Annotated in this window: 43 protein-coding genes and 2 pseudogenes (1 of these 45 running past the window's edge); 31 read left to right on the forward strand and 14 right to left on the reverse strand. The window is 72.5% G+C overall.

Translation table 11 applies throughout. From position 1 onward, the window contains the following. Positions 1-72: 72 nt before the first annotated feature. Positions 73-3,621, forward strand: coding sequence for a Zn-binding domain-containing protein (locus FHL79_RS10395; RefSeq protein ID WP_138758531.1), 3,549 nt, complete (start codon positions 73-75; stop codon positions 3,619-3,621). A 719-nt stretch (positions 3,622-4,340) separates the two neighbouring features. Here FHL79_RS10395 and FHL79_RS10400 read toward each other — a convergent pair. The 3 genes and pseudogenes from FHL79_RS10400 to FHL79_RS26485 all read right to left on the reverse strand — a co-directional run bounded on the left by FHL79_RS10400 (position 4,341) and on the right by FHL79_RS26485 (position 7,697). Beyond that, entirely contained in the window at positions 4,341-5,246 is a 906-nt protein-coding gene (locus tag FHL79_RS10400; protein ID WP_138758532.1) for an HNH endonuclease, read from the reverse strand. 177 nt (positions 5,247-5,423) lie between these two features. Continuing rightward, on the reverse strand, positions 5,424-6,815 hold the full coding sequence (locus FHL79_RS10405) for an ADP-ribosylglycohydrolase family protein (protein ID WP_138758533.1): 1,392 nt from the start codon (positions 6,813-6,815) through the stop codon (positions 5,424-5,426). Then, positions 6,815-7,697 (reverse strand): annotated as a pseudogene (locus FHL79_RS26485) (ARPP-1 family domain-containing protein). Before FHL79_RS26485 ends, FHL79_RS10405 begins: the two are co-directional and overlap by 1 nt. Positions 7,698-7,746: 49 nt before the next feature. Here FHL79_RS26485 and FHL79_RS10415 point away from each other — a divergent pair. The 4 genes from FHL79_RS10415 (at position 7,747) to FHL79_RS10425 (ending at position 10,394) form a co-directional block, all read left to right on the forward strand. Further along, positions 7,747-8,904, forward strand: a complete 1,158-nt coding sequence (locus FHL79_RS10415) for an NUDIX hydrolase (RefSeq protein WP_246080603.1) — start codon at positions 7,747-7,749, stop codon at positions 8,902-8,904. Positions 8,905-9,009: 105 nt separating this feature from the next. After that, the gene (locus tag FHL79_RS25070) at positions 9,010-9,162 is read left to right on the forward strand and encodes a hypothetical protein (RefSeq protein ID WP_171058107.1); all 153 of its coding nucleotides are present in this window, start codon (positions 9,010-9,012) and stop codon (positions 9,160-9,162) included. A gap of 29 nt (positions 9,163-9,191) precedes the next feature. Next, entirely contained in the window at positions 9,192-9,647 is a 456-nt protein-coding gene (locus tag FHL79_RS10420) for a hypothetical protein (protein WP_138758536.1), read from the forward strand. A gap of 201 nt (positions 9,648-9,848) precedes the next feature. Then, a complete protein-coding gene (locus FHL79_RS10425; RefSeq protein WP_138758537.1) occupies positions 9,849-10,394 on the forward strand; it encodes a Uma2 family endonuclease in 546 nt (181 codons plus the stop codon). A gap of 339 nt (positions 10,395-10,733) precedes the next feature. Here FHL79_RS10425 and FHL79_RS10430 read toward each other — a convergent pair whose 3' ends face one another. The 6 genes from FHL79_RS10430 to FHL79_RS10455 form a co-directional block, all read right to left on the reverse strand. Next, positions 10,734-11,159 (reverse strand): type II toxin-antitoxin system VapC family toxin, encoded by a 426-nt coding sequence (locus tag FHL79_RS10430; protein WP_138758538.1) that lies wholly within the window; start codon positions 11,157-11,159, stop codon positions 10,734-10,736. Continuing rightward, positions 11,156-11,413: a type II toxin-antitoxin system Phd/YefM family antitoxin gene (locus tag FHL79_RS10435; RefSeq protein WP_138758539.1), complete on the reverse strand. Its 258-nt coding sequence runs from the start codon at positions 11,411-11,413 to the stop codon at positions 11,156-11,158. The genes FHL79_RS10430 and FHL79_RS10435 overlap by 4 nt, the downstream gene beginning before the upstream one ends. Before the next feature lie 131 nt (positions 11,414-11,544). Then, positions 11,545-12,591 (reverse strand): PDDEXK family nuclease, encoded by a 1,047-nt coding sequence (locus FHL79_RS10440; protein WP_138758540.1) that lies wholly within the window; start codon positions 12,589-12,591, stop codon positions 11,545-11,547. 75 nt (positions 12,592-12,666) lie between these two features. Continuing rightward, positions 12,667-18,486, reverse strand: coding sequence for an anti-phage protein ProA (proA, locus tag FHL79_RS10445; RefSeq protein ID WP_138758541.1), 5,820 nt, complete (start codon positions 18,484-18,486; stop codon positions 12,667-12,669). 220 nt (positions 18,487-18,706) lie between these two features. Continuing rightward, on the reverse strand, positions 18,707-19,804 hold the full coding sequence (locus tag FHL79_RS10450; RefSeq protein WP_138758542.1) for a flavin-containing monooxygenase: 1,098 nt from the start codon (positions 19,802-19,804) through the stop codon (positions 18,707-18,709). A gap of 81 nt (positions 19,805-19,885) precedes the next feature. Then, positions 19,886-22,585 (reverse strand): helix-turn-helix transcriptional regulator, encoded by a 2,700-nt coding sequence (locus FHL79_RS10455; RefSeq protein WP_138758543.1) that lies wholly within the window; start codon positions 22,583-22,585, stop codon positions 19,886-19,888. Between the two features lie 131 nt (positions 22,586-22,716). Here FHL79_RS10455 and FHL79_RS10460 point away from each other — a divergent pair, with 131 nt between their 5' ends. The 5 genes from FHL79_RS10460 to FHL79_RS10480 all read left to right on the forward strand — a co-directional run bounded on the left by FHL79_RS10460 (position 22,717) and on the right by FHL79_RS10480 (position 30,801). Next, positions 22,717-24,195 (forward strand): MFS transporter, encoded by a 1,479-nt coding sequence (locus FHL79_RS10460; RefSeq protein ID WP_138758544.1) that lies wholly within the window; start codon positions 22,717-22,719, stop codon positions 24,193-24,195. Positions 24,196-24,273: 78 nt separating this feature from the next. Continuing rightward, positions 24,274-24,507: a cation transporter gene (locus FHL79_RS10465; RefSeq protein ID WP_138758545.1), complete on the forward strand. Its 234-nt coding sequence runs from the start codon at positions 24,274-24,276 to the stop codon at positions 24,505-24,507. A 76-nt stretch (positions 24,508-24,583) separates the two neighbouring features. Then, positions 24,584-26,815 carry an MMPL family transporter gene (locus FHL79_RS10470; protein ID WP_246080605.1) on the forward strand — a complete coding sequence of 744 codons (2,232 nt, stop codon included), beginning with the start codon at positions 24,584-24,586 and terminating at the stop codon, positions 26,813-26,815. 179 nt (positions 26,816-26,994) lie between these two features. Continuing rightward, positions 26,995-27,438: a hypothetical protein gene (locus tag FHL79_RS10475; protein ID WP_138758546.1), complete on the forward strand. Its 444-nt coding sequence runs from the start codon at positions 26,995-26,997 to the stop codon at positions 27,436-27,438. 132 nt (positions 27,439-27,570) lie between these two features. Next, positions 27,571-30,801, forward strand: coding sequence for a heavy metal translocating P-type ATPase (locus FHL79_RS10480; RefSeq protein WP_138758547.1), 3,231 nt, complete (start codon positions 27,571-27,573; stop codon positions 30,799-30,801). Here FHL79_RS10480 and FHL79_RS10485 read toward each other — a convergent pair whose 3' ends face one another. Then, a complete protein-coding gene (locus tag FHL79_RS10485; protein WP_171058108.1) occupies positions 30,802-33,069 on the reverse strand; it encodes a putative bifunctional diguanylate cyclase/phosphodiesterase in 2,268 nt (755 codons plus the stop codon). A 418-nt stretch (positions 33,070-33,487) separates the two neighbouring features. On the opposite strand from FHL79_RS10485, the gene FHL79_RS10490 reads away from it, so the two are divergent. From FHL79_RS10490 to FHL79_RS25775, 3 genes are read left to right on the forward strand one after another with little or no spacing between them, the layout of a single operon-like run. Next, a complete protein-coding gene (locus tag FHL79_RS10490; protein WP_171058109.1) occupies positions 33,488-34,243 on the forward strand; it encodes a biosynthetic peptidoglycan transglycosylase in 756 nt (251 codons plus the stop codon). 22 nt (positions 34,244-34,265) lie between these two features. Then, positions 34,266-35,279 (forward strand): zinc metalloprotease, encoded by a 1,014-nt coding sequence (locus FHL79_RS10495; RefSeq protein ID WP_246080607.1) that lies wholly within the window; start codon positions 34,266-34,268, stop codon positions 35,277-35,279. After that, positions 35,276-36,112, forward strand: coding sequence for a matrixin family metalloprotease (locus FHL79_RS25775; protein ID WP_138758550.1), 837 nt, complete (start codon positions 35,276-35,278; stop codon positions 36,110-36,112). The genes FHL79_RS10495 and FHL79_RS25775 overlap by 4 nt, the downstream gene beginning before the upstream one ends. A 9-nt stretch (positions 36,113-36,121) precedes the next feature. Here the strand turns inward: FHL79_RS25775 and FHL79_RS26490 are convergent. After that, a pseudogene (locus tag FHL79_RS26490) lies at positions 36,122-37,054 on the reverse strand (alpha/beta-hydrolase family protein); the annotation flags it as partial. Between the two features lie 20 nt (positions 37,055-37,074). Beyond that, positions 37,075-37,920, reverse strand: coding sequence for an alpha/beta hydrolase (locus FHL79_RS10510; protein WP_138758552.1), 846 nt, complete (start codon positions 37,918-37,920; stop codon positions 37,075-37,077). Positions 37,921-38,085: 165 nt separating this feature from the next. On the opposite strand from FHL79_RS10510, the gene FHL79_RS10515 reads away from it, so the two are divergent. The 12 genes from FHL79_RS10515 to FHL79_RS10570 all read left to right on the forward strand — a co-directional run bounded on the left by FHL79_RS10515 (position 38,086) and on the right by FHL79_RS10570 (position 49,794). Then, entirely contained in the window at positions 38,086-39,348 is a 1,263-nt protein-coding gene (locus FHL79_RS10515; protein ID WP_138758553.1) for a sensor histidine kinase, read from the forward strand. Further along, positions 39,345-40,025 (forward strand): response regulator transcription factor, encoded by a 681-nt coding sequence (locus FHL79_RS10520; RefSeq protein WP_138758554.1) that lies wholly within the window; start codon positions 39,345-39,347, stop codon positions 40,023-40,025. The genes FHL79_RS10515 and FHL79_RS10520 overlap by 4 nt, the downstream gene beginning before the upstream one ends. A gap of 126 nt (positions 40,026-40,151) precedes the next feature. Continuing rightward, entirely contained in the window at positions 40,152-40,589 is a 438-nt protein-coding gene (locus tag FHL79_RS10525) for a hypothetical protein (protein ID WP_138758555.1), read from the forward strand. A 92-nt stretch (positions 40,590-40,681) separates the two neighbouring features. Next, positions 40,682-41,614, forward strand: a complete 933-nt coding sequence (locus FHL79_RS10530) for an NmrA family NAD(P)-binding protein (RefSeq protein ID WP_138758556.1) — start codon at positions 40,682-40,684, stop codon at positions 41,612-41,614. Next, positions 41,611-42,270 (forward strand): TetR/AcrR family transcriptional regulator, encoded by a 660-nt coding sequence (locus tag FHL79_RS10535; protein ID WP_138758557.1) that lies wholly within the window; start codon positions 41,611-41,613, stop codon positions 42,268-42,270. Before FHL79_RS10530 ends, FHL79_RS10535 begins: the two co-directional genes overlap by 4 nt. A 190-nt stretch (positions 42,271-42,460) precedes the next feature. Further along, positions 42,461-43,597: a thermonuclease family protein gene (locus FHL79_RS10540; protein WP_171058110.1), complete on the forward strand. Its 1,137-nt coding sequence runs from the start codon at positions 42,461-42,463 to the stop codon at positions 43,595-43,597. Between the two features lie 120 nt (positions 43,598-43,717). Beyond that, entirely contained in the window at positions 43,718-44,446 is a 729-nt protein-coding gene (locus FHL79_RS10545) for a helix-hairpin-helix domain-containing protein (protein WP_138758559.1), read from the forward strand. Between the two features lie 209 nt (positions 44,447-44,655). Further along, on the forward strand, positions 44,656-45,150 hold the full coding sequence (locus FHL79_RS10550) for a DUF4234 domain-containing protein (protein ID WP_246080609.1): 495 nt from the start codon (positions 44,656-44,658) through the stop codon (positions 45,148-45,150). Positions 45,151-45,312: 162 nt separating this feature from the next. Continuing rightward, complete coding sequence (locus FHL79_RS10555; RefSeq protein ID WP_246080611.1) at positions 45,313-48,024, forward strand: MGH1-like glycoside hydrolase domain-containing protein; 2,712 nt, start codon at positions 45,313-45,315, stop codon at positions 48,022-48,024. 191 nt (positions 48,025-48,215) lie between these two features. Further along, the gene (locus FHL79_RS10560; protein WP_138758560.1) at positions 48,216-49,187 is read left to right on the forward strand and encodes an ERCC4 domain-containing protein; all 972 of its coding nucleotides are present in this window, start codon (positions 48,216-48,218) and stop codon (positions 49,185-49,187) included. A 50-nt stretch (positions 49,188-49,237) separates the two neighbouring features. Continuing rightward, complete coding sequence (locus tag FHL79_RS10565) at positions 49,238-49,510, forward strand: type II toxin-antitoxin system Phd/YefM family antitoxin (RefSeq protein ID WP_138758561.1); 273 nt, start codon at positions 49,238-49,240, stop codon at positions 49,508-49,510. Beyond that, positions 49,507-49,794 carry a type II toxin-antitoxin system RelE family toxin gene (locus FHL79_RS10570; protein ID WP_138758562.1) on the forward strand — a complete coding sequence of 96 codons (288 nt, stop codon included), beginning with the start codon at positions 49,507-49,509 and terminating at the stop codon, positions 49,792-49,794. Before FHL79_RS10565 ends, FHL79_RS10570 begins: the two co-directional genes overlap by 4 nt. A gap of 29 nt (positions 49,795-49,823) precedes the next feature. On the opposite strand, the gene FHL79_RS10575 is transcribed toward FHL79_RS10570, so the two are convergent. After that, the gene (locus tag FHL79_RS10575) at positions 49,824-50,339 is read right to left on the reverse strand and encodes an HAD domain-containing protein (RefSeq protein ID WP_138758563.1); all 516 of its coding nucleotides are present in this window, start codon (positions 50,337-50,339) and stop codon (positions 49,824-49,826) included. Between the two features lie 268 nt (positions 50,340-50,607). Here FHL79_RS10575 and FHL79_RS10580 point away from each other — a divergent pair, with 268 nt between their 5' ends. From FHL79_RS10580 to FHL79_RS10590, 3 genes are all read left to right on the forward strand, one after another. Continuing rightward, positions 50,608-51,750, forward strand: a complete 1,143-nt coding sequence (locus tag FHL79_RS10580; protein ID WP_138758564.1) for a PDDEXK-like family protein — start codon at positions 50,608-50,610, stop codon at positions 51,748-51,750. 220 nt (positions 51,751-51,970) lie between these two features. After that, entirely contained in the window at positions 51,971-52,378 is a 408-nt protein-coding gene (locus FHL79_RS25400) for a hypothetical protein (protein WP_179966088.1), read from the forward strand. A gap of 161 nt (positions 52,379-52,539) precedes the next feature. Further along, positions 52,540-53,073, forward strand: coding sequence for a hypothetical protein (locus FHL79_RS10590; protein WP_138758565.1), 534 nt, complete (start codon positions 52,540-52,542; stop codon positions 53,071-53,073). Between the two features lie 80 nt (positions 53,074-53,153). Here FHL79_RS10590 and FHL79_RS10595 read toward each other — a convergent pair whose 3' ends face one another. After that, positions 53,154-53,987, reverse strand: a complete 834-nt coding sequence (locus FHL79_RS10595; RefSeq protein ID WP_246080613.1) for an alpha/beta fold hydrolase — start codon at positions 53,985-53,987, stop codon at positions 53,154-53,156. A 167-nt stretch (positions 53,988-54,154) separates the two neighbouring features. Here FHL79_RS10595 and FHL79_RS10600 point away from each other — a divergent pair, with 167 nt between their 5' ends. From FHL79_RS10600 to FHL79_RS10610, 3 genes are all read left to right on the forward strand, one after another. Continuing rightward, positions 54,155-55,657: a flavin-containing monooxygenase gene (locus FHL79_RS10600; RefSeq protein ID WP_138758567.1), complete on the forward strand. Its 1,503-nt coding sequence runs from the start codon at positions 54,155-54,157 to the stop codon at positions 55,655-55,657. A gap of 233 nt (positions 55,658-55,890) precedes the next feature. Further along, positions 55,891-56,610, forward strand: a complete 720-nt coding sequence (locus FHL79_RS10605; RefSeq protein ID WP_138758568.1) for a hypothetical protein — start codon at positions 55,891-55,893, stop codon at positions 56,608-56,610. Continuing rightward, positions 56,607-57,671, forward strand: partial view of a hypothetical protein gene (locus FHL79_RS10610; protein ID WP_138758569.1) — the 5' portion only. The gene runs 252 nt beyond the window's last position; only the first 1,065 of its 1,317 coding nucleotides appear in the window; its start codon is at positions 56,607-56,609; its stop codon lies beyond the right edge, outside the window. Before FHL79_RS10605 ends, FHL79_RS10610 begins: the two co-directional genes overlap by 4 nt.

A 57,671-nucleotide genomic window follows, 5' to 3' on the forward strand; every position in this document is an offset into this window, starting at 1 on the left:
TCACGCCGGGCGTCCACCGCCAGCCGGGTCGCCCGCTCCCGCAACTCGTCGGGGTACTTCCTCGGTGCCGCCATGACTCTCATCCTCACGTGGATTGAGAGCCTCCATCAGACCCGGGGCGGGACAGTGTATCTCGCAGGCTCCGTCGAGGCACGTGGCAGGGACACCTACTTCGTTCCGTCGTCGCGGGCCGACGGACGTCACACCTGGCTGATGCTGGGGGACGAGGACACCTATGTGGACGAGGACGAAGACGTCCTCGACACGACAGGTCAGGCAGCCATGCCCGATCAAGATGCCTTTCTGTGCGTCGACTGCGGGGCTTTGCATGGCAACGCAAGGCCGTATTGCGGCTCGGCCGGTTGCTCGTCGTCCACCCTTCGGGCGGTCCGCAAGTTCGAGCGCTCGCACCGGGTGATGAGCTCGTGCACAAGGTGCGGTGCGCGGGCGAGAGATGTCGTGCGTCGCTTGCAGACCGGCTCCGATGCTCCCCCTTCAGTCCTGACGACCGCGCTCTACCAGCAGCTGCCGCCAGGGCCGTCGGAAGCGGCAGATTTCCCGGGGCAGGGGCGAAAGCTGTTGCTGTTCAGCGACAGCCGGCAGGCGGCGGCCTTCGCCGCGCCTTACCTGGCCAATACGTACGGACAGTTGCAGCAGCGATCGCTGCTGGTGGATGGGTTGATGCGCGCATCCGAACAGACTGGCGACATCGGTGCCGCCGACCTCGTGCACTACACGTTGACTGCGGCCGATCAGGCAGAGTTTTTCAGGACAACCGAAACTCGGGACACGAAGCGGCGGGAAGTCGCCCGTTGGCTGGCCCTGGAACTCGTGGCGATGGATCGGCGACAGTCTCTGGAGGGCCTCGGGCTCTTGGTCGTCCAACACCAGCGTGGGGCGGTGGCTGCGCCTGCGCCGTTGCTGGCGATGGGCTTCACCGAGGTAGAAGCCTGGAATCTCCTCGAAGAGCTCGTCGGCATGATGCGCCAGCAGGGCGCGGTCAGCATGCCTGAGGGGGTCGATCACAAAGACGAGTCCTTCCTCCCGCGGCTTGGGCCCATCTTCATGCGACAGAACGGCTCAGAGGTTCGGAAGAAGGTTCTTAGCTGGAGCCCTACTCGGGGGACCAACAGGCGCATCGACTACATGGCGCGCGTTCTGGCGACGGTAGGTGGCGGGCCAGCTCAGCGTGACGTACTGGATGGTTGCTGGAAGTTCGTCCAGCAGCAGCTGGAGTGGACGGTGAGCGTCACGGACAGCACGCTGGGCGCCCTCTTCCAGGATGACGTGCAGCGACTTCGCTTCCTTCCAGGCGTAGACGGGCAGTGGTTCCGCTGTTCGAAGTGCCGGATGACATCGGCCAGGTCCATACGGGGGGTGTGTCCGACTCTGCGCTGCGACGGAGAGATGGTGGCCGAGTCGCTCCCAGCTCTGGAACTGGACGACCAGCACTACCGACGTCTCTACCGAACTCTTCGGCCGATCCCGATGAAGGCTCAAGAGCACACAGCGCAGTGGTCTCCGACGCGAGCGACCGAGATCCAGAACGAGTTCGTTGAGGGTAAGACGAACGTGCTGTCCTGCTCGACCACCTTTGAGCTGGGTGTCGACGTCGGCGACCTCCAGTCGGTGGTCCTGCGGAACATGCCGCCGTCCACCGCGAACTACGTCCAGCGAGCGGGGCGGGCCGGTCGACGGGCCGCGTCAGCCGCATTGGTGCTCACCTACGCTCAGCGGCGCTCTCATGACCTCTCGCGATACCAGAGCCCCGAGCGAATGATCGCCGGTCACATGCGCGTGCCGATCATCCCGCTCGACAACGAGCGGATCGATCGACGCCACGCTCATTCGATCGCCTTAGCAGCCTATTTCCGAGCCCGGTTCGAAGCAGACGGATCCCGGTGGTCCAAGGTAGGCCAGTTCTTCATCAGCCCCACCGGCGGCCCGCCGAGTGACGGAGTGCGCGACTTCCTCAACCCCGTGCCGCCGGCTGTCCTTGCATCGCTGCAGGCGGTGCTCCCACCGGCCGTCAGTGAACAGATCGGCGTGGCAGACGGGTCGTGGGTCCGTGAGCTGTGTGACTTGCTTGACTCCGTTCGAGACCAGGTGATAGCGGAAGTCGCGCAGTTCGAAGCGCGGCAGAACGAGTTCGTGTCCGCCAAGCGCTTCGGGCTGGCCAACGCGATGAGCAAGACCATTGAGACGATTACGGGCAGGAATCTGCTTGGTTACCTCGGCAGTAGGAACGTCCTGCCCAAGTACGGGTTCCCCGTGGACACCGTTGAATTGCGAACCTTGCACTCCAGCGAGCCCGTCGGTCGGCAGCTCGAACTCAGCCGTGACCTATCCCAAGCCATCTACGACTACGCGCCCGGTAACCAAGTCATCGCCGGTGGAAAACGGTGGACCTCGGTCGGAGTACATCGAGTTCCGGGGAAAGACTTGGTCGCCGTCGACTACCAGGTCTGTGCCGCTTGCGGCTCGTACGTCGAGGGTCCCGCCGCCGCTGAGGCTGGCTGCCCGGCCTGCTCGACGCAGTATCGGCACGGTGCTCGTCAGTACGTCGTTCCAGAGTTCGGCTTCAACTGCGATCCAGACCCCACCGATGTGGGGACCGGAGCGCCGGAACGACGATGGGGCGGCGCAACGCACATCCAGTCACTCGGAGCTGAGGTCTTCGAGCGGGACTGGGCCACGCCGTCGGGGGCTCGATGCGTCGCGCGTGCTGGCGCGCGTGGACGCATCACTGTGATCTCTGATGCCGGTGGACCGCAGTTCCACATCTGCGACTGGTGCGGATGGACGACTGTCCTGCAGCCCGGGCAACGCTGGGCGAAGCACAAGCGCCCCACAGATGGCAAGGACTGCGGTGGCACCTGGTCCCGTCGTTCGCTCGGCCACGCCTACGAGACAGACATCGTCGAGCTGACATGTGACGCCTGGAACGCAATCGGAGACGACAGCGAGTGGCTCTCGCTGCTGTACGCCACCGTCCAAGGGGCGACAGAGCGGCTCGAGATCAGCGAGGACGACCTCGATGGTGCCCTCTACCGAACCCCGACTGGGCAACGAGCCGTCGTCCTGTTCGACACAGTGCCAGGGGGTGCCGGCGGAGCGCGGCTACTCGCCGACTCCTTGGAACAGGTGTTGGCGGGCGCTCTAAGCCGCGTGGCGTCGTGTGAGTGTGGCGCAGAGACAGCTTGCTACGGCTGCCTGCGCTCGTATCGCAATGCCCGGCATCACGAAGAGCTGAGTCGCAGTGGAGCGCAGCGCATGTTGGCGGTGCTTGGCGTTGGTCAGCCAGTGGGGGGCGGCGGTGCCGACGGAGCGATGCCCACGGACTGGCAAGGACTGCTAGACGGCGCTCTGTCCCGGGCGGAGGTCGACCTATTGACCGCTCTTCATGCCCTGGGTGTACCTCTCCCTGAGCAGGGCTTCGAGACCTCTGACGGCACGCCGCTTGAGCTCGCCTGGCCAGCCTTCTGCGTCGGTGCCCACCTCGGCGACGGCGGGTCGTCCGTACACGAGCACGGTTGGGCAGTGGTCACCGTTGACGGTGACCCGAGGGCCGCGTCGCTGGCGATCTTGAGCGCGCTTGAAGCCAAGGAAGGGGCGGCGTGACACGGAGTCGGCCAGCGGCTTGGCTAAGAATCAGGGGTCCCACAGGCGCAGTTCCCGCATCCCGCGCCTGGCGAAAGTTTTCGAGAAGTGAACAGCTCTTGTTCTCCGCCTACGTCCGGCATTGGCCGGTGTTGATCCAATGAGTTCCGGAAAGGCGCTGGGCTCCCAAGGTCGCTCCGGCATGGCGCGAGCGGCCGAAGTGGAGGAGGCGCGGCTCAAGCGCATCGCGGCGTCAAAAGCGGCCGGTGACCGATACCCAGCAGCGGGCGCGGCGGGGACTCCTGGGAGTCGGCTTGGCGGCACAGCTGCCAAGCAGAAGCGGATGTGCTCCCAGTGTGTCGTGCGCCGCGCCCGCGGCGACATGCCGCTCTGCCGGACTTGTGTCCTATCCGCGGGGTACGCGGCATGCGCCCGTTGCTCTCGACTGGTCACGCAAAGCTCGCTAACGGCCCGGCGATGCCCTAACTGCGTAAGCAAACCGTTGTGTGCAGACTGCGGCGAGCTAGCCCCGGTAAAGCGGTCACCCTTCTGTCATGCCTGCTCAGTCAGACACGGCTATAAGGGCTGCTCGTCCTGCGGAAAGTTGTTCTTACCCGGCAGGGAGGACGCGCGACGCCGGCGCTGCCCGGCGTGTGTGATGAAGCATCAAGGAAGCGTGCGTAAAGGAAGAGGCAACAGCGTCTACACCGTCTCAGGTGGCCTGCCGGGATGACCTGCGGTCAGCCGATTCCGAGAAACTGTCGATAGCGCTGATCCAGGTTCTCGCGGTTCGGTTGTGCGGCGCGCTGCCGTGGCACGGTGATCCGCACGCCGGCCATCTCTTGAATGCCATGCTTGAGCATGGGTCCATCTATCTCAGCAAGGATGTCTCGCCGCACGTCGATGACGAGGTCTGGGCGAACGCCGATGATGTTCCGGTCGTAGGCAGCATGGTGGATCTTGCAGAGCGCCAAACCGTTGGGGACGACTGGCAGTCCTCCTTCGTCGGCGTCCCGGACGATGTGAGCCGCGTCCAGCAGGTCGGCGTGCTTCAGGCGGCAGATCGCGCACTGAGTCTCATACGCTTGTAGTACTCGAGCGCGGAACACCGGCTGGTGCAGGCGGATCTTGGTCAGGCGCTCCAAGTATGAGCGGCTGTCCGGTGTTAGCTTCTCCAGCAGCTCCGGGTCCACCAGTCGTTGCGCCTCATCGACTGCGACTAGGAAGGCTTGTTGCTCCGGCCGCTCGCCCACGATGAACACTGGAAAGTGCGCCTGGTAGACGCTTTTGGCCACGCCGATGAAGTACGCCAGCGGCCGCTGTTCCTGCATCGCGGTCCGGAGCGCACGGTTGTCCGAGTGGTTTGGGTCGGTGCCGCGATACGCGTACTTGATCAGCCCGCCCATTGCGATGTCGTCCTGGTATGGCGGTAGCTGGTTGGGCGCCGTGTAGGTCGTTCGGATGGTCAGTGCGGCGTTGAGTTCCGCCGGCTTCCAGATGCCCGGCTGAACGACGAGCTTCAACGCTCGGCCCGCTACCGTGAAGGTGTTCAGATCAGCCGAAGTAACGCCCTCGGGGTGCAGCGCAGTCAAACGCTCAAGATGCGCGAACATCGCGGTGCGGACTTGCTGGTCGTCCAACGCCACTCCGGACCTCCGTCGTTCGCGGTCGCTACGCAACCAGCTGCCTGCACGATCTCACCCACGTCCGTCTTCCTGCCAGACGGACACGCCATGGCGCCGGCTGTGCGCTCGTCCCCCGCACAGCGATCGCCATCTCCGAGGAGCCGTTCGGTGGATTTGGTTTGGGATGGCTCCGGCCTCTCAAAAGACCCGCTTGAGCGCGGCGGTGAAGGTGTCGTTCCACAGACCGAGGTGCGGCCACCGCTCGGCCACGGCGGCCGTCGCCTCTTCGGTAGATAGACCCTCCGTGCGGCGGAGCCACGCCCGCAGTACCAGCCCCGTGCGGGATGCCCCGCCGTGGCAGTGCACGAGCACCGGCAGGCCCTCGGCCCGCAGCGCCGCCATGTCGTCCAGGACGTCGGCCAGCACGGCGTCCACCTCGCTGTTCGCGTCGTCGTCGGTCAGGTATGCGTACCGCTGAACCTCGTGCCCGAACGGCTCGCCGGTGCGGCACAGCGAGACGACGGCGAAGTCTCGGGAGCTGGCCCGGGCGCCGTCCAGGTCAGCCGCCCACACGCCGTCGACCACCTCCCGCGGCTCGATCCGCGGGCTGCACGCGGCTACGTGCCGGTCGGTCGGGTGACCGTCCAGCGTGGCGGCGAGGGCGTGCAGGTCGGCCAGGTCCCAGCGCTTGGCCGCGTAGCCGGGCACCCGGCCGTGGACGACGGAGGTCCACCGCATCGGGATGCCAGCGATGCCGAACACCGCCCCGGCCAGTCCGCCGGCGACCGCGGCCACCGTGTCGGTGTCCCCGCCGAGGTCGATGACCCGGCGCAGCACCCCGGCGAAGTCGTCGGAGTTCCGCAGCGCCCACACCGCCTGACCGAGCGTCGGCCACACCGCGCCGTTGCTCTCGGTCGCCTGCTCCGGCGTCCAGCCCGGGTCGAGTACGGTCGCCCAGCGGTCGCGGTGCTCGGGCGCCACCAGGTCCAGCGTCGCGGGGATCGCGGCCAGCGGGTCGCCGCCGTCGAGCGCCACCCGCACCAGCTCGTGGAAGACCGCGCACCCCTCACCGGCCGACGGGTCGCCGTGGGTGAGCGCGGAGATCCGCCGGGCGGCGTCCATCGTCGCCGCCGTGCCGGACCGGGCGAACCAGATCGCCGCGGGCGTCGTCCGCATCAGCGATCCGTTGCCGGCCGCGTGGCCGGATCGGGCGAAGTGCTCGGCCGCGGCGACGTCCCACGGCCGGCCCGAGCCGAGGACGGCGCGGGTCTGGTTGCCGACGTCCGGCGGTCCGCCGCGCAGCCAGGTGCGGAAGCGGTCGAACAGGTCGGCCTCGTCCAGCCCGCCGCGCTCGACCAGCGACGCCGCCACGAGCAGCGCCATCTGGGTGTCGTCGGTGAACTCGCCCGGCTCCCAGTCCAGCGAGCCACCGCCGCACATCTCCGTGGCCACGCCGCGGGCGTCCGTGGGGAAGCGGGCGGAGAACCGCCCGGCCGGGCCGAACTCGAACGGCGCGCCGAGCGCGTCGCCGACGGGGGAGCCGATCAGCGCACCGGCGACGCGGTGGCTGCGGGGCATGGGCTGGGTCATCAGGCCTCCTGCAGGGAGTGGGTGAGGTCGTACGCGGACAGGTGCGCGGTGCGGTCGTGCCAACGCACGGCGTCCACCCGCATGCGGCCGCCGCCCTGCTCCCGGGCGCCGAGGCCGGCGCTCCTGGTGGAGGTGAGCGGCGTCGACTCGACCCGCTCGGCGAAGGCCCGGGCCAGGGCGGCCGGGGCGCGCACCGCGGGCCGGCCGAGCGCGTCGAGGGTCGCGGCGTCCAGCAGCCCGGCCCAGTGCGCGGCGAGTGCGCGACCCGAGCCGAACACCTCCAGCCACGGGGCGACCGGCGATGCCGACGAGCAGCCCCCGCTGGCCGGACAGCGGCCGCAGCCCGGACGTCAGCGACCGGGCGCCGGTCGCGTCGAGCCGGTCGAGGAGCGACTCGGTGGCCGACGCGCCCGCCACCGCACCGAAGCGGCTGACCCGCCGCCAGACCTCGTGCTGGCCGTCGGCGCGCTCGAGGTGGGGGAGGAGCGACAGTGGCGCCCGGCGGCTGCGTCGGCGGTGCGCCTCGCCGCCGTGCCAGCGGCCGTGCTCGACGCAGACGACCGGCAGCACCGTCGGGGTGTTCGGCGCGAGCATCGTTGTCGCGGTCAGTGCGCGGTGCTGCATGCCGCCCTCCAGCAGCTCGCCGGCCAGCAGCAGCACCGGCCGGTCGCCGCGGTTGGTCACGACGAGCTGGTCGACGGCGGGGGAGCCGGACCGCTCGGCGACGTCGACCGGGGCGTCGGTCCCGGTCAGGTGCGCGGAGCCCAGCGACGGTGCGTCGGTCCAGACCGGGAAGACGGTCAGCGGACCGCGGGTGGTGCCCTGGCCGACGTGCAGCCGGGGTGTGGAGAGCGTCACGTCGTCACTCCTACTTCGCAGCACTTCTGCGGTCAACTAGACAATGACGCAGACATGCCGCATTGTCAACCAGGTGACAACGCCGCACCGGGACAGGTCGAACCGCACCCTGGCCGACTACCCCCGCCCGTCGGTGGCGGTGGACACCGCCGTCCTCGTGGTCGACGTGCGGGACGCCGCGCTCGGCGTCCTCCAGCACCGGCGCGAGGCCGGCGGGGCGCACGGCGGGCAGTGGGCGCTCCCGGGGACGTTCCTGCACGAGGGCGAGACGCTGGCGGACGCCGTCCTCCGCTCGCTCGCGGAGAAGGTCGGTCTGCGCGGGACCCGTCCGCAGCAGCTGCACGTCTTCGACGACCCCGGGCGGGACGACCGGGGGTGGGTCCTGTCGGTCGCGCACGTCGTCCTGCTCCTCGCCGACGACGTCGACGCGGTGCTGTCGAGCCGGGGCGACCTGCGGGTCGTGTCGGTCGAGGAGGTGGCGGGGCTGCCGTTCGGCCACGACCAGATCGTGCGCCTGGCCGTCGACCGGGTGCGCTCGGACTACGCGCTGCAGCCCGACCCCGTGGGGCTGCTCGGGGAGGCGTTCACCTTGAAAGGCCTGCAGGCGCTGCACGACGCCGTGGCGCCCCGTCCTGGGCCCGGCGAGACACGCCCGTCCATCGACACCTTCCGGCGGTACATGGTCGGCAAGGGGCTCATCCGCCCCACCGGCGAGTTCGCCCGCAAGGAGCCGGGGTCGGGCGCGATGGGGAAGCCCGCCGAGCTCTACCGCCGCGCCGCCGACAGCCGCGATCTGACCGAGGTTGTCGGCGTCCGCCCGGTGCGCAAGGACCGCAACCGGGCCGACCGACCCGGGGACGACGCCGGCCCGGCGCGGGCCTTCGGCGAGCTGGCCGGTCACAAGGTCGATCCGCAGATCCAGGGCCTGGTGGACGACGTCGGCGGGCACGTGCCGCTGACGCTGACGGTGATGCCGCACTACGTGGCTGTGCGCCCGGTGGGGTCGGATCGGGTCGCTGCCTACGCCAAGCCGCTGACCCTCTCGGTCGGCCTCGACCCGGACGACGCGGTGGCGGTCGCCACCGATCACCCGGACTTCCGGCTGGAACGCACATCCGCGGCGACGCACCACGTCCACGTGCCCGCGTCCGCGTTGCACGAGCCGGCGCGACGCCAGGCCGCCCGCACTGCGCTGGAGCAGGCACTCGAGCGCACCGCCGGCGCGCACTGAGCCGTGGCAGCCCACCGGGCGTGGGTCACGACTCTCCGGGGCACACTCCTCGGAAGACGCGGCCAGGACCGGCCGCCTCGACACAGGGAGAACACCATGGCAGGCATGATCCGCAAGCTCCTGGTCTCGACCATCGCGACGAAGGTCATCCAGGAGGCCCGCAAGCCGCAGAACCAGGCGAAGCTCAAGAAGGCCTTCGCGGACTTCCAGGCCAAGCGCAGCGGTGGCAAGCGCCCGGGCGGCACCAACCGCTACTGACCGCCCTCCGGCGGATCACAGCGGGGGACATGGAGCAGGAACTGTCGGGGCGAGCCTCGGTGCGCCGCATCGCCGAGGTGCTCGACTTGTCGGACGACGACGTGCTCCGCGCGCTGGGCGGTGGCTGGCGGCTGACCGAGGACCCGCTCCTGAGCTCGTACTCCGGCGGCTGGTTCGTCACCGGGGAGCCGATGCAGGTGCTGCTCGGAGTCGGCGGGTCCACGTTGACCCTGGCGAGGGTCGGGCTGCGTTGGGGCGGTCCGGGCACGGTGTCGATGCACACCACGGAGGAGCGTGAGTACGCCCACGAGGACGTCCTCTACCAGCCAGAGCTCCTGGGGGAGGCCGTCGAGGAACTCGCCCGCAAGACCCGCAGGACGTTCCGCTGGTGCCGAACGTGCCGCACGGTGAACAGGCCCGAGGACATGCAGGACCGGCTCAACTGCATGGCCTGTGCGTCCGAGTACGGCGGCGCCGTCAACTGAGGCGCTCTCCCGGAGGTGCCCGATGGGAGAACGTCAGCGCTCAGGTTCCCGCCGTCCCACAGGCGACGGCTGAACGTGGCCGGCTGTCGAGTCCGTAGCGGCGGCCATCGCCCGGGGGTGGCCTGTGGACAGGCATCGACCTGTGCCACTCCACCGTTATCTTCGGGAGCGGACACTTCTCCCACCAGCGAGGAGGCCGACGTGAGCGTCAGCGATGCGGTCGTCGACGGACGGCCTGTGACGATGGAGCAGTACCGCGCCCTGGGGGAGGACCCGGCCGTTGAGTACATCGACGGGCGACTGGCGGTGAGCCCCAGCCCGTCGAGGCGCCATCAGAAGGCCTGCACGCGACTGGTCGCCGGACTGGAGCAGGTGCTGCCGGCCACGCACGACGTCGCGATGGCCTGGTCCTGGACGACCGGTACCGACGAGTTCATCCCCGATGTGATGGTGCACGAGGCGACCACCGAGTCGGCCCGCTTCACCGGCACCCCCGCACTGCTCATCGAGGTGCTGTCGGGCAACCGGCGGGACGATCTGGTGCTGAAGCGACGGAAGTACGCCCTCGCCGGCATTCCCCACTACTGGGTCGTCGACGTGGACGCCGGCACGGTCGAGACACTGGAGTCCAGTTCGGACGAGCCGGGGAGCTACCGCGTGGCACAGCTCCTCAACGCCGACACCGGCGCCCGATCCCTGGACTTCGGCGTCGCTTCCCTCGTCGTGGATCCTCGCCGCCTGGCCTGAGCACCACCGCGTTGGCGCAACCGGTCGTCGACGCGGCCAGCATGAGACCTTTCCGCCGCGGTGACCGACCTCGGCCCTGACCCGGACTCATCCCGAAGCCTGCGTGCTCGACGCCAGATGCCGGGCTCAACGACCGCAGGCCCATCGCCTCCCGGGAAGCGAGCCTGGCCGATGATGACGGCGTGCCGCCCGGCCCTCGCGCTGATCTGCCGCCGCTCACCGGTGAGGATCGCGCCTGCGCCTTGTGCCCGTTCATCTCGCCAACCACGACATCGACCGGGCCGTGTCCGTCGTCGCCGGCACCCGGTGCAGGCGTGGCGGTTGGTCGAACGGGCGGACTCAGGCGTTCGTGTCCACGACGGCCAGTCCGTCCGCTCGCCATGCGGAGAGCAGTTCCTGGTCCCCGCTGGCCGCGACCAGTTCCTCGTCGGCGACGGACAGAGCAGCGGCGCAGTGGACGGCGTCGTACCCGCGGAGGCCGTGGCGGAGGGCCACTGCTGCGGCGGCTCGTAGCCGCAGCTCGTCCGCCTGCACGACAGCGATGTCACTCCAGAGATCGGCCAGCACGTGCGTCGCGGCTTCCAGCGCCGACTGCGAGAGGCGACCGGATCGCTCTGTCCGGGCCAGTGCCGCGCACGCCTCGACGTGCCCGAGCGCCGAGCAGAGCACCAGGTCCGCGCCGTCCCACAGGCGACGGCAGCGGAGCGAGGACGCCTCGGTGACCAGCAGGGGAACGAGCGCCGACGTGTCTAGATAGAGGATCACCGGCGGTCGGCGAGCACGGTCTCAGAGAGCGACACGTCAGCGACGACCGGGTCCGGTGCTGGGCGCTTGCGATGCGTCGGGGGCTGCACGATGCCCTCGGCGATCAGCTGCTCCAACGCGGTTGGCGCCTGGACGGGGACGATCCGAGCCACCGGCGTGCCGTGATCCGTCACCGTGATCGTGGCGCCCTGACGCACGTCGGCGATGTGCTTGCTCAAGCCGTCGCGCAGCTCGCGGATGCCGATGCTCGTCACAGCGCCCCCTTGTGGCTACAAATACGCGGCCAGTGTAGCCACAGGTGACTGTGTCGCTGCCAGAACGCACCGATGCGAGTGCTGAGCACCGGACGTCGTGGGAGCACTCGACCACCTGCTGAGCGAAAGGCTCACGGAGCGGGCGTGACGAGGATGTCCGAACTTTCGCTGAGGGCGATCAGTTCGTTCATCAACGGGTACGTCCCCACTCCCCACATCTTCGACAGCACCCACGTGCGGCCGCCGGAGTGCACCGGGTCGTCCATGAACCATCGGCGGAGGTTGTGCTCCGACCGCGGGTAGGCCGCTGTGAAGGCGTCATCCAGTTCGCTGCCGGACAGCGTGCCGTCGACCGGCAGGAACTTCGCCCGACGGATGGTCGAGGCGACGTCCTCGGCGGCCACCCCATTGGCCACGAGGGCGTGCACGACCGTCAACAGCGCGCGGCGCTTCGGTAGCGGTTCAGTCGCCCCAGCAGGCACAGCCACGACGTAGCGCGTCAGGTCACGACCGTCCGTCGAGTTCGCGGCGCGGGCGGCCTCTTCGCGGTGTCGGAGCCGGACGGTGAGCTCTGCCGCCTCCGGCAGCGGGATCACCTGCTGCACGTCGAGCAGGAGCCTGTCGTCGAGCTTGTAGGCGACCAGCCGAACGCAGGTGATGTCCAGCCCGTACAGGTCGTTGAGCCAGAGCACAGTGGTGGTGATCTGGGTGTCGAAGCCTCCCGACACGAGCACGATCCGCACCCGGCGCTGGAGGACGGTCTCCTCGCCATCGGCGTCCTCCAGGAAGTCCGCCAGCAGCTCACGAGCCTGTCCGGCCCGCGGCGGGTCCACCACGCCGAGATACCGATCGAAGGTGGTGACCAGCTGGTCGAACGTCATCACCGAGACCATGGCTGCGTATCGCAGGGCCTGGAGCTCCAGATGTCCACCGTCCGTCGTCCGCTTGAGCTCCACCACGACGAGCTGTCCTGTCCGGTCGACGCACAGGAGATCGATGCGGCGGTTGACGTCGAAGTCGCCGAACTCCTCCGAGACGACCAACAGGTCGTCGCCGAGCACGTCGATCCGTTCCCGGAGGGCACGCTGCAGATCCGCGCGCTCCAGCACGTGCTCTGCCGCGAGGGTGGTCACCGGAACGCTCGACAGCGACCGGTCGGAGAACTCGAACAACGCCATGCCGCCAGTGTGGAGGGCTGGTGACCGGCCACCCGGTTGCCCGGCGCACGCGTCGCCGGCGTGCCGACCCGGTCGTCAGGCGGTGAGCAGTCCGGACGGCGCAGCGGTCAACCGGCCGGTGTACGTCGTCGCGACCAGCGCCGCCTCCAGGACGGCGACCTGCGCAGCGGTGCGGCGGCGGTAGCCGAACACCTCCAGGGTCTGGGCGAACAACTCGTCCTTCGTCATCCCGGCACTAGCCCGGCAGAGCGCGACCATCGCGTTGCCGATCTCCTCCGGTGCCACCTGCTCCATGGGGCGGGTCGCAGCCGGATCCGAGCGGAAGCCGGCCCACGTCGTCCGGTCGACCCCGGACGGCCAGACGACGTCGCCCACCCGGGCCGACGCAGGCACCAGCGCCGCCAACCCGTCCAGGCGGGCCCGGGCGACCCGGGTCAGCCCGAACGCGCCCGCCGTTAGCCGGGCCAGCCGGTCGACGTGCACCGGTCCCTCGGCCTCGACACCCGCCTGCAGCACCTGCCGGACGCGCTCGGCCACGCGCTGGTCGGCCAGCTGGTCGAGCAGGGTGCGCTCACCCGCCGGCGCCGGTGCCCACGGCACGAAGGGCTCCTCGCCGTCCAACTGAGGAATCGGAGTCGGCAGAACGGCCGGCACCGTCACCGCAGGCTCGGGAGCCGGTGCAGCTGCGGCCGGCAGGTCGACGGTGGCCGGTTCGGCGACGGCCGAGGCCGGCGTCTGCGCCGCGGCGACCAACCGGTCGAGCACCTCGTCGCGGTCGGCCAGCCACGACGGCAGCCACACCCGCTCGACGGCCGGCCAGCGCAGCATCCCGCCGAGCACCTCGACGGGCAGGCCGTCGCGGTCGCCGACGGTCCGCCGCCGCGCCCACGCCGGTCCGTCGAGCAGCACGGCGAGCACCGGTACATCGGGCACCTCAGACAGGGCAACGGAGAGGTCCACCTTGAAGTCCGACAGGCCGACGTCGGTGCGCACCACCAGCCCCCGGTCCCGCAGTGCCGCAGCGACGTCCTCGCGGTGCCGGTCGGGCACCGAGGCCAACCGCGCGTCCCGCGGCAACGCATCGGTGCCGAACGCGGCCAGGTCGAGGTAGGCCCGCAGGTGCTTGATGCCCACCGACGAGGTCTGCTCGGCCCGCAGGTCGCCGGGGGCGAAGGAGGAGAAGACGACCACCTGGCGTCGGGCGCGGGTGATCGCCACGTTCAGCCGCCGCTCGCCGCCGGACTTGTTCAGCGGTCCGAAGTTCAGCGGCAGCTGTCCCCGCTCGTTCGCGCTGAACGCGGTGGAGAACAGGACGACGTCCCGCTCGTCGCCCTGCACGTTCTCGAGGTTCTTGACGAACAGTCCCTCACCGTCGGTCCGGTCCAGCGCCTCGACCAGCCGCTCGTCGCCGGCGTCACGCAGCAGCCCCTCGATGAGCGCCCGCTGCTGGGCGTTGAAGGTCACCACGCCCAGCGAGGGGACGGCGTCCGGTGATCCGTCGAACCGGCGGCGGATCTCCGCCACGATCGCCTCGGCCTCCACCGGGTTGGTGCGGAGCAGCTTGCCGACTCCCGACCGGTGGAACGTGCCGTCGACCCGGACCAGCGACACCCCGTGCCCGTCGGGTGCCGAGGATGCCGGCCCGTGCACCGGCGCTGGGAAGGACGAGAGCCGGTTCTCGTAGTACTGACCGTTGCTGAACGCGATCAGCGACTCGTCCTGGCTGCGGTAGTGCCACGAGAGCCACTGCCGCGGCACCCGGGCCTGCACGCACTCGGACAGGATCGACTCCTCGTCCTCCACGGCGGTGGCCAGGTCCTCGGGCAGCGAGTCGTCATCCGCCGTCGGCTCGGCGAAGGACGTCGGCGGCATCTGCTTGCTGTCCCCGACCACCACGGCGGCCCGCGCCCGGCCGAGCGCTCCGACCGCGTCGGCCACGCGGATCTGGGACGCCTCGTCGAACACCACCAGGTCGAACAGCCCCGCGCGGGCCGGGAAGAACCGCGCCACCGAGTCCGGGCTCACCAGCACGCACGGCATCACGGCGGTGACCAGGTCGCCGTACTCGGCGAGCAGCGCACGCACGCCGAGCCCACCGCGCTGCCGGTTCAGCTCCCGCTGCAGTGCGCCGACCCGGCCGCCACGCGCCGACACGTCGAACGACCGCGACGTCACGACGGCAGCGGGCAGTGCCGACGTGAGGTGTGCCCGCACCGCTCGCGAGGCAGCCGTGAACCGGGTGATCGACCGCTCGTGCACGGGCGCGTCGAAGCCGGCCAGTCCGGTCGCCTCCTCCCGCTCGGCCATCGACGCCCCGGCCAGCCCCCGCTCGAACGACCGGACGGCGTCGTCGGCGGGTACCGCGCCGGTGAGCAGGGCGGACCGGGCCTCAGCCAACCCCGCCGACCGCAGCGGCTCCAGTGCCACGACCAAGTCGAGCCACCGCCGCAGCGAGGGGAGTCCGGGCGTCACAGCGGCCCGCTCGACGCGGGTCGCCTGCCACCGGTTGAGCAACCCCTCGGGACCGGCCCACGCGGCGAGCTGGTCGCCGTCGGCACGGCAGGCCACCAGCAACTGGGTCACCGCGTCGCGCGCCCGCCGGACCGCTGCGGCGGCGGCCGGGTTGCTGGCCGGCCCCTGCACCAGCAGCGCCCGGACCGCGGCCGGGAACCCCGTAGCACCGTCGACCACCGCACCGGCCAGCCGGAGCCAGTCGACCTCCCGGTCGACGAGCCCCGGGTCGGTCAGCGGGTTCCACGACGCGGGCACCCGCAGTCCGGGGATCGCCGCCGCGCGGGCGGCCAGCGCCCGGGCCGAGGTCTGCGCGGTCAGCAGCGCCGACGCCAGGGTCGGCACCGCCTTGGGGTGGACCTCCCCGGTCAGTACCGCGGCCAACGACTCCCGCACCGCGATCAGTCGCTTCTTCCGGCCGAAGAACCCCGAGTCCGCGGCCGCCTGCCCGGCCGCGGCGATCTCCGCCAGCGGCAGGTCCAGCGCGGCCGGCGTGGCGACGTCCAGGCCCGGATGTGCCGCAGCACGGAAGGCGGCGACGTCAGCGGACAGGCCGGCGGTCTCGCTGCGCCAGCGCGCACTGCGCGTCTCGTCCAGCACCGACAGGTCCACCGGCGGGCCGTCCAGCACCCGGGCCAACCCGTCCAGGTCTACGGGCGTGCGGACCTCGGCCAGCACCGGCCCCAGCCGCGCGGACCCCAGCAGCTCCGTGAACGCGGCATCGACGGCGGCACACGCGGCCGCGGCGTTCGGCACGTCGACCTCGGCGCTGTCCACGAACGCCCACGGGTGCCCGGGACGTGGGCGGGCCAGGTCCGCGACATCCGGCAGCGCCGCCAGCGCCCGGCGTACCGCCGCGGTGGACTCCGCCGTCAACCCCCCGATGGCGACCGGTGACACCGGTAGCGCCGGCACCGAGTCACCGATGCTCAGCGCACCGGTGTGCGCGCTGTACAACGACAGCCCGGCGGTGTTCGGCTCGTGCAGTCGTGCGGCGTAGCGGGCGAGGGTGCGGCGGGCCGACCGCAGGTCCTCGGCGTCGGCGGTGAAGCCCTGCTCGTCGACGTCGACGGCGTGCTCCAGTGCCGCCCGCACCTGCGCGCGGACGACGGCCGGCCTGCTGCCCTTGTCGTGCAGGTCGAGGGCGAACGGACCCATGCCCACCGCGTCCAACCGGCGCGCGACGACGTCCAGCGCGGCCCGCTTCTCGGCGACGAACAGCACCCGCTTGCCGTCGGCGACCGCGCGGGCCAGCAGGTTGGTGATGGTCTGCGACTTGCCGGTGCCGGGTGGGCCCTCGAGCACGAAGGTCCGCCCGGCGGCGGCCTCGGCGACCGCGGTCAGCTGCGAGGCATCGGCCGACACCGGCACCGAGGCCGCGAGGTCGTCGAGGTCGACGGCGGCAGCGTCGTCGACCGGGTCGTCGAACGGGTCCGTGGGGGAGTGCACCAGGTGCGCGACGAGCGGGTTCTCGGTGAGCGCCGCCCAGTGCTCGTCGAGGTCCTTCCACAGCCGGAACTTCGCGAACGCGAGGATCGCCAGGTCGGCCGTCGGCTCCACCCGGTACGGCAGCCCCTGCTCGGCCAGGGCCACGCGCATCGCCTGGAGGGCGGCGTCCAGGTCGATCCCGGCGCCGTCCTCGGTCGGCTCCTGCAGGCCGGGCACGGTCAGGCCGTGCAGCTGGCGCAGCTTCTCGAGGAGGCAGTAGTTCGGCGTGCTGGTGCCGGCCTCGTCCATGGTCAGCCGGTAGGCACCGGTACGGGACACCGGCTTGAGCACGACGGGGACGAGGACCAACGGTGAGCGCAACGGCCGGCCGTCGAGCTCCCAGGCCAGGCTGCCCAGCGCGAGGTACAGGTTGTTGGCGCCGGTCTCCTCGACCACCGTCTTCGCCTTGTAGGCCAGCGCCCGCATCCGGGTGAGGTAGGAGCCCTCGTGGACGTCGACGTACACGCCACGGCGTTCCAGCAGCAGTTCGGCGAGCTGGTCCTGCGGGAGCTCCCGGGCCGAGCGCAACCCGCGCTCGCGCTGGACGGCGGCCAGCTGGTCGCTGGGCAGCAGCGTCACCGGCGCACCGCCGTTGACCAGGTCCTCCAGGCTCCCCAGGTGGGCGTCGGGAACGGTCAGCGCGATCCCGGCCCGGGGCGTGTAGTTGATCAGCCGGTTGCGCAGACTCAGGTCGAGCAGGGCGTTCTTCCACTGCGCGATCCGTGGAGGGGCGACCTCACGCGTGGTGCCGGGAGCAGGCGCCGTCCCGCCGTCCGGCGTCCGTGCCGGCGTGCTGTGCGCCGCAGGTCGGTACTCGACGACCTGGACGGTCCCGTCGGCGTCGCGGGTGCGGGCCGGGAGCGGGAGGACCCCGTCGCGGCGGGCGCGGTAGACGTCGACGACGCCGATGACCCGGTCCAGCTCGCCGGTCAACCAGGTCGCGTACGGCGGACGGTGCAGCTCGTCGAAGTCGGCCGGCTCGGCGCGCGTGGTCAGCATCGTGGTCTCGACGAGCCGGACGAGCCCCAGGTCGACGAGGTTGACCAGGCTGGCGACGTCGGTGGTCGCGGCGCTCTGCGAGGACAGCTCCTCGCGCCAGTAGCCGAGGAACGCGTGTCCTTCGACCAGCCAGAGCAGCGGTCGGATGCCGGCCTGCTCGAGTGCGGCGGCCAGGACGACGACGAGGTCCAGGCAGGTGCCGACCCGCTCGTCGAGCACCTCCCCGGGCGTGCGCACCTTCTGGCCGACGTCGGCCCAACTGGCCGGCGGCTCGCTGTACCGGATGTCCCGCTGTTGCATTGCGCCGCAGATCGCCGCGGTGATCGCGTCGACCCGCTCGGCGCCGGACTGGTAGCCCTGGACCGAGGGGCTGCCGGTCCGGACCCGCAGCAGCTCGGCCGCCTCCCCGACCAGCGCGGTGACCGACGGGTGGTTCGGCAGGACGTGCGCGGCGAGCATCTCCATCGCCAGCGACAGGGGTGTGGCCAACCACTGGGCGGCCGCGAGGACCACGACCGGCACGCGGGCCGAGCCGAGCACCTGGCCGTCCTGCTCGACCGAGACCGACAGCCAGCCCGGACGTCGTTCCTCGACCTGCAGCATGGCGGCCGGGTCCAGCCGCAGCCCCACGTCGGTGAGCACGGTCGTGCGTCCGGGGTCGACGTCGGCGAGGAGCTCCACGGCCGCGCCGATCGGGCCCTCGGCGTCCCGGACCCCGACGTGCACGCTGACGTTGCGCACCGGGGCGCCGCTGCCGGTGAGGGTCAGCTGCGACACGATCGGGACGCCGTTGTGGGCCAGCGCGTAGCTGAGGACCGGAACGGACGTGACGTCGACGGTGACCCGGGCTCCGGCCACTGCGGCGTCGGGCAGGTCGAGGTCAGCAGCGTTCCCCATGGCGTCTGTCTACCTGGCGAGCAGGAGTGGACCGGGGACGCCTGGTGGCGGGTGGGACTGCTGGGGCTGGATCGGACGCTCTCGGCCCGGATCGGCTGGACCGGGTCCTCAGCCGTGGCACGATGCCACTCGGTGGCTCGCCGCCGCCGCCGACCGGATCACGGTGGCCGCCGCGCTCGACCGTGACGGCGACGGGGTGACCTGCGAGTAGCGGGCCTCGTCACCGGGCCACCGCGGGCGCCGGCTGGGCTGTCGCGGCGTCGGCGGCCATCCGGGCGGAGAGCACGGCCGCATCGGCGCCGACGAAACCGAGCAGCGCCGAGCCGCGGCAGGTCTGCCACGGCAGGCCGAGGAAGTACAGCCCGGGCACGTCGGTCACGCCGCCGTCATGCCGGACCTGCCCGTCGACGACGACCCCGGGAACGTGCAGCCAGGAGTGGTCGGACCGGTAACCGGTCGCCCACACGACCGCATCGACCTCAGCGGACGTGCCGTCGGCGAACCGCGCGGTGCGGCCGGTGAAGCCGGTCAGCCGCGGTCGGAAGCCGATCCCGCATCGACGCAGCCGGGCAGTGCGGGTGCCGATCACCAGGTCGCCGCGTGCGCGCAGCCGGCGCCCGATGCGGCTCCCGGCCGGCACGGTGAAGAACCCAGCACGGCTCAGCCAGGAGAACAGGTCGCGGCCGGCGATCCGCTGAGGAAGCTCCAGCTGCGTCGAGCCGACCGCGACCGTCACCGAGCAGCTGGAAGCCAGCTCGGCCGCGATCTGCAGACCCGAGTTGGCCGCACCCACCACCAGCACCCGGGCACCGGCGGGCAGCTGGCCGGGGTTCCGGTACTCCGCGCTGTGCAGCTGGACGACGTCGGGCGCGACCCCGGCGGCGAGCGCGGGGATCCACGGGACCTGGAACGGCCCGGTGGCGACGACGACCTGCCGCGCCCGCAGCGTGCCGGTCGGCGTCTCCACGACGAACGTGCCGTCGTCGGCCCGGTGCAGCCGCCGGACGGGGGAGTCCAGCCGCGCCGGCGGGGCGAAGTGCCGGGCGTAGCCGGCCAGGTAGTCGGCGACGTCGTCCTTGGTCGGGTGGCTGTCGGCCGGCGCGGGGAACGGCAGCCCGGGCAGCCCGTCGTACTGCGCCGGGCTGAACAGCCGCAGCGAGTCCCAGCGGGTGCGCCACGAGTGCCCGATCTCTGGTGCGGCGTCCAGCAGCAGGAAGTCCGCGTCGCGGCGGGCGAGGTGGTGGCCGAGCGCGAGGCCGGCCTGGCCGGCGCCGATCACGGCCACGTCGAGCACGTCGGTGGGCAGGGTGCTGGTCATCGGAGCTCCTCCATCGCGTCTGGACCGCCCCGACGCTAGGAACGGACCGCCGGCCTCACGCCGGGAGAACCGCCGGGTTCCCTACACCTCCAGCGCCAGCGCGGTGAGCTCGGCGCGGGAGGTGACGCCGAGCTTGCTGAACACGTTGCGGAGGTGGAAGTCGACCGTCCGCGGGGACACGAACAGCCGCGCGGCGACGTCCCGGTTGGACAGCCCCTGCCGGACCAGCGCGGCGACCTGGCGTTCCTGCGCGGTCAGGTCGGTCGCCGTGCTCACGTCGCGGCGGCGCGCGGTCTCCCCGGACGCGCGCAGTTCCTGCGCCGCGCGCTCCGCCCACGAGGCGGCGCCCAGCTCCTCGAACAGCGCCAGCGCCGCCCGCAGGTGGGCGCGGGCGTCGACGCGGCGGCGGGCGCGCCGCAGGTGCTCCCCGTACGCCAGCTCGGTGCGGGCCCGGTCGGGCAGCCGCAGCGAGTCCGCGTGCGCGGCGAGCGCCCGCTGGAAGTGCACCTCGGCGCCGTCGGCGAGCAGGGCACGCCCGTGCTCGACGACCGCGGTCGCCGCCGGCGTGCCCGTTCCCGCGGCGTGTTCGGCCAGCTCGTCCACCCAGGTGCGGGCGAGGTCGGCACGTCCTGCGCGGACGGCGGTCTCGATGCGGTCGACCGCCGCGGCCCGGCGCAGCCCGGGCTCGCTGATCTGCGCCAGGTGGTGCAGCGCGGTCGCCGGCTGCGCGGCGGCGCCCAGCGCCCGGGCCCAGTGGGCGAGGTCGATGACGAGGCCGTCGCTGACCCCGAGCGGGTGCGCCTCCCGGATCGCCGTCACCTCGGCGAGGTGACCGTCGGCGTCCTCCCCGCGCAGCGCGGCCAGCACGGCGAGCAGGGCGTGGGGCAGCGCGCTCAGCCCGGGGTGGCCGGTGGCGGCGGTCAGCGGCAGCGCCTCCTCGGCCGCCGCCGCGGCCTTCGACCAGGCCCCGACGGCGAGCTGCACCTGCGCTCCGCGGGTGAGCGCGTGCTCGACCATGTTCAGCGCACCGGCGGCGCGGGCCGCGGTGAGCTGGTGCTCGTGCAGCCGCAGCGCTCGCTCGTCGTCGCCGAGGAACACCGCGGCGATGGCCAGGTTGGGCTGCAGCACGTGGTCGTCGAGCGGGTCGGCGTCGGTGAGGGCGAAGCCGGCGCGGAAGCACTCCGCCATCGCCGCCCAGTCGCGGGAGGCGGCGGCGATGAACCCACGCCGCAGGGCGGCGGCGGCCCGCACCCGCGGCGGCGCGTCCGGTGCCGGGGGAGCGACCAGCACCGACGGGTCGACGGCGCGGGGGGAGCGGGCACCGAAGGCGACCAGCGACGCGGCGAGCATCGCCAGCTGCTGCGCCATGGCCTCGTCCACCTCGGCGGCGACCTGGACGGCCTGCAGGACGAAGTCGTACCCCTCGTCGAGGGTGCGGGTGTTCCAGGCGATCTGGCCCTGCAGCGTCAGCAGCTGCGCCCGCACCAGCGGGTCGGTCACCGTGGCCCCAGCGGTGGTGGCCAGCGCCGCCGCCTGCGACGGGTGCGCGCCCAGCCAGGCCGAGGACGCGGCCCGGTGCAGCCGCCGGCCGCGGGCCTCGCCGCCGGTCGTCAGCTCCGCGGCGCGGGACCAGGCAGCGGCCGCCGCCTCGTGCCCACCGCGGGCGGCGGCCCGCTCGGCCACGGCGTCGAGCGCGGCGACGACGTCGTCGTCGGGCCGGTCGGCAGCCGCGGCCAGGTGCCAGGCGCGCCGGTCGGGGTCGCCGGCGAGCACCTCGGCCAGCGCCCGGTGCGCGGTGCGGCGCTGCGCGCTGGTCGCCGCGCGGTAGACCGCCGAGCGCACGAGCGGGTGGTACAGCGACACCACGTCGCCGTCGACGCGCAGCAGCCCGGACCGCTCGGCGACGTCGAGGGCGTCGTCGCCGGCGCCGAGGCGTTCGGCGGCGTCCCGGACGACGGTCAGCCGCGCGGTGTCGTCGGTGGCGGCGACGAGCAGGAACCGCTGCGCGGGCTCGTCCAGGCGCCGGTGCCGGTCGAGGAACCCGCGCTCCACCCCGCCGGTCAGCGGGAGGGGGGCCGGCAGCGGCGCCCGCCCGGCCAGCTGCTCCCCGGTGAGCACCCGGGCCAGCTCGACCAGCGCCAGCGGGTTGCCGCCGGTGCCGGCCACGAGCTGGTCGCGCACCCCCGGGTCGATCCCGCCGCCGGCGCGGGCGGCCAGCAGCGTGTCGGCGTCCGCACCGGTGACGCCGCCGAGGACGACGGCCGGCAGGTCGGCTGCGTCGAAGCGGCGTGCGTCGCCGTCGCGGGCGGCGAACAGCAGCGCCACCCGCTCGTCCTGCAGCCGGCGGGCGACGAACAGCAGCGCCGCGGACGAGGCGTCGTCGAGCCAGTGCGCGTCGTCGACGACGACCAGCAGCGGCGCCTCGTCGGCGGCGTCGGCGAGCAGGCTCAGCGTGCCCAGGAAGGCCAGGAACCGCTCGCCCTCACCGGTGGCCTCGCCGAGCGCGGCGCTCAGCGCCGCCCGCTGCGGCGCGGGCAGCCCGTCGAGGCGGGAGCGCAGCGGCCACAGCAGCCGCTGCAGCGCGGCGAAGGCCAGCGGTGACTCGGACTCCACCCCCGAGGTGCGCAGCACCCGCATGCCGGAGGCGGCCGCGACGGCGTCGCTGAGCAGCGTCGACTTGCCGGCCCCGGCCACCCCGCGGACGACCAGCGCCCCGCCCCTGCCCGAGCGTGCGGCGTCCAGCAGGGCGGTGATCGTCGCGCGCTCCCGGTCCCGCAGCACGGCCGGAACGGTACCGGGCGCGGCGGCCGGGTCGGCCGGGCCAGGCCCTGGCGAAAGCACCGGTGTGAGCGAGCGGGACGGCGGCGAGCGTGGCAGTCGACCGCACCGCCCGCTGCTCTCGAGGAGGAGCCATGTCAGCCCACGCCTCCGCTGCCCACCCGCACCTGCACGATCCGGCTCCGGACGAGCCGCGCCGGCCCTGGACGGTCTTCGCCCTGATGATCGCCGCCCAGGTGATGGTCGTCCTGGACGTCTCCGTGGTGAACGTGGCGCTGCCGTCGATCGGCCGCGGCCTGGACCTGTCGGCCGCGGACTACCAGTGGACGATCTCCGCCTACGTGCTGCTCTCCGGCGGGCTGCTGCTGCTCGGCGGACGCATCGCCGACCTGCTGAACCGCCGCGGCGCCTTCCTCGCCGGTGTCGGCCTGTTCACCGCCGCCTCGCTGGCCAGCGCGCTCGCCCAGGGCCCGGAGATGCTGATCGCCGCGCGGGCCGCGCAGGGCGCCGGCGCCGCGCTGCTCACCCCCGCGGCGCTGTCGATCATCATGACGGTCTACGCCGGTCGGCAGCGGCAGACCGCGCTCGCCGTCTGGGGGACCGTCGGCAGCCTCGGCATCGCCGCCGGCGTGCTCTTCGGCGGCGCGCTGACCAGCGCGCTCGGCTGGCGCTCGGTGTTCTTCATCAACCTGCCCATCGGGATCGCCGTCATGGTGGGCAGCTTCCGGACCGTCGACCGCGGCACCGCGCAGGCCGGTGCGCTGCGCCGGCTCGACGTCCCTGGCGCGCTGACCCTGGTGGCCGGGCTGCTGGCGCTCGTGCTGGGCATCGAGGCCACCCGCTCGGCCGGCTGGACCGCGCCCCGCACCTGGATCCCGCTGGCCGCCGCTGCCGTGCTGCTGACGGTGTTCGCCCGGCTGGAGCGCCGCGCCGCCGACCCGCTGGTCCCGCCGGCGACCTGGCGGATCCGGTCGCTGGTCTCGGCCTCCGCGGTGATGGCCGGCATCACCGGCGTCGTCGTCGGTGCGGTCTTCCTCAGCTCGCTGTACCTGCAGACCGTCCTCGGCGCCTCGCCGGTGGTCGCGGGCCTGGCGTTCCTGCCGCTGGCCGGCGCGCTGACGCTCGCGGCCGCCGCCGCGTCGACGGCGATCGGGCACCTCGGTGCTCGCCCGCTCATCCTGGGCGGCCTGGTCGTCCTGGCCGGGGGTGTGCTGCTGCTGGCCGCCTCCGCCGGCGGCACCTCCTACGCCGCCGACGTGCTGCCCGGCTTCCTGCTGGTCGGTGCCGGGGTCGGGCCGGTGTTCGTGGCCGTCGCGGTGGCCGCGATGGGCGACGTCCCCGCCGAGAGCTCCGGGCTGGCGTCCGGGCTGATGATGACCGGCCACGAGATCGGCGCCGCCCTGGGCGTCGCCGGGCTCACCGCCGTCGCCGGGACCTTGACCACCTCGGCCGGGCTCGTCGACGGCTACGGCCGCGCCTTCGCCGTCACCGCCGGCGTCGCGGCCGCGCTGTTCCTGCTGACCCTCGCCGCGGTGCCCGGCGGGAAGCCCGCTCCCGGGACGGCGGCCGGCCACGGGCACGGCGTCCACGGCCACGGCCCCCACGGCCACTGAACGAACCCGGCGGTTCTCCCGGTGAGACGCCCCTGCCCCCACACCGACGCTCGTCCCCACAACGACCGAGGAGTTCCCATGCTCGCCAGCACGCCGCGCACCTTCATCGGCTCGACCACCTTCACCGTCGCCGGCATGACCTGCGAGCACTGCCGGCGTGCGGTGACCGAGGAGATCGGCGCCGTGGCCGGCGTCGCGGCGGTCGCCGTCGACCTGGCCACCGGCACGGTCACCGTCACCGCCACCTGCCCGGTCGACCGCGCGTACATCGCCGCCGCCGTCGACGAGGCCGGCTACGCCCTCGTCCCCTGATCGGGTTCTCTCCTCGGCCCGGCGCCGGCGGGCTCTCCACTGCCCCGGCGATCCCCACACAGACAGGAGCACGATCGTGGACGCATCCGCCAACCTCGCCGGCCGCATGGGCCGGTGGAGCGCTCGACACCGCAGGACCGCCGTCTTCGGCTGGCTCGCCTTCGTCGTCTTGGCGATCGCGCTCGGCAGCCTCCTGCCACGCGGCGAGCTGACCGCCGCGGAGCAGGACGTCGGACCGGTCCGGCAGGCGCAGGAGATCCTCGACGCCCACGGCTGGCAGCGGCCGGCGGAGGAGATGGTCCTGGTCCAGCGCGATGGCAGCACCTCAGCCGACGCCGTCACGGCTGCGATCAGCGACCTGGCCGGCACGCTGCGCCGCACGCCGGACGTCGGGCAGGTGACCAGCCCGCTGGACGGCGCACCACTGACCTCGGCCGACGGCCGCTCGGCGCTGGTGACCTTCGACATCGCCGGTGACCCCGCCGACGCCGAGGCGACGATCGGCCCCATCGCCGATGCTGTCGCTGCCGTGGCCGCACGCCACCCGGACGTCCGGGTCGACGAGTTCGGCGACACCAGCGCGACCGTCGCCCTCGACCGCGCGCTGTCCGAGGACTTCCAGCGGGCCGAGTACCTGGCGATCCCGATCACCCTCGCCGTCCTGCTGCTGACCTTCGGCGCGCTCGTCGCCGCCCTGCTGCCGCTGGTGTTCGCGCTGACCGCGTTCGTCGGGGCGCTGGGGCTGCTCACCTACGTCAGCCAGATCTGGCACGTCGACGGCACCGCCCAGACGGTCATGCTGCTCATCGGCCTGGCCGTCGGGGTGGACTACTCGCTCTTCTACCTCAAACGGGAGCGCGAGGAGCGGGCCCGCGGCGCCGGCGCCGCCGATGCCCTCGACATCGCAGCGGCCACCTCCGGCCGCTCGGTGCTGATCTCCGGCCTGACCGTCGTGGTCGCCATGGCCGGGGTGTTCCTCACCGGCATGCCGGTCTTCACCGGCATCGGCGTGGCCACCATCCTGGTCGTCGCGTGCTCGGTGCTCGGCTCGCTGACCGTGCTGCCGGCGCTGATGAGCTGGCTCGGCGACCGTGTCGAGAAGGGCCGCATCCCGCTGCTGCACCGCCGGACCACAGCCGGCCCCGGCCGGTTCTGGACGGCGGTCCTCGGCGCGGTGCTGCGCAGGCCGCTGGTCGCGGCGGTGGTCGCGGGCGGGGCGCTGGTGGCGCTGGCCGTCCCCGCCTCCGGGCTGCAGCTGCGCGACGAGGGCATCACCGACCTGCCCCAGGACCTGCCGGTCATCCAGACGTACCACCGCATCGCGGAGGCGTTCCCCGGTGGCTCGTCCCCGGCCCGCGTGGTGATCGAGGCCGACGACGTCACCGCCCCGGGGATCCAGGCGGCGATCGGCGAGCTGCGCACCCGTGCCCTCGGGTCCGGCCGGATGAACGAGCCGGTCGACGTGCAGACCAGCCCGGACGGCGAGGTGGCGATCGTCTCGGTGCCGTTGGCCGGCGACGGGGAGGACCGGGCGTCGGTCGACGCGCTGCACGCCCTCGAGGGCATCGTCGACGACACCGTCGGCTCGACCGACGGCGTCACCGCCGTGGTCACCGGCAGCACCGCCGGCTCGGTCGCCTTCCGCGACCAGCTCGCCGAGCGGACCCCGTGGGTGTTCGCGTTCGTGCTGGTGCTCGCCTTCGCACTGCTGCTGGTGTCGTTCCGCTCGATCGTGGTGGCGACGACGGCGATCCTGCTGAACCTGCTGTCGGTGGCGGCCGCCTACGGCACGCTGGTGCTGGTCTTCCAGCACGGGTTCGGCGCCTCACTGATCGGGGTGCAGTCGACCGGCGCGATCGTGAACTGGGTGCCGCTGTTCCTGTTCGTCATCCTGTTCGGGCTGTCGATGGACTACCACGTCTTCATCCTCAGCCGGATCCGCGAGGGCCACGACCGCGGCCTGCCCACCCGCCGGGCCGTCACCGAGGGCATCACCGCCTCGGCCGGGGTCGTCTCCAGCGCCGCGATCATCATGGTGTTCGTCTTCGCCACCTTCGTGACGCTGTCGACGACCAACATGAAGCAGGTCGGGCTGGGGCTCGCGGTGGCGGTGCTGCTCGACGCCACCGTCGTCCGCGCGCTGCTGCTGCCCGCGGTGATGCAGCTGCTCGGTGACCGCAACTGGTACCTGCCGCGTTGGCTGACCTGGCTGCCGGCCGTCCGCCACGAGCCCCCGGCGGCCGCCGGCCCGATCCCGGCACCGCGACCGGCTCCCGACGCCGACGAGGAGCTCACCTCCGTCGGCTGACACCTCCTCCCTGCCCATCCGGCGGTGGCCGCTGCGCGCGCAGCGGCCACCGCCGCTGCACGTCCCGACCCCGGCGACGGACCCGCGCACATCCCGGCGGTTTCCCCGGTGAGATGCCCCGCTGGCGACGCCGACGCTTCCTCCCGACCGCACCACCCACACCTCGTCGAGGAGTTCCCATGCCGACCGGCACCGTTCCTCCCTCTTCCATCGAGTCACCCGCGCAGGCTCCGCACCGCCCGAGCGCCCGGCGGTTCGCCCGGCACTTCGTCGAGATGGTCGTGGCGATGGCCGTCGGCATGGTGGCGCTGCACCCGCTGTGGACCGTCACCCTCGACGCCGTCGGCGCCGGCTGGCTGATGGAGGACCCGTACTCCGGCGCGCTGATCATGGCGACGGACATGACGGTCGCGATGTCCGCGTGGATGAAGGTCCGCGGCCACCGGTGGCGGCCCATCGCGGAGATGGCCGCGGCGATGTACCTGCCCTTCCTGGTGCTGTTCGTGCCGCTGGCCCTCGGGCTGATCGGCGAGGGCGCGCTGATGCTCTGGGGCCACGTCCTGATGCTCCCGGCGATGGCCGCGGCGATGCTGCTGCGCCCGCACGAGTACGCCCACTGCTGACCGCCCAGCCGACCGGTGGTGGGGCCCTTGGTGCTCCCGCCGCCGGTCGCGGACCTGGCGGTCTGCCCGGTCCGAGCCCGGTGGCCGCCCCTGACGATCAGCTCCAGCACCTCGTCCGACCAGGAGATCCCGATGACCACCACCGCACCGACCGCGCCGACGACCACCTGCACCCTGGAGATCGGCGGCATGACCTGCGCCTCCTGCGTCGGCCGGGTGGAGAAGGCACTGCGCCGGGTCGACGGCGTGGCCGCCGCCGAGGTCAACCTCGCCACCGAGGTCGCCACCGTGCACGTCGACCCCGCCCGGGTCGGACCGGCGGAGCTGACCGCCGCGGTGACCCGGGCCGGCTACACCGCCACCCCGCGCCACGAGGAGCTGCCCGCCGTCCCGAAGACAGTCGACGACGGTGGCGAGGACGACGCGGACCTCGCGGCGCTGAAGCGGAGGTGGCAGGTCACCCTCGCCACCGGGCTCGGGCTCATGGTGCTGATGTACGTGCCGCTGCCCCTCGACGCGATGGACTGGCTGATGCCGGCGATCCTGGTCGTCGCCACCGTCGTGCAGTCCTGGGCCGGCCGCGACGTCTACCGCGCCGCCTGGGCCGCCGCCCGGCACCGCTCGACGAACATGAACACCCTCGTCGCGCTCGGCACCGGCGTCGCCTACGCGTACAGCGCCTTCGTCACCCTGTGGCCGGCCGCCGCCGAGCGGTGGGGGCTCCCGCTGCACGTCTACTTCGAGACCTCGCTGGTGGTCCTCGCCCTGGTCCTGGCCGGCCGGTGGCTGGAGGCGAAGGCGAAGAAGCAGACCGCCGCGGCGATCACCGCCCTGGTCGGCCTCGCGCCGAAGACCGCCCGGGTGCTGCGCGACGGCTCCGAGGTCGACGTCCCGGTGGACCGAGTCCTGCTGGGTGACCTGGTGCGGGTGCGGCCCGGCGAGAAGGTGCCGGTCGACGGGGTGGTCACCGACGGCGCGACGGCGGTCGACGAGAGCATGCTGACCGGCGAGAGCCTGCCGGTGGACAAGACGGTCGGCGATCCCGTCATCGGCGCCACCCTCAACCGCACCGGCACCGTCGTCCTGCGCGCCACCGCGGTCGGCGCGGACACCGCGCTGGCCCAGATCGTGCGGCTGGTGGAGGACGCGCAGGGCGCGAAGGTGCCGATGCAGCGGCTGGCCGACCGGGTCTCAGCCTGGTTCGTGCCCCTGGTCCTCGGCCTGGCCGCGGCCACCTTCACCGCCTGGGCGCTGCTCGGCCCGGATCCCGGCCGGCTGACGATGGCGATCGGCACCACCATCGCGGTGCTGATCATCGCCTGCCCGTGCGCGCTGGGGCTGGCCACGCCGACCGCCGTCATGGTGGGCACCGGCCGCGCCGCCGAGCTGGGGATCCTCATCGGCAACGGCGACGCGCTGGAGACCGCGCGCCGGGTGACCGCCGTCGTCCTGGACAAGACGGGCACCATCACCCGCGGCACGCCGGCCCTCACCGGCGTCACCACCCTCGGCGGCTGGGCCGAGGACGACGTGCTGGCCCTGGTCGCCGCCGCGGAGATCGGCAGCGAGCACCCGGTGGGCGAGGCGATCGTCGCCGCGGCCGCCACGCGCTGCCTCGACCTGCCGGCGCTGCGCTCCTTCGACGCCGTGCCCGGTCACGGCATCGACGCCGTCGTCGGCGACGAGCGGGTGCTCGTGGGCAACCGCGCGCTGATGACCGCCCGGGGTGTGGACGTCGCCGAGCTGTCGGGCGCCGCCGAGCGCGGTGCCACGGCCGGGCGGACGCCGATGTTCGTCGCGGTCGGCGGGGTGGCGGTCGCGGTGCTCACCGTCGCCGACACGGTCAGGCCCGAGTCGGCCGAGGCCGTCGCCCAGCTCCGCGCGCTGGGACTGCAGGTGTGGATGCTCACCGGCGACGACGCGGCCACCGCGACCGCGATCGCCGACCAGGTCGGCATCGACTCCGTGCTGGCCGAGGTGCTGCCGGCGGACAAGGCGGCGCAGGTGCGCGCGCTGCAGTCGCAGGGGCACGTCGTGGCGATGGCCGGCGACGGCATCAACGACGCCGCGGCCCTGTCGGCCGCCGACGTCGGGATCGCCATCGGCACCGGCGCCGACGTGGCGATCGCCGCCTCCGACATCACCCTGGTCGGGGGCGACCTGCGCGGCATCGTCGCGGCGGTCGCCCTGTCCCGGCGCACCGTGACGACGATGAGGTCCGGGCTCGCCTGGGCCGGGATCTACAACCTGCTGCTCATCCCGGTCGCCGCCGGTGGGCTGTACTGGTGGCACGGCCTGCTGCTGGACCCGGTGCTGGCCTCGGCAGCGATGGCGATGAGCTCGGTGAGCGTGGTGACCAACGCGCTGCGGCTGCGCCGCTTCCGGCGCCCCGCCACCGCTGCGGAGGTCCTGCACCCGCCGCTTCGGGCTCGGGTGGGGCAGTACGCCTACCTGACCGGGATCGCCGTCGTCGCCCTGGCGCTCGGCGCGGGCCTGACCGCGGTGTCACGGTCGGACGCCGCCGGGCACGGCATGAACGGTCAGCTGGCCTGGGTGCAGGGCACCGGTATGCCGATGCGGCCGGCGATGAGCGTGATGATGACCGCCGAGGTGCCGCCCACCGAGGCCGCCGACGCCGGGGTCGACGTCCGGCTCGACCTGCCGGACGACGTGCAGCCGGGCCGGCCGGCCCGGGTGGAGGTCGCCGTCGTCGACAGCGCGACGGGCAGGCCCGTCGCAGACCTCACCCGCAGTCACGAGGCGTGGATGCACCTCATCGCCACCCGGGAGGACCTCGGCACGTTCGCGCACGTCCACCCGCAGCCCACCGGCCGGCCCGGACGGCTGGCCGTGGACGTCACCTTCCCGACCGCCGGCCGCTACGTCGTCAACACCGAGTTCCGCCGACAGGGGGAGCTGGCCGACGTGCACTCCCGGCAGGTGCTCACCGTCGCCGGCACCGCTCCACAGCCGGTGGTCCTCCCCGCCGGGTCGCGCAGCACCGTCGTCGACGGCGTCCGCGTGCAGCTGGACGGCGACGCGCACTCCGGCGGCAGCAGCGAGCTGCACTACACGCTCACCGACGCCGCCACCGGCCGTCCGGTCGACGACCTGCAGCCCTACCTGGCCGCGGCGGGCCACGTGGTGGTCATGCGCGCCGACGGGGAGACCTTCGCCCACGAGCACGCCGAGGTGCGCGACGGCGCGGGCCGGCCGGTCTTCGCCCTGCCCGGTACGACGTTCGGCCCCGAGCTCGACGTGCACGTCGAGTTCCCCACCGCCGGCGTCTACCGGGTGTGGGCCCAGTTCCGGCTGGCCGACGGCAACGTGATCACCGTGCCGTCCACCGTCGAAGCCCGGTGATCACGCCGGCAGGACGTCGGGGGACAGCTCCGCGGCGGAGGGCAGGTCGGCCACCGGCCGGGGCCGGGCGAACAGGTAGCCCTGCCCGGAGTCGCAGTCCAGCGTCCGGAGCTGCTCGAGCTGGCCGGCGTCCTCGATGCCCTCGGCGACCACCTTCAGGCCGAACGCGTGGGCAGCGTTGATCATCAGCCGCACGAGCTCGGAGCTGCCGCCGTCGGAGGAGTTGAGGAAGCTCTTGTCGATCTTCAAGGTGTCGACGGACAGGTGCTGCAGCTGGCCGATCGACGTGTAGCCGGTCCCGAAGTCGTCGATGCTGATCTCGACGCCCAGCCGGCGCAGCTCCACGAGGCGGTCGGCGATGCTGAGCCGGTCGACCAGCACGGTCTCGGTGATCTCCACGACCAGCGCCGAGGCGGGCAGCCCGGAGCGCGTGAGTGCGGAGACGACGTCGTCGACGACGCCCGGGCTGGCCAGGTGCCGGCCGGAGATGTTGACCGCCACGGTCAGCTCGCCGGCCTCGGGGTCCTCACGCCGCCACCGCGCGAGCTGACCGGTCGCCTCGTCCAGCACCCACCGGTCGAGGTCGCAGATCAGCGTCGACTGCTCGGCGATCGGGATGAAGTCGTCCGGCGGCACCAGTCCGTGCCCGGGCCGGTGCCAGCGGACGAGCGCCTCGTACCCCTGGACCCGGCCGGTGCTCAAGCTGATCACCGGCTGGTAGTGCAGCACGAACTCACCGGCAGTCAGCCCGGCGCGGATGGCGTTCTCGGTGTCCGCCTGCTCGTCCAGCTGGCGGCGTAGCGACTCGTCGAACAGCTCGACGCGGCCGCGGCCGGCGGCCTTCGCCCGGTAGGTGGCGGCGTCGGCGTGGTGCAGCAGTGCGTCGGCGTCCGTGCTCCCGTCGGAGCTGATGGCGGCGCCGATGCTCACCCCGACCGTGACGTCCCGGTCGCCCACCCGGATCGGCGTCGAGACCGCGGTGATCAGCCGCTCGGCGAGCTCGAGCAGCTGGGAGGTGCCCTCCAGCGGCTCGACGAGGATGACGAACTCGTCGCCGGCCAGCCGCCCCACGGTGTCGCCCACGCGCACGACCGACCGCATCCGGCCGGCCACGGCCCGCAGCACCTCGTCGCCGGCCTGGTGCCCGAACGTGTCGTTGACCATCTTGAAACCGTCGAGGTCGAGGGCCAGCAACGCCAGCTCGCTGCCGCTGCGCTGGGCGCGGTGCAGCGCGGCCTCGATCAGCCCGAGCACGTGGGCGCGGTTGGCGAGGCCGGTCAGCGAGTCGTAGGCGGCCTGGTGGGCGAGCTCCTGCTGCAGCTGGTTCCGCTTCCGGCCCGCTGTGACGACCTCCCGGATGGCCAGGTGCATCCGCGCGACCACCAACGAGAACAGCGCAACCGAGGCGACGACGACCGGCCACCCCTGCACGCTCAGGGAGAACGCGAGCTGGACGGCCAGCGCGCCGGGGGCGATGAGCACAGCCAACCCCAGCGCAGCGAGCCGCCGGCGGGTGAACGGCGCCGGTTCACCGGCTGCCGGTGCGGAGAGGCTGCGCATCGACGGGTGCAGCGCCGCCGTTCCCCACAGCACGTAGGAGGCCAGCCACAGCAGGTCGAACACGCCGCTGTCGTAGTCCGCGTACGCGGAGATCGCCGCGTACGCGACGTCGGCCAGCATCAGCATGGCCACCGCGCTCCCGAGCAGCCGGAACGAGGCGCTCCGCGCGCCCGGGACGGTGACCAGGCGGACCAGGAGCGCGAGCAGCAGGATGTCGCCGACCGGGTACGCGACGCCGACCAGCCGGGTGAAGGCAGGGTCGGCCGACTGCACGATCGGCCCGGCGATGACCAGCCAGGACAGCAGCCCCAGGCCGATGGTCACGATGGCGCTGTCGATGAGCCCGGGCAGGTCGAGCTGCCGCTGCCGGGAACGGATGAGCACCAGGACCGCGCCGCCGATGACCGGGTAGGCGGCCAGGTAGCAGGCGTCCGCCGGCGACGGGAAGGGCGACACGTGCAGGACGTCGGCGTACCAGCCGAAGAGGAGGTCACCGGTCACCCAGCTCAGCTGACCGAGCGCCATGAGGTACCAGGCCGCCGGCCGGTCGGGCCGGTGCAGCCGGATGCCCACGAGGATGGTCGCGACGCTGGACAGGCCGACCAGGGCGTACACGACGTCCCGCGGGATGCCCGCCGGGAACAGCAGGTAGACGGCGAGCACCGCCGCACCCACCGATGCCTGGACACGCCACGGCCTGTTCGTCATGTCCGCCCATCGACCGCTCGGCGCACCGCCTTGACCGCCGGGCGGGTGACGGGAGCCGGCTGCGGGCGCGGACCCGGCTGCTGTCAGCGGACGGGCCGCCCGGGTAGCGGAACTCGACGTTCCGCCTGAACGCACCTGACCTGGCCGTTCACGGCCGGTCCACCTGGTGTCCACCAGTCTCGGAGTCGGCTGATCGGGCCGGCGGCAGCTCCCGGGCGACGATCGACACGTCACCCCAAGGGGTGGGCCGCAGCGCCTCGACCGACTCAGCGGCTCGGACGGTGGGGCGCCGCCACGTCGCCTGATGGGGTGAACGAGGTGACTGACAGTCATCTCCCAGGCCGCTGGCGTCTCATGATCAACGGGACGGCGACCGATCCGGGGCGGCCGCGGCGATGGAGGAGGCGATCGGGCAGTGGTGACGTCCGCTGCGCGGTCGCAGGTCCGGGCCGTCCGCAAGCCCCGCCGTGCGCTCACCGTCCTCCGCCGTCTCGGCCGCTTGGTCGCCGCCTTCGTCGTCACGCTCGCCGTCCTGCTGGGGATCGCCTGGGTCGTGACGCCGTCGGTCGACGACGCCCAGCAGCTCGTGTCCGCGGAGCTCGCCGCCAACGGCGGCACCCCGCTGCAGGGCGACGTCCCCGACAACCTCGCCCTCGCGCTCATCGCCACCGAGGACAGCCGGTTCGAGCACCACATCGGCATCGACGCGATCGGCGCGGTCCGCGCCGCCTGGGGTGCGCTCACCGGCGACGACGAGGGCGGCTCCACCCTCGACCAGCAGCTCGCCAAGAACCTCTACGCCGGCGGTCGGCAGGGCTTCGGCGACCGCGTGCAGTCCGTCGTCCTCGCGCTCAAGCTCGACGCCGCCTGGAGCAAGGACCAGCTGCTCCGCATGTACCTCGACGACGGCTACTACGGCCACGGCTTCTACGGCCTGACCGCCGCCACCGAGGGCTACTTCGGCGTCGAGCCCGTCGACCTGACCTGGTCGCAGGCCACCCTGCTCGCCGGTCTCTTCCAGGCACCGTCCGCCTATGACCCGTTCCTGTACCCCGACCTCGCGGCCGACCGGCAGGCGCACGTCCTGGACCGGCTCGTCGCCGTCGGCACCCTGTCGCGCACCGAGGCCGACGAGATCGCCGCCGAGAGCTGGGACCTCACCCCCGCCGCCTGACCCCTCCGGGCGACGAGGGGTCGTGTGGGAGTCGACGCTCCGCTACCAAGAGAAGCGGAACGCAAACGGCCAGTCGGTGGGGGAGAACGTGCGACGCCAGTACGACCAGGAACGCACGCTGCCCTCCTCGCCCACGGGCCGGATCCCGCAGTGGGTCCTCGACGAAGCGACCGGACGGGCCACACCGTCGGAACCGTGGCGGAGCTGGGCGCCGGTCGAGCCCCGGCGGCCTGCCCGCCGGCGCCGCACCTGGACCGGCATCGGCGGAGCGACGCTCGTCGTCGCCATCGTCGGGCTGGGCCTCGTCGGCTCCCACTTCGGGCTGCTGCCCGGAGCCGCCGTCGCCGGCGCGTCCGCTGCGCCGAACATGCCCTCGCCCGGGGGTGACTCGTCCGACGACCCACTCGGCACGCCGCTGACCCCGCCCGCGGGTGGTGGCTCCTACGCCTTCGTGCAGCACCAGGACGACGGCGTCACGCCCGTCGCCTACGACCCGTGCCGGCCGGTGCACTACGTCGTGCGCCCGGACAACGCGCCCGTCGGCGGGGACCAGGTCATCCGCGACGCCGTCTCCCGGATCTCCTCGGTGACCGGACTGCAGTTCGTCGACGACGGCGTCACCGACGAGGACCCGACCGGGCAACGAGATGCTCACCAGCCCGACCGGTACGGCGACCGCTGGGCGCCGGTGCTCCTCAGCTGGGAGACGGTGACCGAGCAGCCCGACTTCGCAGCCGACGTCGCGGGACTCGGCGGCAGCCAGGCACTGTCGGTGGGCGGCCCCGCCGTCTTCGTGACCGGCACCGTGGAACTCGACGCGGCCTACTTCGCCGACCTCATGACCTGGGCCGACGGCGCACCCATCGCCCGGGCGATCGTGCTGCACGAGCTCGGGCACGTCGTCGGGCTGGACCACGTGAACGACCCGTGGCAGCTCATGAACGCGCGGGGGTCGGCCGACGTCGTGGACTTCGGCGGCGGTGACCTCGCCGGCCTGGCGCAGTTGGGCGCGGGCAGCTGCGAACCCCGGCTGTGACCGGGCAGCCGTCGGGCTGGTCCGGGGTCCGGATCGCGAACCTCTCGCTGGGCGCGGTGCTCGTCATGCTCCTCTCGATGGCTGCCGGGAACCTGTACGTCGACGGCGAGGCGCTCCCGGCCGACAGCTGGTCGCTCAACGGTCCGACCGACGCCATCCTCGGCTTCCCACGACCGGGCCTGGAGGAGTCCGCCACACCGCTGGGCACGCCGCTGGCCGCGCCCGACGGCGGGGGACCGCACGAGTTCAACCAGGTCCAGGACGACGGCGTCACCCCGGTGGCCTACGACCCGTGCCGGCCGATCCACTACGTGGTCCGGCCCGACCACGAGCCGGCCGGCGGCCGGGCGCTGGTCCACGCCGCCATCGCGGAGGTCAGCGCGATCACCGGGCTGCAGTTCGTCTACGACGGCGACACCACCGAGTCACCGTCCAACGACCGGTCGAGCCACCAACCCGACCGCTACGGCGACCGCTGGGCACCGGTGCTGATCAGCTGGGCCACCGGCGCGGAGGTGCCCGACTTCGCCGGCGGCATCATCGGTCTGGCCGGCAGTCGCGCGTTCTCCACGTCCACCGGAGCGGGCGTCTACGTCACCGGCGCCGTCGAGCTGGACGCCGACTGGTTCTCCGCCGCCCTCGCCGACACCGGTGAGCGGGGGGTGGCCCGCGGGGTCGTCCTGCACGAGCTCGGTCACCTGGTCGGCCTCGCCCACGTCGACGACCGGTCGCAGGTGATGTCCGAGACCGGCGCCGAGGTGCCCGACTTCGCCGACGGCGACCTCGCCGGGCTGACGCAGCTCGGCGCCGGGGAGTGCGCGCCGGACCTGTGAGAGCAGGCGCGCCCAGTCGTCGCCGAGCTGCGCGCCGTACCGGTGCCCATGACCCGGCGGCTGCGCCAGCGAGCCGGCCATCGCCCCGGTCACCTGCCAGAACGTCACCGCCGGCAGCCACGGCAGCCCGCCGTGCGGGCGGACCATCAGGTCGGGCCGCCACTGCACCACCGGGTCGTCGTCGTTGCGCACGTCGGTGCACCCGGGCACGTCCGGCTCGCCCGCCGACCCGGGCCGGCCGGCGAGCAGGCACCCGTCGACCCGACCCCCATCGCGCACCGCGGTCGCTGCGGCGGTCGCGCCGAGGCTCTCGCCGAACAGCAGCAGCCGCGGTCGCTGACCCGTCGGCAGAGCGTCGATCTCCGCCCGCACCGCGGCCAGCAACGTCGTCGCCGACCGGGTCGCCCGCTCGGTGCCACGCAGGTACTCGACCCAGCTCGGCTGCCTGCCGTACTGCACGCTCACCGTCGCCACGTCATCCCCGGTCAGGTGCTCCAGCGACCGGACGGCGCCCTCGTCCAGCCACCCCGACCCGGTGGGGACGGCGACCAGCACCGCCGATCGGGACAGCCCACCGGCCTGCGCCAGCGCCGCCGCCGCGAGCCGGGCCCGGCCGGCGTCCGAGGCCGAAGCGGCCAGCGGCACGCGCACCCGGAGGGGACCGGTCGAGGTCACCTGCACCGCCGACGGGTCGTCCGGGGCGGGCGGCGCCGCCGGGCTGACCGCGGCCGACAGCACCAGCGTGAGCACGACGGCCGGGACGAGCGCTCCCGGACCCCGACGCAGCGCCCGCGCCAGCCGCCGGACGAGACAGACCGACCGCAGCGTGCTCCATACGGTCAGCCCGGCCAGGCCGCCGGCGAGCAGCCGCACCCAGGGCGCCGGTTCCAGCAGCCATGGGCCGAGCATGGTGGTGAGGGCGGTGGCGCACGCCGGGACCATCGCGGCCGGATGCCGGGTCCTCACGGTCGCACCCCGGTGACGACGTCCGCGATCGCCGTCAGCGACGCCGACCCGGCGCGGAAGTACCCGTCGTGCGCTGTCACGTCCGCCACGTCCAGCGGTCGCGCGCCGAAGCTCGCCGCCGCCGGGTCCGCGCCGTGCCCCAGGTCGCCCAGCTGCAGGTGCGGCACCCGGCCGATCCAGTCCCCGGGCCCGCTCCCGGCCCACACCCGGGCGGAGGTGTGCAGCGCGGTGACGTCCGGTGCCCGGGCACCGGGGCTCGCCAGCAGGACCAGGTCGTCGGCGGCCAGCTGTGGCGCCGCCAGCGCGACCACGACCGCGCCGTAGCTGTGGCCCAGGACGGTCAGGTGCGGGACCCCGCCTGGCCGGTCGCGCAGCGCGGTCACCTCCTCGACCAGAGCCGGGACGGCGGCCCGCGCCAGCCGGCCGGTCGCGGCGTCCCGACCGAGCCCCTGCGGTGTCGGGTAGCCGACCCACAGCACGACGGCGGTGTCCGGACCGGCCGCCGCCGACAGCGCCCGCGCCCAGCCCATCGGCCGCCGGTCCGGGACGACCGGGTCGTCCAGCGTGGTCAGGTCGATGTCCGCGCCGGGCACCAGCAGCACGACGTCCGCGGCGGTGGCCGGGTCGCCGAGTGCGACGACCGCGCGGCCCGGGCCGGTCGGGTCGCAGCCGAGGATCCGCACCGACAGGTCGCCGGCGAGCCGGGCGGTCAACGACCCGGCGCACGACGGGTCGAGCCGGACCGGGACCACGGCCGCGGCCCCGGCCGGCTGGGCGACGAGGAGCACTCCTTGCACCAGCGTGGACAGGCCGATCAGCAGGGTGACGAAGCGGAGGCGCATGCCGGTCGATGGTGGGCACGGCGACCCCTGCGGGCGTCACGCCGAGGAGCCGGATCGGCGCGCTACGGCGGGGGCAGTGGGGCCGGCGGTGCTACCCCCGTAGGGGGTCGGGATGCCCTCGCAGAGTGACGTCGGGGGCGGTCGGCGTCACTACGCTCGGTCGGCATGACGATCTCGCTCCCTGCGCCCCGGCGCGGGCTCTCGAGGCTCGCCGGGGAGGCGATCTCCGCGGCGACCCGCCCGGCGGACCCGCGCTGGGCCGAGCCCTGGGGGCGGGTCCGCTGGGCCCCGGTCGCCGTCCGGGTCGTGCTCGGGCTCTACGGCACCATCGTCTCGATCGCCCTGGCCGGCGCGCTGTTCAACGGCCGCAACGGCCTCGCCGGCGGGCTCGCGTTCCTGTGCCTGCTGCCGCTGGTCGCCGCCCTGGTGGTCGCCGTCGCCCGGCCGCTCCACGGCTGGCTCGCGGTCACCGGCTGGCTGCTGCTGCTCAAGGTCGTGCTCCCAGCGCCCGCCGGTTCGATCCCGGTGTTCGAGATGTGGAGCTGGTTCTACTGGTTGCCCGTCCTGCTGCTGGCCGCGTGGGCCGCGCGCGGTCGGGAGCGGCTGGGCGTCGTCCTGGTGACCTACCTGGCGTTCCTGCCGGCGTGGGCGATCGACATGGGGCGGATCGACACGGCTGCGGTGGTCCCGGTCCTGCTGCTCACCGCCGTCCCGTTGGTGGTGGGCAGCGCGCTGGCCTCGCAACAGCGGGCCGAGGTCGCGCTGCACGACGAGCAGGAGCGTGCTGCGCAGGCCCTGTCCCGGCAGGGCGCGCTGGCCGAACGGGCCCGCATCGCCCGGGAGATGCACGACGTGGTCGCCCACCACATGTCGATGATCGCGGTGCGCTGCGAGACCGCGCCCTACCGGATCGAGGAGGTGCCGGCGCCGGTGCGCACCGAGTTCGCCGAGGTGGCCGCCGCCGCACGCCAGTCGCTCGCCGAGATGCAGAGCCTGCTCGGGGTGCTGCGCTCCGACGACGGCGCCGAGCGCGCTCCGCAGCCCGGGCTGGCCGACGTCGAGGCGCTGCTCCGCGCGGCGCGCGCCGCCGGCGCCGAGCTGATGTGGGAGCTGCACCTGCCCGAGGCGCCTCCGGCCTTCGGCCTGACCGCCTACCGGATCGTGCAGCAGGGCCTGGCCAACGCGGCCCAGCACGCGCCCGGGGCGCAGGTCCGCGTCCGCGTCGCCGGCGAGGACGACGTGCTCCGGATCGAGATCGTCAACGGCCCCGGGACGACGATGCCCAGCGGACCGGGCGGCGGTCACGGGCTGCCCGGCATGCGGGAACGGGCCGCCGTGCACGGCGGAACGGTCGAGGCCGGCGCGCTGCCCGGGGGCGGGTTCCGTCTGGTCGCCGCGCTGCCGCTCACGGTCGGGGTGCCCGCGTGATCGGCGTGCTGGTGGTCGACGACCAGTCGATGGTCCGCGAGGGGTTCGCCGCGCTCCTCGCCGCGCAGGAGGACATCGAGGTGCTCGGCACCGCGGCCGACGGGCAGGCCGCGGTGGACGTCGCGCGCTCCCTGGCGGCCCGCGGCCGACCCGCCGACGTCGTCCTGATGGACGTGCGCATGCCGCGGATGGACGGCATCGCGGCCACCGAGCGGCTGCTGGCGGAGCCGCCGGCGCCCCGGGTGCTGGTGCTGACCACCTTCGACCTCGACGACCACATCTACGCGGCCCTCCGCGTCGGCGCGAGCGGGTTCCTGCTCAAGCACGCGCCGGCCGCGGAGCTGCTCAACGCCGTCCGGGTGATCGCCGCGGGCGAGGCGCTGCTCGCCCCCGAGGTGACCCAGCGGTTGATCGCGCACTACCTCGCCACCGGGCCGACGCCGGCCGCCGACGGTGACCGGCCGGCCGTGCTCGCCGCGCTCACCCCGCGGGAGACCGAGGTGCTCCGGCTGGTCGGCCGCGGGTTGAGCAACCGGGAGATTGCCGAACGGCTGTTCGTCGTCGAGCAGACCGCCAAGACGCACGTCAGCCGCGTGTTCGGCAAGCTGGCGCTGCGCGACCGCGCGCAGGCGGTGGTGCTGGCCTACGAGACCGGGCTGGTGACCCCGGGGCGCTGATCCCGATCCGCCTGTCGGTGGCCGGACCTGCCGGCACAGGGAGCTGTGGCACCGTGGGGGCAGCCGGCGAGCCGCACGACGCCCCGGCCACACCCAGACCCCCGCACCCAGAAGAGGCATGTCCCGATGAGCAGCGACGGCACCACTCCCACCGACCCGCAGACGTTCAGCCCCCAGCCCGCCGGCGCCACGACCGTCGAGCCGGGCACCCCGGCCCCGTCGGTCAGCGAGGGCACCCTCGGCGGCGTCGAGGAGACCGGCCAGGAGCCCGGCTGGGTCTCCCGGCACACCGCCACGCTGATCGCGCTGATGGTCGCCGTCATCGTCGCGGCCGTCGCGATCGCCGGCGTGATGCTCTACAAGGACCGGATCGACGACCGGAACTCCGACACCGAGGACGCCGTCGCCCGGAACGTCGCCAGCCAGGGCGCCGCGGTGGAGACCGTCGAGTGCGACGGCGACACCTGCGCCGCGGTCATCAACGGGCAGGCCTACACCGTGCTCGTGCAGGAGGACGCGAAGGGCGAGCGGCATTTCGGCGTCTCCGCGTACGCCGGCAACTGAGCCGACAAGTGGATAGACCTATCCAGTAGGCGTACGGTCGGGGCGACGAAGCGGACAGCCTGATCCGCTTCGCCTCCAGCGAGGAGATCCCGATGACCACCGTCCTGCTCGCCGGTGCCAGCGGTGACCTGGGCGCGCGTACCGCGCGCGCCCTGGTCGCCCAGGGTGCCGACGTCCGTGCCCTCACCCGTTCCGGCGCCGGCCCGGAGAAGCACCGCAAGCTGCGCGACCTCGGCGCCACCGTGGCGGAGGCCGACTACGACGACGCCGCCGCGCTCCGGCAGGCCGCCGAGGGCGCGGACGTGGTCGTCTCGACCATCAGCGGCGTGCGGTCGGTCATCGTCGACGCGCAGACCCGGCTGCTGGACGCCGCCGTCGCCGCCGGCGTCCCGCGGTTCATCCCGTCGGACTACGCGGCCGACTACCGCCGCGTCGCCCCGGGGTCCAATCGGAACTTCGAGATGCGCCGGGACTTCGCCCGGGTGCTCGACCGCGCCCCGATCAGGGCGACGTCGGTGCTGAACGGCGCCTTCGCCGACATGCTGACCGGGCAGGCGCCGCTGGTGCTCTTCGACCGGGACCGGGTCCTCTACTGGCACGACGCCGACCAGCTGCTCGACTTCACCACCAAGGACGACACCGCGGCCTTCACCGCCGACGCCGCACTCGACCCGGAGGCGCCGCGCTACCTCGAGATCGCCGGCAGCGAGGTGTCCGCGCGCGACCTGGCGCGGACGATGAGCGAGCTCACCGGGCGCACCTTCCGCCCGACCTACGCCGGCGGCCTGGGCCTGCTCAGCGGCGCGGCCAAGGTGGGCCGGGCGGTGTCACGGGACGACGACGCCCCGTTCCCGGCCTGGCAGGGCATGCAGTACCTGCACAGCATGTTCAGCGGCATCGGCAAGCTGGGCCCGCTGGACAACGACCGCTACGGCCCGCGGCACTGGACGCCGGTCCGCGACGTGCTCGCCGCCCACGAAGCGGCTCCCGATGCGGGTCCAGAGGCGGCTGCGCAGGCGGCATGATAAGCCCGGTGACGCCCGAGGGGACGACGGGGCGGTTGCGGCGGGACGCCGAGCGCAACCGCGACCGGATCCTGGCGGCGGCCCGCCGGTTGTTCGCCGAGACCGGTCAGGCGGTCACCCACAACGAGGTCGCCCGCGCCGCCGACGTGGGTGTCGGCACGGTGTACCGACGTTTCCCCGAGCGCGCCGACCTGATGCTGGCGCTGTTCGAGGACCAGCTGGAGCAGGTCGGCGCTCTCGCCGAGGCGGCGCTGGCCGAGCCCGACCCGTGGTCGGCGCTGCGGGACTTCTTCGTCCAGGTGGTCGACCTGCAGGCCGCCGACCGCGGGTTGCGCGAGTTCATGCTGGGCCCGGACGGGCGAGCTCGGGCGGGCGAGGCGACCGAGCGCATCGCACCGGTGGTCGGTGAGCTGCTGCGCCGCGCCCAGGAACGGGGGCAGGTCCGTCCCGAGGTCACCACCACCGACCTCGCGCTGATCCCGGTCATGGTCGCCGCGGTCACCGAGCGGGCCCGCGACGTCGCGCCCGGGGTGTGGCGCCGGGTGCTCGGCCTGGCGCTGGACGGCCTCCGCCCGACCGGGGAGCCGCTGCCCGGCCGACCGCTCGCGCCGGCCGAGTTCGACCGGGTGATCAGCACGCCGCGCCGTCCCGCCTGACCGGCGGGTGAACTCTTCGGGCACGCGGACCGCGACGCTCGGGACGATCTGAAGGTCGTCGGTCGCCAGATCCCTCGTGGGTCATCCGGGCGGGTGATGGAAGCGCGGCACGCTGGTAGCGGAACTGGAACGCCCCATAGCCTGGCCGAACTCTGCACGGCTGTGCAGACCAACGGGGGGACGTCGAATCGTGAGCGGGCTACTGGCCCTTGCCGGTGCACACAAGGCTGCGACAGCGGTGTTGGCGGCGACGGTCATCGTGGGTGGTGGTGTCATCCATGCCGCGGCAGGCGACACCACCACAGCCACGGTGACCAAGGTCGTCGATGGGGACACCATCGACGTCGATTACGACGGCAAGACCCATCGCGTCCGTTTGCTCAACGTGAACGCCCCGGAATCGGTCGACCCGAACAGATCGGTCGAGTGCATGGGGCCGGAAGCGTCGGAGTTCCTCGCCAGCCAACTCCCAGTGGGCACAGACGTGCGCCTCGAGTGGGACGAGGAGAAGTACGACAGGTACGGGCGCGAGCTTGCCGCTGTCTTCCTCGGTGAGAAGTTCATCGACGCAGAGATCGCGAGAGCCGGCTTCGGCGTCGCCATGGCCGTGGAACCGAACACCAAGTACCTGAGCCGGGTGCAGAGTGCTCAGGTGGAGGCGGAGATCGCTGGCCGTGGCCTCCACTCGACTTCGCTGGAGTGCACAGTTCCTGGCCAAGTCAGTGCGCTGGAGTCCGCCGCCACCTCCGTGCTCGACCGAGCGCCGGCCAGCAAGGCGCAGCTGGCGGACTACGACTCCTACGCTGGTGAACTCGCTGCAGTGATCATCACCGGCAAGGCCCTCGCGAGTGTCCTGTCGGGCAAGACCGACGTCTTGCCGCTGGCCGCTCACAGCACGGGTCAGATCATGATCCTGCAGGCCCGGGTGAACTCCAGCTTGTCGCGCCTCACCGCTGCGGAATCGAGCAACCGCACCGCACGCGCCTCCGAGCAGGGAAGGCTGGCCGAGGCTGCCCGGAAGGCGGCTGAGGACGCGGCACGAAGAGCAGCCGAGGAGGCCGCCAAGCAGGCCGCGGCAGAGGCCGCTCAGAAGGCGGCGGACGAAGCCGCCGCTGAGGCGGCCCGACAGGCAGCGGCTCGAGCAGCGGCGCGCCAGTCCTCCAGTCCCGAGCGACCGTCGTCGGGCTCGTCGAGCGCTTCCCGGACGACTGCCCCCACCTCGTCGAACGACGACTCCGAGTCGGGCTCGTCAGGTGGGTCAGGCACGTACACCGGCTGCCGCAGCTACGCGCCGGGCGGCAAAACCTGGACGCCGATCGACTGCTAGGTCGGTGAGCCGGTGGCTGGAGGCGCGACCCCAGATCCCCGGAAAACGGACGGAAGCGTGTCACCGTCTGCGGGCCGAGGACACCCACCGCGGCCCCGTCACCACGAACCAGGAGAACACGTGAGCTACCCCTCGCGCCCGCCGCAGCAGAAGCCGAGCGCGCCGATTCAGGCGGTCAATGCCCTGGTGGCGGCTGAGAAGAAGGATCCGGGGCTGTGGTACTTCCTCGTCACCGTGTTCACCGCGGGGTTCCTGGCCGCCGTCCCCTTCTGGCACGCCTACGTCCGACTGCGGCGACCGGAGTTGCGGACCATGGCCATCAGCTACACAGCCGTGGACCTGTTCCTCGTCCTGCTGCTGGGGATCACACCTCCGTCGGGTTCCCCGGAGGCAGCAGAGTCGTCCCTCAGCGCAATCGGGGGGTTCATGTTCGTTGCGGTGACCATCGCTGCGTGCGTTCAGTTGCGAGGCATCCGGCGGGAGGTCTACGAGACACCGCCTGCCGTTCCCGTGCACGCCGACCCAGCTGTCGCGAGAGCACTCGCGGGGCGCCAGCGGCGCGACGAAGCCCGGAAGATGTGGGGGTCCGACCCGGCGCTGGCGCGTGAGCTGGGTGTGGGTCGACCCGATCTGCGGCGCGGGTTCGACGACGGCGGGCTCGTGGATCTCAACTCCGCACCGGCCGCCGTGATCGCTCAGGTGTGCGGCATCGAGGTGCAGCAGGCTGAGGCGATCGTGGCGGCGCGGCAGACGCGCGGAGGTACCTACTTCAACTTGGGGGAGTTGTTCGTCGACGTCTCCCTGCCCCCGCATGTCCAGCAACAGCTCGCCGATCGGGCGATCGTCTAGGGCTCGTCCTGGTGCTCCCGGGGGCCTTGGGGGGCCAGCGACTGGCGTGGTGACCGAGTGCTGCGACATGTGCGAAATGGTGATTGAGACGGACCTCTGCCGCTTAGCTGTCGCGGACGCCGTCGGATGAGCCGACGCCCATGAACGGGGAACCCATGTCCACTCTTGACCAGCCGACCGGTCAGCCTCTCGATCCGTCGGTTCCGCCGATGCCCACCAACTACGCGCCCGCCCAGTACGCGCCGCAGCCCTTCGGTCAGCCGCAGTTCGACCAGCAGACGGCGGGCTACCTGCAGCCGATGAACATGCCGGCGGCGGCGGCTCCCTACGGCCAGCCGATGGGCCCGGTCGGCAAGATCCGCAGCACCTGGGGCGTGATCGGACTGAGCATCATCACGCTCGGGATCTACTCGCTGTTCTACTACTACGCCACGCACGAGGAGATGAAGCAGCACTCCGGCGAAGGCCTCGGTGGCGTCGTCGGTCTGCTGTTCGGTCTCTTCACCGGTGGCTTGGTCAACGCCTTCGTGCTGCCGAACGAGATCGGCAACCTGTATGCCCGACAGGGTCGCTCTCGTCCGGTCAGCGCGACGACCGGTCTGTGGGTCATCCTGGGCGCCGCCATCGTGGTCGGGCCCCTGGTCTGGCTGATCAAGACCAACGGCGCGCTGAACGCCTACTGGCGGAGCGTCGGCGCCCGCTGACCTGCCTCGGGACGATGCCCCGCTCTCTCGATGGAGAGCGGGGCATCGGCGTCTCCATCCACGCCGACAGGCGAGATTGTGACGAGGTCGCTGACCAGATGTGACGAGGTCTGTCCACCGACGTAACCGGATCGACGCGCGCGCCGTGGCACTGTGGAAGTCGTGTCTTCTGCCGTGCCCGGTGCCTTGGGTGCCACTCCGCCGCCCGGTCCTCAGGACACCACCGCACCTCGCAGTGCCGAGCACGCCCGGCTGGCCGAGTCCGGCGACATGGGCTCGCCGTGGCGCCGCTGGGGTCCGTACCTGGCCGGACGGCAGTGGGGGACCGTCCGCGAGGACTACTCCGAGTCCAGCGACGCCTGGGCGTCCTTCCCCTTCGACCACGCCGTCGCCCGCACCTACCGCTGGGGCGAGGACGGCCTGGGCGGCATCTGCGACCGCTACGGCTTCCTCAACATCGGCGTCGCCGTCTGGAACGGCCGGGACCCGCTGCTCAAGGAGCGGTTGTTCGGTCTGACCAACGGCGAGGGCAACCACGGCGAGGACGCCAAGGAGCACTGGTGGGCCGTCGACGGCACGCCGACGCACTCGTGGATGCAGTGGCTCTACCGCTACCCGCAGGCCGAGTACCCCTACGCCCAGTTGCGCGAGGAGAACGCCAAGCGCTCCCGGCTCGAGCGCGAGTACGAGCTCAGCGACACGGGCGTGCTGGACGAGGACCGGTTCTTCGACGTCCAGCTGACCTACGCCAAGGCCGGTCCGGACGACGTGTGCATCACCGTCACCGCCACCAACCACGGCCCCGAGGCGGCGCCGCTGCACCTGCTGCCGCAGGTCTGGTTCCGCAACACCTGGTCCTGGGGGCTGGACGACCGCAAGCCCACGCTCGCCTTCACCCCGGACGCCGACGTCGCCACCGTCGTCGCCGAGCACGGCTACCTCGGCCGCTGGGTGCTCGCCGCCGACGGCGCGCCGGAGGTGCTGGCGTGCGACAACGAGACCAACGCCGTCGCCCTGTTCGGCGCCGAGCGCAACAGCAGCGAGTACCCCAAGGACGGGATCAACCGCCGCGTCGTCGGTGAGGACAAGTCCGCGGTCAACCCCGACGTCACCGGCACCAAGGCCGCGTTCTGGTACCAGTGGGACGCCGTCGAGCCCGGCGAGACGGTCACGGTGAAGCTGCGGCTCCGGCAGGCCGAGTCCGACGCGCAGATGTTCGGCGCGGAGTTCGACGAGGTCCTCGCCCTGCGGAAGACCGAGGCCGACGACTTCTACGCCAGCGTCATCCACCCGGGCCTGTCCGACGACGACCGGCACGTGGCCCGCCGCGCCTACGCCGGCCTGCTGTGGACCAAGCAGCTGTACCGCTTCGACGTCGCCCGCTGGCTGGACGGCGACCCGGACGCCCCGGCGTCCGAGGCGCGCCGCCAGCGCGGCCGGCGCAACACCGGCTGGCGCCACCTCTCTCTCGCCGACGTCATCTCGATGCCCGACGAGTGGGAGTACCCGTGGTTCGCCGCGTGGGACACCGCCTTCCACACCATCCCGCTGGCGCACGTCGACCCCGACTTCGCCAAGGAACAGCTCGTGCTGATGTGCCGCGAGTGGGCGATGCACCCCAACGGCCAGCTGCCCGCCTACGAGTGGGCGTTCGGTGACGTGAACCCGCCGGTGCACGCCTGGGCCGCCTGGCACGTGTACCGGATCGACGGCTACCGGGACCAGGAGTTCCTCATCCGGGTCTTCACCAAGCTGCTGATGAACTTCTCCTGGTGGGTGAACCGCAAGGACGCCGACGGGTCGAACGTCTTCGAGGGCGGCTTCCTCGGGATGGACAACATCGCGCTGTTCGACCGCTCCGCACCGCTGCCGCCCGGGTACCGGCTGGAGCAGTCGGATGCGACCAGCTGGATGGCGTTCTACTGCCAGCAGATGCTGAAGATCGCCCTCGAGCTGTCCCGGTTCGACCGGGCGTGGGACGGCACCGTCACCAAGTTCTTCGAGCACTTCCTCGCCATCGCCGAGGCGATGAACGCCTTCGGCTCGCACGAGGTGTCGCTCTGGGACGAGGGCGACGGTTTCTTCTACGACGTCCTGGTCGCGCCGGACGGGTCGCCGGAGCCGCTGCGGGTGCGCTCGATGGTCGGCCTGCTGCCCATCCTCGGGACCACGGAGATCCCGGCCTGGGTGAGCGAGCGGCTGCCCGACGTCGCCGACCGGGTGCGCTGGCTGCAGAAGCGCCGGCCGGAGCTGATGGGCCCGCTGACCACCCGCCGGGCGCCCGAGGGCCGCAAGATGCTGCTCTCGCTGGTCGACCGCACGCGGCTCGAGCGGATCCTGCAGCGGATGTTCGACGAGGCGGAGTTCCTGTCCCCGTTCGGCGTCCGGTCGCTGTCGAAGTCGACCGGGCAGGTGTTCGCCAACGTCGGTGGGCGCGACGTGTCGATCGAGTACGAACCGGGGGAGTCGCGCACCGGGCTGTTCGGCGGCAACTCCAACTGGCGCGGGCCGGTGTGGTTCCCGGTCAACGTGCTGCTGGCGGACAAGCTGCGCACGCTGGGCCGGCACTACGGCGACTCGTTCACCATCGAGCTGCCGACCGGGTCGGGCAACCGCTGCACGCTGGTCGACGCCGCGGACCTGATCGACAACTCGCTGACCCGGTTGTTCCGGCCGGTGGACGGCAAGCGGCCGGCGGACGGCGACCGGATCGAGTCCAGCGACTCACCGCTGTGGCGCGAGCACCCGACCTTCAGCGAGTTCTTCGACGGCGACACCGGCGAGGGTCTCGGTGCCACCCACCAGACCGGCTGGACGGCGCTGGTCGCCCACCTGCTCAACCCCCGGCTCCCACCCGACCCCCGCTGGGTCTGACGCTCGCTCCGCTCCTCGCCGAAGGCGTGCCTTCGGCGAGGTGGTGACGGGGGACGGCGCAGCGGCACCGAGAACCCGGGCAGGGTCGCCCCTGTGCCGGGCCCTCGGTGCTGCTTGACCGGAGTCGCGACTGCCCTGGGGCCTCCACGTCTCATCCCCGCAGCCGTTCGCGGCTGTGCCAAGGTGGAGTCGTGGTCGACGACCTCCTGGTGGCCCGCAACCCCGAGCCCGGCTCGTCCCTGCCCTACGTGATCCGGATCCCGCTGGGTCCGGACGGGATCGTGGTCAAGGCGCGGGAGACCTGGCCCGGTGCCGCCAAGGTCTACTGCCACCGCGCCGAGGGCTGGCCCGCCGACGCGGAGATCGTGGAGCGGCACGCGGTGCGGTCATGCAACCGCCGGGGGCCGGCCATCGACCTCGTGCTGGAGCGCGCCCGGCAGAACCGGTCGCAGTTCGTGCTGACCGAGGTCCGCGGCCGTCAGGTGATCTTCTGGCAGAGCCCGAGCACGACCAAGCAGGCCCGCCCCCGGGTGGTACTCCCGACGGCCCGCGCGGCCAGTCAGGTACTGGAGATCGTCGTCGACTCCGGCGAGAAGTACCCGTGGTCGTTCGGCCACCAGCAGGCCGTCACCCGCCGCCAGCGGTTACCGGTCGGCGACTACGCGGTAATGAGGGACGACGCCGTGGTGGCGGCGGTCGAGCGGAAGAGCGTCGGCGACCTGGTCAGCAGCCTGCTGTCGGGGCGACTCACGTACGCCCTGGCCGACCTCGCCGGCCTGCCCCGCGCTGCCGTGGCGGTCGAGGACCGGTACAGCCGTCTGTTCACCTTCGAGCATGCCCCAGGAGCGGCTGCCGCCGAGTCGCTGGCCGAGGCGCAGGCGCGGTTCCCCTCGGTGCCGATCGTCTTCTGCGAGACCCGACCCCTGGCGCAGGAGTGGGCCTACCGGTGGCTCGGTGCCTGCTTGACCGAGCTCGATGCCGCAGCGGGCACCGTCGGGGTCGAGCACACGTTCTCCCCAGGCAGCGCCGTGCCGGCACCGGCTCCCCGCCCGGCAATGGTCCGCGAGTGGGCGCGGGTGCGGGGACTGCAGATCAGCGCCCGTGGGCGGATCCCGCAGGACGTTGTCCACCAGTACCTGGTGGACAACGGCTTCTCGGGTTGATGACGACGCCGTTCAACCTTCTGGCCTGATTCCAGGCTAATCTGTTGATCGTGACCATCGTGCCGTTGAGCGAGGCCAAGGACAAGTTGTCGGCGCTGGTCGAGGCCGCCGAGACGACCCATGACATCGTGACGATCACGAGGCACGGGCGGGAGGCGGCTGTGCTGATGGCCAAGTCCGACCTCGACTCGCTGCACGAGACGCTGTTCTGGCTGTCCCAGCCCGGCGTGCGGGAGGACGTCGCCGAGGGGCGCCGTGAGCTGGCCGAGGAGCGGACGACCGCGGGTGCCGAGCTGAGGGCGGAGTACGGGCTCCAGGGGTGAGTTCCCCGTACGAGGTCCAGATCGCCTCGCCCGCACTTCGCCAGTTGCGTCGGCTGCCGCCGAAGGTCGCCGTTGCCATCGTCGAGTTCGTCACCGTCGTGCTCCCCTCGAACCCGTTGCGGCTGAGCAAGCCGTTGACGGGCGAGTTCGCCGACCTGCGCAGCGCGCGTCGCGGTGACTACCGGGTGCTCATCCAGGTCGATGACGGCGCCCGGACGGTGCTGGTCCTGCGCATCGCGCACCGGGCTGAGGCGTACCGGCCGCCACCTCCGTCGACGGGCTGAGCGTGCCGAGCGCCGGCGGCTCCACCGGGTCAGAGCCAGGCTTCGATGGCGTCCAGTTGCTCGTGGGTCAGCCCGGTGTAGAGGTCGGGGGCGACGACGAGGACGTGCGGGTTCGCGGCGAGCCAGTTCCCGGTCTCTGCGGCCTGCTCGGCCAGGTCGTCGTCGATCCAGACGATCCGCCGGCCCGGCTCCTCCTCGGCGACCTCCTGGGCGGCCTCGAGCTTCCACCAGCCGGACTGGCCGCCGAGCCGGCCCATGAAGCCGGTGGGCTTGGCGCGTCCGCCGGACCTCTCGCGCAGTCCGCGGGGCAGCCCCAGCGGTTCGGCGAGCAACAGGTCGGCGTTCTCCGCCCAGGTGGTCAGCCACTGGATCTCCACCCGGCCGGCCTCGTGCAGCGCGCGCAGCCGGGCGATGACGGTGGGGTCCCAGGACAGCACGTAGCCGTTGAAGGTGCCCTGCTGCCAGCCCGGCGGTAGCTCCCAGCGCATGGCGTTGAGCACCCCGTCGACGTCCAGGAGCAGGAGAGGTGGGCGAATCGATGGCATGCGGGGTCCCCTCCGTGGCGCGCCGGCCCGAGCGGGCGTCGGCGCACGACCTCATCCGAGCGTAGGAGGGCCGTCGTCGCCTGTGGGGAAGTCCGGTCTGACAGTCCGCTGGCGGGACCGCGACTCTCACATGACGGCGCAGCTCCCCGCGGTCGATCACTGCGCCAGTCCTTCGCAACGCTCACCGCTGCGCCGAAGGCGATCCGTTCATTCCGGCACCAGGACGGCCGATGACTCGGTTGCAACGAGTGTCGATCGAGGAGGCAACATGGTTGGGCTGGAGCGTCTACTCAACGGTGAAGAGCGGGTCAGTGACTTCGTCGCGTTCCTCGCCGATCTCGACCCTCAGCCGCTGGCTCGCGTACTCGGCCTTGACGCAGAGGGGTTGAAGGTCCGGCGCGAGGCGCTGGTCAATGGCAGAGGCGGCCGTGCCGACCTGTTGGTGGAGAACGCTGCTGGTGAGCCGCTGGCCCTGGTCGAGGTGAAGATCGGAGCCGGACAGCATGGCCGCCAGTACGCGGTGTATGACGAATGGGCCGCGCAGGATGGCCTGTCCGCCTCGTGCTGGCTGGTGACCCTCTCGGGCGACGACCCACATGTACCGCCGTCGTGGCACACGGGTCTCACGCTCGCCGGGCTCGTCGGGGAGTGGCGAAAGAGCGACCATGCGCAGGCGGCCTGGCTGGCTGACCTGGCCGCGGCAGTTCTCGAGCGGCGGGCGGAACAGCTCGAGGGTCGACTCGGGCTGGCCCAGGACCGAGTGGTGGCCGACCTCCTGGTCAAGCGACTCAAGGCCAGCTTGCGGCGCAGCCCGACGGCGGACCGACTGGACCTCGCGCTTGGCTCTGGCATGCGCACGAACGGTGGCGCGCCGATGCTGCTCGGCTGGTGGTCGATCGGGACGCGCGCGGGCCTGGATGTCTTCATGACGCTGGACCTCCGAGCCGACAACCCTCGACCACGCGCATGGGTACTTCGACTCGGACTCGAGGTCGATCCGCGAGACGTTCGAGACAGCGCGGAGGCGAGGGTGCTCGCGCATGACCTGGCCACGCCTATTGCCGCACGCCTGTCACGAACAGCGCTAGTCGCGACGCTCAACGAGGATCAACAGGCACTGGCCGCAGCGCTGGTGCCCCGGAAGCGCGGCTGGCACGACGGACTGTCCGGGAACCCCTCCCCACGGCGACTCGCAGATTGGCGGAGCGCTGCATCTGCGGGCGAGCCGACGGGCAAACATCCGATGCTCTTCAGCGACTCGCTGTACAACGGCGGATTGCGCCTGGCCTCGCAGCTACCGGTTGACGCGGCCGAACTCGACTGGCGCGACATGCTGGAGTTGATGGAGGTGTCGCTGGACCATCTGGCCAGCGTTGCCGCGGACGTCACGGTGGCCCCCGTCGAGGAATGACTCAGCGGGTACAGCTCACCTGAGAGACGGCGCCACCGAAGTGCGGCTGTTGCACTCGCACGACGGAGTGAGCGCCGAGCAGCTGACTGGTCGGCGACGCCGCTGGCCTGCACCGACGCGGTAGGTGTCCACCAACGCATGACTTCGTGCCGTGCGCCTCCAACAATCGTGGGGAACCAGAATGCGCCGACTACTTCTCGCCACGTTGACCAGTGGCGCCATGCTGCTGTCAGCCTGCGCCGCCGAACCTGCGGCTCCCTCTACGGATCCCGTCAGCGCGTCCACGCCACCGCCGGCTTTCACTGGCCCGTCCGGGTTGGAGCGCGAGTCGGAAGAATCGGCCCGTGCTGCGCTGGAGGCTCAGCGGGTCGCCGCAGAAGCCGCCGCAGCCGCAGCCGCTGCGGCGGAGGCGGAGGCTCAGCGCCAAGCGGAGACGGCCGCCGCCGCGGAAGCTGCACGCGCGTCGGCAGCAGCAGAGGAAGTGCAGGCGCCGCTGACTGAGGACGAGTGCATCGGCTACGGCTGCAGCCCGGAGCAGGACGCCGAGATCCTCGAGGGAGAGCGGTTGGCTAACGACGACTATGGGCCCGGTTGCGGCTACCAGCTCTGTAGCGAGCCGAGCTACTGAGAGCCATCCGTTGCCCAGGTAGTTGTGTCGGCTGCTGCCCGTGGGGCGTTCGAGGCGGGTGATGTCACGACTTCGCGACGTTGATCGGTCCGGCGCGTTTCCTCTGCCAAGTTGCACCCACGCGCCGGAACGGACCGGACGCTCAGTGCCAGGAGAACGAGATGCGCGGAGTCGTCGTCATCGACCAGCCGGTCGAGGACCGGGTCGTGGGTTGGCACGTGAACGTCGGCGAGGGCCTGGAGTCGACGATGGCCGGCGCCTGGGTACTGCCCTCGGACGACGACCGGATCGACCGACTGCTGGTCGGCCGGGTCCTCGTGACCACCGAGAAGGCCGCCCCCCGCTTCGGCCGCGGCGCTGACGTGGGTGCCCTCGCGATGGCGATCGTGGCGGAGACCAGCGCGCTGGACGCCGCCTTCGCCGCGCACGTGGCCGCGCTGCCGTCGTCCAAGCGCAGCCTGGTCGCCCCGCGCTGGCCGCGGATCCCCACCCGCCCCCGCGCCGAGATCGCCGGCGACCCGCTGGCCAGCAACGCCCTGACCCTGGCGCGCTGGGTCTCCCAGCTGCTGGCCGTCTGGGACCGCATCGAGAAGGAGCGCCTCACCCGGCCGTTCCTCGCCGTCCGCGGCGGCGACGTCGCCCGCCCGCTTCCGCCCGGCTGGGCGACGGCCGACGTCCTGACCCACGCCGCCTGAGCCCGGGTCGTCCTTCGCCAAAGGCACGCCTTCGGCGAGGACGGCCGCCGAAGGCGCGCCTGTGGCGACGACGACGGGAGTCAGGGCATGGGGTGGGCGGCGAGGAAGTCGGCGACCAGGGGGACGAACTCCTCGGCGCGTTCGGTGCCCAGAGCGTGGCTGGAACCCGGGCCGGTGAACATCTCGAGCTTCGCCCCGGGGATGGCCTCGGCGACCTGCTTGCCGTGCCAGGGCGGGGTCAGCAGGTCCTGCTCGCCGGCGATCACCAGCGTCGGCGCGGTGATCTCACCGAGCCGGTCGAGGGTGTCGTGGCCCATGTCGGCGTCCCACTGCTCGGCGCAGGTACGGATCTGCTCCGGAGTCGACGGGAACAGCGGCAGCAGATCCTGGATCAGCTTGCCGAACTCCGGGCTGTCCAGCAGCTGCGGGGAGAACGCGACGCCGAGGGCGCCGAGCCCGGACTCCAGGTCGCCCATCCGCCAGGGGTGCGCCAGCCCGGTCATCATCGCCCGCTGGAACCCGTCCGACCGCGCCCACGTGCAGTACAGGACGAGGGAGGCGACCCGCTCCGGCGCCGCGAGCACGACTTCCTGCGCGATCGCGCTGCCCAGCGAGTAGCCGAGCACGTGGGCGCGCTCGATCCCCAGGGCGTCGAGCACCCCGAGCGCGTCATCGGCCAGCGACCGGACGGTGAAGGTGTCCGCCCCGCGGGTCGAGCCACCCATCCCGCGCAGGTCGTAGGTGATCACCCGGTGCCGGCCGGCCCAGGCCTGCGCCAGGTCGACCCAGAAGCCCAGCGACTGGCTGGTGCCGTTGATGATCAGCAGCGGCTCGCCCTCGCCGTACTCCTGGACGGCGACGGAGATGTCGCCGACCTCGACGGTGCGCGGCGCGTGGACGGTCGGTGTGCTCAACGGGACTCCCATGTTCGGCCGAGGGGTGCCTGGACCACGCCCACCAGCGGGGGACGTCGTCCGGACCGATTGTGGGTCACGTCACATGGCGGGCGTCAACTGGGGTAGAACAGCCCTGCGACGGCGCACGACGAGGTGCGCCGTCCCGCACGGACTGGGGGACGGGCATGACGATGACGCAGCCGGCCGGGACGACGCTCGACGAGCGGGTCGAGCACGTGGACGTGCTGATCGTGGGGGCGGGCATCTCCGGGATCGGGGCCGCCTACCACCTCAAGGAGCACTTCCCGGACAAGAGCCTCGTCGTCCTCGACGCCCTGGAGAGCCACGGCGGCACGTGGAAGACCCACCAGTACCCCGGCGTCCGGTCCGACAGCGACCTGTTCACCTTCGGCTACCGGTTCAAGCCCTGGCGCGGGCCCTCCATCGCGTCCTCGGAGGAGATCCTCCGCTACCTCGACGAGGTCATCCGGGAGAGCGGCCTGGACGCCCACATCCGCCACGAGCACCGCGTCAGCTCCGCCACCTGGTCGACCGAGGACCGCCGCTGGACCGTCGAGGTCACCCGCGGCGACACCGGGGAGGAGCTGGTCTTCACCACCGACTTCCTCTGGATGTGCCAGGGGTACTACAAGCACGACCAGGGCTACACGCCGCAGTGGCCGGGCATGGACCGCTTCCGGGGCCGGGTCGTCCACCCGCAGCAGTGGCCCGCGGACCTCGAGCTCTCGGGCCAGCGGGTGGTCGTCATCGGCTCCGGCGCGACGGCGGCGACGCTCATCCCGGCCCTCGCCGAGACCGCCGCGCACGTGACCATGCTGCAGCGCTCGCCCACCTTCTTCTACGCCCGTCCGAAGACCCACGAACTGGCGACGACGCTCCGCGCGCTCGACGTCCCAGAGGAGTGGACGCACGAGATCCTCCGCCGCGCCTACATCGCCGAGCTCAACGAGCTGACCCGCATCTCGGCCGAGTCACCCGACCTCGCGCGCGAGTTCCTCATCGAGTCGATGCGCCCCCAGCTCCCGCCGGACGTCGACATCGACAAGCACTTCAACCCCTCCTACCGGCCGTGGCAGCAGCGGATCGCCGTCCTCCCCGACGGGGACCTCTTCACCGCGATGCGCGAGGGCAAGGCCTCCGTCGTCACCGACACGATCGAGACGTTCACCGAGACGGGCATCCGGACGTCGTCCGGGGAGGAGCTGGAGGCCGACGTCGTCGTCACCGCCACCGGCTTCGACCTCAGCGTCTTCGGGGACATCGCCTTCACCGTCGACGGCCGGCCGGTCGACTTCGCCGACACCGTCACCTACCGCGGGCTGATGTTCACCGGCCTGCCCAACCTGGCCTACGTGTTCGGCTACTTCCGGCACAGCTGGACCCTGCGCGCCGACCTGATCAGCGACTTCGTGTGCCGGCTGCTCGCGCACATGGAGGAGAAGGGGGCATCGATGGTCGTCCCGCAGCTGCGGGACGAGGACGCCGACATGACGCTCGGCCCCTGGGTCGACCCGGCCAACTTCAACCCCGGCTACCTCGCCCGCTCGATGCACCTGATGCCCAAGCAGGGCGACCGCGACCCGTGGGTCCACGGGCACGAGTACGTCGTGGAGCAGGAGGTCCTCCCCGCCGCCGACCTGGACGACGGGACCCTCGTCTACGGCTGACCCCGGTCGGCGCCTGCACGAACGAGGTAACGGAACGGCTCCGGGCGTCACCCTTTCGACGGGATGTGCACGCAGAGTCACCATCCTGGCCTCGACACCTGCTTGCCTGACGTCGTCCACCGATCGTCCGCGCTTCCCATGGCTGCGCCCGACCGGCTGGACGACGTCCGGAGGCCACGCAGAGTGATGACCCCCGCGACGTCTGACCGACATCGGGCGATGCAGGGGGACGTGTGGCACTCAGGGGACCGGGGACCGAGCTCTTCGACCGGCGGTACCGCGCGTTGCGCGTGTACTGGCCGACGAGCGCCCGGCTGCGTTGGCAGGCACGGGTCGACCGCCGGGCCGGCCTCCCGCTCGGCCTGAACCCGGGGACGACGCCGGTGCTGCAGGGCCTGGTCGCCCGGCACGACGACGCCTGCGAGCGCGAGCGCACCCGCTTCCACGTCGAGACCGCACCGCTCGCCGTCCGGCTGCAGCAGATCGAGGCGGAGCTGCCCATGGCGCGCCTGCTGCTGGCCGGCCGGGCCGACGAGGTCGCCCGCACGTCCAGCCCGCCCGCCGCGGAGGCGCTCGCGCTGCGGCTGGCCGGCGAGCAGGGCCTGCCGACCGAGCTCGTCCGGCAGCGCCGGCAGACCACCCACGACCGGGCCGCCGCTGCGGCTCGCGCCGCGCACGAGGACGCCCAGCGGGCCGTCGACGACCTGCTCGCCGAGGAGGCCGCCATCGGCGGCCAACTGCGCAACCGCTGGGACGTCACCCGCTCGCGGGCCCTCCGCTACGGCGACTTCATGCGCCGCCAGGCGTCGATCTACCGGCGTGCACTCATCCGCAAGCACCCCGAGCGGGAGTCGCTCGCCCACGGCTGGGAGACCGAGCTGTGCCCGGCCCCGAGCTGGGTCGCCGCCGACGACCGCACCCCGTCCCTCCCAGCAGCCGGAGTCAACGCGTGAACCGCCCGTGGAGCACGAAGAAGGTGACCGACCAGCCGCTGACGGCCTCGACCGTCGTCGAGAGCGAGCACGGGACGCTGCGTCGTCCGGTCGACCCCGCGCTGCCGCCCCGGCTGTCGGCGCAGGACTCGCGGGACGCCGTCAACAAGGCCGTCACCGAGCTGCACGCCAACGGCGCGCTGGACGCCGGCAACGCCGACGCCCTCGACGGCTGGATCGACACGCTCCGCCCGCAGTGGCACGCGCACGCCACCATGGCCAGCACCGGGCACGAAGCCGTCACCCAGCAGGTCCTCGGCGACGCCGAGGCCACCGCAGCGGCCGCCCGCCAGCGTGCCACCGACGCCCGCGCCGACGTGCGGCACACCGAGCGGCTGATCGGCGCCTTCGAGGGCGCGCTGCTCCCGGACAACGGCGCCGAGGCCACTGAGCGGCGGCAGCGCCGTCCGGAGCTGGACCGGCTGGACGGCCTCACCGAGGGGTCGTGGCCCAAGGTCCTCCGGTTCAGCCTGATGCTGCTGGTCGGCGCCGGCGACCTCGCCACCTTCTACCTCACGCTGGCTGTCCTCTTCGGTGAGGCCGAGTCGTGGCTCGTCTGGGCTCTCGTCGGGTCCTTCACCACTGCCTCCATCGCGCTCATGCACGCTGCCGGGCACACCGCGAAGAACATCCGCGAGGGGCAGGGCGGTCTGAACAAGGCAGCGGTCGCTGCCCTCGTGGTGGCCTGGGCGGCCCTGGGTGGCGTCGCGTTCTACGTCCGGCTGAACTCCAGCGAACCGGCTGCGTCGACCGCCGAGGTCGCCTTCGGTGTCGATCCGGCGACGGCGTCATCAGGGCCGTCGCCCCTTCTCACCGCCGTCCTGCTGGCCGGGCTGTTCCTGGCCTCCGGCGTCCTCGCGTTCTGGATCGGGTTCTCCCACCACCCGCGGATGACCAGCTACCGGTCGCTGCGCAGCCAGCTCGCCGTGCAGCGCACGGTGGCGATCGAGGCGGAGCAGGCGGCGATCGCCGCTGAGCACCTGCTCACCAACGCGCGGGCCGAGCAGCAGCGTGCGGCGCAG

The sequence above is a fragment of the Modestobacter altitudinis genome (assembly GCF_005930475.1).
GTDB lineage: Bacteria > Actinomycetota > Actinomycetes > Mycobacteriales > Geodermatophilaceae > Modestobacter > Modestobacter altitudinis.

Coding starts and splice junctions, on each gene's coding strand:
- FHL79_RS10395 (WP_138758531.1), top strand. CDS start 73: ATGACTCTCATCCTCACGTGGATTGAGAGCCTCCATCAGACCCGGGGC.
- FHL79_RS10405 (WP_138758533.1), bottom strand. CDS start 6,815: ATGACCCAGCCCATGCCCCGCAGCCACCGCGTCGCCGGTGCGCTGATC.
- FHL79_RS25070 (WP_171058107.1), top strand. CDS start 9,010: ATGATCCGCAAGCTCCTGGTCTCGACCATCGCGACGAAGGTCATCCAG.
- FHL79_RS10420 (WP_138758536.1), top strand. CDS start 9,192: ATGGAGCAGGAACTGTCGGGGCGAGCCTCGGTGCGCCGCATCGCCGAG.
- FHL79_RS10440 (WP_138758540.1), bottom strand. CDS start 12,591: ATGGCGTTGTTCGAGTTCTCCGACCGGTCGCTGTCGAGCGTTCCGGTG.
- proA (WP_138758541.1), bottom strand. CDS start 18,486: ATGGGGAACGCTGCTGACCTCGACCTGCCCGACGCCGCAGTGGCCGGA.
- FHL79_RS10450 (WP_138758542.1), bottom strand. CDS start 19,804: ATGACCAGCACCCTGCCCACCGACGTGCTCGACGTGGCCGTGATCGGC.
- FHL79_RS10460 (WP_138758544.1), top strand. CDS start 22,717: ATGTCAGCCCACGCCTCCGCTGCCCACCCGCACCTGCACGATCCGGCT.
- FHL79_RS10465 (WP_138758545.1), top strand. CDS start 24,274: ATGCTCGCCAGCACGCCGCGCACCTTCATCGGCTCGACCACCTTCACC.
- FHL79_RS10475 (WP_138758546.1), top strand. CDS start 26,995: ATGCCGACCGGCACCGTTCCTCCCTCTTCCATCGAGTCACCCGCGCAG.
- FHL79_RS10480 (WP_138758547.1), top strand. CDS start 27,571: ATGACCACCACCGCACCGACCGCGCCGACGACCACCTGCACCCTGGAG.
- FHL79_RS10485 (WP_171058108.1), bottom strand. CDS start 33,069: ATGACGAACAGGCCGTGGCGTGTCCAGGCATCGGTGGGTGCGGCGGTG.
- FHL79_RS10510 (WP_138758552.1), bottom strand. CDS start 37,920: ATGCGCCTCCGCTTCGTCACCCTGCTGATCGGCCTGTCCACGCTGGTG.
- FHL79_RS10515 (WP_138758553.1), top strand. CDS start 38,086: ATGACGATCTCGCTCCCTGCGCCCCGGCGCGGGCTCTCGAGGCTCGCC.
- FHL79_RS10525 (WP_138758555.1), top strand. CDS start 40,152: ATGAGCAGCGACGGCACCACTCCCACCGACCCGCAGACGTTCAGCCCC.
- FHL79_RS10530 (WP_138758556.1), top strand. CDS start 40,682: ATGACCACCGTCCTGCTCGCCGGTGCCAGCGGTGACCTGGGCGCGCGT.
- FHL79_RS10535 (WP_138758557.1), top strand. CDS start 41,611: ATGATAAGCCCGGTGACGCCCGAGGGGACGACGGGGCGGTTGCGGCGG.
- FHL79_RS10550 (WP_246080609.1), top strand. CDS start 44,656: ATGCCCACCAACTACGCGCCCGCCCAGTACGCGCCGCAGCCCTTCGGT.
- FHL79_RS10575 (WP_138758563.1), bottom strand. CDS start 50,339: ATGCCATCGATTCGCCCACCTCTCCTGCTCCTGGACGTCGACGGGGTG.
- FHL79_RS10580 (WP_138758564.1), top strand. CDS start 50,608: ATGGTTGGGCTGGAGCGTCTACTCAACGGTGAAGAGCGGGTCAGTGAC.
- FHL79_RS25400 (WP_179966088.1), top strand. CDS start 51,971: ATGCTGCTGTCAGCCTGCGCCGCCGAACCTGCGGCTCCCTCTACGGAT.
- FHL79_RS10590 (WP_138758565.1), top strand. CDS start 52,540: ATGCGCGGAGTCGTCGTCATCGACCAGCCGGTCGAGGACCGGGTCGTG.
- FHL79_RS10600 (WP_138758567.1), top strand. CDS start 54,155: ATGACGATGACGCAGCCGGCCGGGACGACGCTCGACGAGCGGGTCGAG.